General features: G+C 41.6%; 47 protein-coding genes, 1 tRNA gene and 3 pseudogenes (1 of these 51 running past the window's edge). 21 read left to right on the top strand and 30 right to left on the bottom strand.

The window, feature by feature from the left end:
• The 8 genes from DWU89_RS11610 to DWU89_RS11645 form a co-directional block, all read right to left on the bottom strand.
• Positions 1 to 857: putative oxidoreductase C-terminal domain-containing protein (locus DWU89_RS11610; protein WP_158543371.1), on the bottom strand; the 857-nt coding region annotated here is incomplete at its 3' end.
• 74 nt (positions 858 to 931) lie between these two features.
• Entirely contained in the window at positions 932 to 1,621 is a 690-nt protein-coding gene (locus DWU89_RS11615) for a TonB-dependent receptor plug domain-containing protein (RefSeq protein WP_158543373.1), read from the bottom strand.
• Positions 1,622 to 1,629: 8 nt separating this feature from the next.
• On the bottom strand, positions 1,630 to 1,929 hold the full coding sequence (locus tag DWU89_RS11620) for a hypothetical protein (RefSeq protein ID WP_115499816.1): 300 nt from the start codon (positions 1,927 to 1,929) through the stop codon (positions 1,630 to 1,632).
• A gap of 40 nt (positions 1,930 to 1,969) precedes the next feature.
• A complete protein-coding gene (locus tag DWU89_RS11625) occupies positions 1,970 to 3,226 on the bottom strand; it encodes a 6-bladed beta-propeller (RefSeq protein WP_115499817.1) in 1,257 nt (418 codons plus the stop codon).
• Between the two features lie 194 nt (positions 3,227 to 3,420).
• Positions 3,421 to 5,310, bottom strand: coding sequence for a RagB/SusD family nutrient uptake outer membrane protein (locus tag DWU89_RS11630; protein ID WP_187574935.1), 1,890 nt, complete (start codon positions 5,308 to 5,310; stop codon positions 3,421 to 3,423).
• 19 nt (positions 5,311 to 5,329) lie between these two features.
• On the bottom strand, positions 5,330 to 8,533 hold the full coding sequence (locus DWU89_RS11635) for a SusC/RagA family TonB-linked outer membrane protein (protein ID WP_244205898.1): 3,204 nt from the start codon (positions 8,531 to 8,533) through the stop codon (positions 5,330 to 5,332).
• Between the two features lie 220 nt (positions 8,534 to 8,753).
• Complete coding sequence (locus tag DWU89_RS11640) at positions 8,754 to 10,646, bottom strand: RagB/SusD family nutrient uptake outer membrane protein (protein ID WP_115499818.1); 1,893 nt, start codon at positions 10,644 to 10,646, stop codon at positions 8,754 to 8,756.
• 19 nt (positions 10,647 to 10,665) lie between these two features.
• A complete protein-coding gene (locus DWU89_RS11645) occupies positions 10,666 to 13,803 on the bottom strand; it encodes a SusC/RagA family TonB-linked outer membrane protein (RefSeq protein WP_115499819.1) in 3,138 nt (1,045 codons plus the stop codon).
• A 946-nt stretch (positions 13,804 to 14,749) separates the two neighbouring features.
• Between DWU89_RS11645 and dnaK the strand changes: the two genes are divergently transcribed.
• On the top strand, positions 14,750 to 16,666 hold the full coding sequence (gene dnaK / locus DWU89_RS11650; protein ID WP_115499820.1) for a molecular chaperone DnaK: 1,917 nt from the start codon (positions 14,750 to 14,752) through the stop codon (positions 16,664 to 16,666).
• Positions 16,667 to 16,757: 91 nt separating this feature from the next.
• Here the strand turns inward: dnaK and DWU89_RS11655 are convergent, their stop codons facing one another.
• The 11 genes and pseudogenes from DWU89_RS11655 to DWU89_RS21080 all read right to left on the bottom strand — a co-directional run.
• On the bottom strand, positions 16,758 to 19,007 hold the full coding sequence (locus DWU89_RS11655; protein ID WP_115499821.1) for a hypothetical protein: 2,250 nt from the start codon (positions 19,005 to 19,007) through the stop codon (positions 16,758 to 16,760).
• Between the two features lie 692 nt (positions 19,008 to 19,699).
• A complete protein-coding gene (locus tag DWU89_RS11660) occupies positions 19,700 to 20,731 on the bottom strand; it encodes a nucleoid-associated protein (RefSeq protein WP_115499822.1) in 1,032 nt (343 codons plus the stop codon).
• Position 20,732: 1 nt separating this feature from the next.
• The gene (locus tag DWU89_RS11665) at positions 20,733 to 21,236 is read right to left on the bottom strand and encodes a hypothetical protein (protein WP_009037224.1); all 504 of its coding nucleotides are present in this window, start codon (positions 21,234 to 21,236) and stop codon (positions 20,733 to 20,735) included.
• A gap of 3 nt (positions 21,237 to 21,239) precedes the next feature.
• On the bottom strand, positions 21,240 to 22,145 hold the full coding sequence (locus tag DWU89_RS11670) for a hypothetical protein (RefSeq protein WP_009037223.1): 906 nt from the start codon (positions 22,143 to 22,145) through the stop codon (positions 21,240 to 21,242).
• Between the two features lie 148 nt (positions 22,146 to 22,293).
• A complete protein-coding gene (locus DWU89_RS11675; RefSeq protein ID WP_115499823.1) occupies positions 22,294 to 23,274 on the bottom strand; it encodes a DUF5712 family protein in 981 nt (326 codons plus the stop codon).
• A 4-nt stretch (positions 23,275 to 23,278) separates the two neighbouring features.
• Positions 23,279 to 23,863, bottom strand: coding sequence for a BfmA/BtgA family mobilization protein (locus DWU89_RS11680; protein ID WP_115499824.1), 585 nt, complete (start codon positions 23,861 to 23,863; stop codon positions 23,279 to 23,281).
• A gap of 284 nt (positions 23,864 to 24,147) precedes the next feature.
• The gene (locus DWU89_RS11690; protein ID WP_115499825.1) at positions 24,148 to 24,480 is read right to left on the bottom strand and encodes a helix-turn-helix domain-containing protein; all 333 of its coding nucleotides are present in this window, start codon (positions 24,478 to 24,480) and stop codon (positions 24,148 to 24,150) included.
• A 145-nt stretch (positions 24,481 to 24,625) separates the two neighbouring features.
• Entirely contained in the window at positions 24,626 to 25,261 is a 636-nt protein-coding gene (locus DWU89_RS11695) for an RteC domain-containing protein (RefSeq protein WP_115499826.1), read from the bottom strand.
• A gap of 30 nt (positions 25,262 to 25,291) precedes the next feature.
• The gene (locus DWU89_RS11700; protein ID WP_115499827.1) at positions 25,292 to 25,750 is read right to left on the bottom strand and encodes a DUF2867 domain-containing protein; all 459 of its coding nucleotides are present in this window, start codon (positions 25,748 to 25,750) and stop codon (positions 25,292 to 25,294) included.
• A 1-nt stretch (position 25,751) separates the two neighbouring features.
• Positions 25,752 to 26,288, bottom strand: coding sequence for a TetR/AcrR family transcriptional regulator (locus DWU89_RS11705; RefSeq protein ID WP_115499828.1), 537 nt, complete (start codon positions 26,286 to 26,288; stop codon positions 25,752 to 25,754).
• A gap of 114 nt (positions 26,289 to 26,402) precedes the next feature.
• Positions 26,403 to 26,507: pseudogene (locus DWU89_RS21080) on the bottom strand (DinB family protein); the annotation flags it as partial.
• Here DWU89_RS21080 and DWU89_RS21280 point away from each other — a divergent pair.
• The 5 genes and pseudogenes from DWU89_RS21280 to DWU89_RS11730 all read left to right on the top strand — a co-directional run.
• Positions 26,501 to 26,596: pseudogene (locus DWU89_RS21280) on the top strand (helix-turn-helix domain-containing protein); the annotation flags it as partial. The pseudogenes DWU89_RS21080 and DWU89_RS21280 overlap by 7 nt on opposite strands.
• Positions 26,583 to 26,876, top strand: a complete 294-nt coding sequence (locus DWU89_RS11715) for a DUF3876 domain-containing protein (RefSeq protein ID WP_115499829.1) — start codon at positions 26,583 to 26,585, stop codon at positions 26,874 to 26,876. The pseudogene DWU89_RS21280 and the gene DWU89_RS11715, both read left to right, overlap by 14 nt.
• A gap of 81 nt (positions 26,877 to 26,957) precedes the next feature.
• The gene (locus DWU89_RS11720) at positions 26,958 to 27,251 is read left to right on the top strand and encodes a helix-turn-helix domain-containing protein (RefSeq protein ID WP_115499830.1); all 294 of its coding nucleotides are present in this window, start codon (positions 26,958 to 26,960) and stop codon (positions 27,249 to 27,251) included.
• Positions 27,252 to 27,498: 247 nt separating this feature from the next.
• The gene (locus tag DWU89_RS11725) at positions 27,499 to 27,795 is read left to right on the top strand and encodes a MerR family transcriptional regulator (protein ID WP_115499831.1); all 297 of its coding nucleotides are present in this window, start codon (positions 27,499 to 27,501) and stop codon (positions 27,793 to 27,795) included.
• A 6-nt stretch (positions 27,796 to 27,801) separates the two neighbouring features.
• A complete protein-coding gene (locus DWU89_RS11730; protein ID WP_115499832.1) occupies positions 27,802 to 28,104 on the top strand; it encodes a helix-turn-helix domain-containing protein in 303 nt (100 codons plus the stop codon).
• A gap of 63 nt (positions 28,105 to 28,167) precedes the next feature.
• Here the strand turns inward: DWU89_RS11730 and DWU89_RS11735 are convergent, their stop codons facing one another.
• Positions 28,168 to 29,394: a site-specific integrase gene (locus DWU89_RS11735; protein ID WP_115499833.1), complete on the bottom strand. Its 1,227-nt coding sequence runs from the start codon at positions 29,392 to 29,394 to the stop codon at positions 28,168 to 28,170.
• Between the two features lie 236 nt (positions 29,395 to 29,630).
• A tRNA-Phe gene (locus tag DWU89_RS11740) sits at positions 29,631 to 29,703 on the bottom strand.
• 431 nt (positions 29,704 to 30,134) lie between these two features.
• Between DWU89_RS11740 and DWU89_RS21085 the strand changes: the two are divergent.
• Positions 30,135 to 30,347 (top strand): annotated as a pseudogene (locus tag DWU89_RS21085) (transposase family protein); the annotation flags it as partial.
• Between the two features lie 119 nt (positions 30,348 to 30,466).
• Positions 30,467 to 31,270, top strand: a complete 804-nt coding sequence (locus tag DWU89_RS11745; RefSeq protein ID WP_244205900.1) for an ISAs1 family transposase — start codon at positions 30,467 to 30,469, stop codon at positions 31,268 to 31,270.
• Between the two features lie 130 nt (positions 31,271 to 31,400).
• Here the strand turns inward: DWU89_RS11745 and thiL are convergent, their stop codons facing one another.
• Together thiL and lpxK are read right to left on the bottom strand one after the other, a co-directional pair.
• On the bottom strand, positions 31,401 to 32,432 hold the full coding sequence (thiL, locus tag DWU89_RS11750; RefSeq protein WP_115499834.1) for a thiamine-phosphate kinase: 1,032 nt from the start codon (positions 32,430 to 32,432) through the stop codon (positions 31,401 to 31,403).
• An 8-nt stretch (positions 32,433 to 32,440) separates the two neighbouring features.
• Positions 32,441 to 33,538 carry a tetraacyldisaccharide 4'-kinase gene (gene lpxK, locus DWU89_RS11755; protein ID WP_115499835.1) on the bottom strand — a complete coding sequence of 366 codons (1,098 nt, stop codon included), beginning with the start codon at positions 33,536 to 33,538 and terminating at the stop codon, positions 32,441 to 32,443.
• A gap of 885 nt (positions 33,539 to 34,423) precedes the next feature.
• Between lpxK and DWU89_RS11760 the strand changes: the two genes are divergently transcribed.
• Positions 34,424 to 36,736, top strand: coding sequence for a sensor histidine kinase (locus DWU89_RS11760; RefSeq protein WP_115499836.1), 2,313 nt, complete (start codon positions 34,424 to 34,426; stop codon positions 36,734 to 36,736).
• Between the two features lie 3 nt (positions 36,737 to 36,739).
• Here the strand turns inward: DWU89_RS11760 and DWU89_RS11765 are convergent, their stop codons facing one another.
• From DWU89_RS11765 to DWU89_RS11775, 3 genes are read right to left on the bottom strand one after another with little or no spacing between them, the layout of a single operon-like run.
• On the bottom strand, positions 36,740 to 37,522 hold the full coding sequence (locus DWU89_RS11765; protein WP_115499863.1) for an amidohydrolase: 783 nt from the start codon (positions 37,520 to 37,522) through the stop codon (positions 36,740 to 36,742).
• Positions 37,523 to 37,526: 4 nt separating this feature from the next.
• Positions 37,527 to 38,072, bottom strand: coding sequence for a 1-acyl-sn-glycerol-3-phosphate acyltransferase (locus DWU89_RS11770; RefSeq protein ID WP_115499837.1), 546 nt, complete (start codon positions 38,070 to 38,072; stop codon positions 37,527 to 37,529).
• A gap of 29 nt (positions 38,073 to 38,101) precedes the next feature.
• Complete coding sequence (locus DWU89_RS11775; protein ID WP_115499838.1) at positions 38,102 to 38,386, bottom strand: hypothetical protein; 285 nt, start codon at positions 38,384 to 38,386, stop codon at positions 38,102 to 38,104.
• 127 nt (positions 38,387 to 38,513) lie between these two features.
• Between DWU89_RS11775 and DWU89_RS11780 the strand changes: the two genes are divergently transcribed.
• Positions 38,514 to 40,172 carry a glycosyltransferase gene (locus DWU89_RS11780; RefSeq protein WP_115499839.1) on the top strand — a complete coding sequence of 553 codons (1,659 nt, stop codon included), beginning with the start codon at positions 38,514 to 38,516 and terminating at the stop codon, positions 40,170 to 40,172.
• Positions 40,173 to 40,280: 108 nt separating this feature from the next.
• Positions 40,281 to 42,851 (top strand): alpha-glucan family phosphorylase, encoded by a 2,571-nt coding sequence (gene glgP / locus DWU89_RS11785; RefSeq protein ID WP_115499840.1) that lies wholly within the window; start codon positions 40,281 to 40,283, stop codon positions 42,849 to 42,851.
• A 401-nt stretch (positions 42,852 to 43,252) separates the two neighbouring features.
• Here glgP and DWU89_RS11790 read toward each other — a convergent pair whose 3' ends face one another.
• The gene (locus DWU89_RS11790; RefSeq protein ID WP_115499841.1) at positions 43,253 to 44,683 is read right to left on the bottom strand and encodes an OmpP1/FadL family transporter; all 1,431 of its coding nucleotides are present in this window, start codon (positions 44,681 to 44,683) and stop codon (positions 43,253 to 43,255) included.
• Positions 44,684 to 44,955: 272 nt separating this feature from the next.
• On the opposite strand from DWU89_RS11790, the gene queC reads away from it, so the two are divergent.
• From queC to DWU89_RS11805, 3 genes are all read left to right on the top strand, one after another.
• Entirely contained in the window at positions 44,956 to 45,621 is a 666-nt protein-coding gene (queC, locus tag DWU89_RS11795; RefSeq protein WP_115499842.1) for a 7-cyano-7-deazaguanine synthase QueC, read from the top strand.
• A gap of 1 nt (position 45,622) precedes the next feature.
• The gene (gene queF / locus DWU89_RS11800; protein ID WP_115499843.1) at positions 45,623 to 46,087 is read left to right on the top strand and encodes a preQ(1) synthase; all 465 of its coding nucleotides are present in this window, start codon (positions 45,623 to 45,625) and stop codon (positions 46,085 to 46,087) included.
• 111 nt (positions 46,088 to 46,198) lie between these two features.
• Complete coding sequence (locus DWU89_RS11805) at positions 46,199 to 46,978, top strand: 3-keto-disaccharide hydrolase (protein WP_115499844.1); 780 nt, start codon at positions 46,199 to 46,201, stop codon at positions 46,976 to 46,978.
• Positions 46,979 to 47,056: 78 nt separating this feature from the next.
• Here the strand turns inward: DWU89_RS11805 and DWU89_RS11810 are convergent, their stop codons facing one another.
• Positions 47,057 to 48,868: a DNA polymerase III subunit gamma/tau gene (locus DWU89_RS11810; protein WP_115499845.1), complete on the bottom strand. Its 1,812-nt coding sequence runs from the start codon at positions 48,866 to 48,868 to the stop codon at positions 47,057 to 47,059.
• A 70-nt stretch (positions 48,869 to 48,938) separates the two neighbouring features.
• On the opposite strand from DWU89_RS11810, the gene DWU89_RS11815 reads away from it, so the two are divergent.
• The 5 genes from DWU89_RS11815 (at position 48,939) to DWU89_RS11835 (ending at position 54,712) form a co-directional block, all read left to right on the top strand.
• The gene (locus tag DWU89_RS11815) at positions 48,939 to 49,244 is read left to right on the top strand and encodes an FtsB family cell division protein (RefSeq protein WP_115499846.1); all 306 of its coding nucleotides are present in this window, start codon (positions 48,939 to 48,941) and stop codon (positions 49,242 to 49,244) included.
• Positions 49,245 to 49,571, top strand: coding sequence for a hypothetical protein (locus DWU89_RS11820; RefSeq protein WP_115499847.1), 327 nt, complete (start codon positions 49,245 to 49,247; stop codon positions 49,569 to 49,571).
• Between the two features lie 258 nt (positions 49,572 to 49,829).
• Entirely contained in the window at positions 49,830 to 52,127 is a 2,298-nt protein-coding gene (locus DWU89_RS11825) for a TonB-dependent receptor (protein WP_392391929.1), read from the top strand.
• 39 nt (positions 52,128 to 52,166) lie between these two features.
• A complete protein-coding gene (locus DWU89_RS11830; protein WP_115499849.1) occupies positions 52,167 to 53,567 on the top strand; it encodes a DUF4374 domain-containing protein in 1,401 nt (466 codons plus the stop codon).
• Positions 53,564 to 54,712, top strand: coding sequence for a PepSY-associated TM helix domain-containing protein (locus DWU89_RS11835; RefSeq protein WP_115499850.1), 1,149 nt, complete (start codon positions 53,564 to 53,566; stop codon positions 54,710 to 54,712). Before DWU89_RS11830 ends, DWU89_RS11835 begins: the two co-directional genes overlap by 4 nt.
• 79 nt (positions 54,713 to 54,791) lie before the next feature.
• Here the strand turns inward: DWU89_RS11835 and DWU89_RS11840 are convergent, their stop codons facing one another.
• Both DWU89_RS11840 and DWU89_RS21090 read right to left on the bottom strand, forming a co-directional pair.
• Positions 54,792 to 55,394 carry an OmpH family outer membrane protein gene (locus DWU89_RS11840; protein ID WP_115499851.1) on the bottom strand — a complete coding sequence of 201 codons (603 nt, stop codon included), beginning with the start codon at positions 55,392 to 55,394 and terminating at the stop codon, positions 54,792 to 54,794.
• Between the two features lie 27 nt (positions 55,395 to 55,421).
• Entirely contained in the window at positions 55,422 to 55,640 is a 219-nt protein-coding gene (locus DWU89_RS21090; protein WP_115499852.1) for a hypothetical protein, read from the bottom strand.
• A 147-nt stretch (positions 55,641 to 55,787) separates the two neighbouring features.
• Here DWU89_RS21090 and DWU89_RS11850 point away from each other — a divergent pair, with 147 nt between their 5' ends.
• Together DWU89_RS11850 and DWU89_RS11855 are read left to right on the top strand one after the other, a co-directional pair.
• Complete coding sequence (locus tag DWU89_RS11850) at positions 55,788 to 57,245, top strand: aminoacyl-histidine dipeptidase (RefSeq protein WP_115499853.1); 1,458 nt, start codon at positions 55,788 to 55,790, stop codon at positions 57,243 to 57,245.
• Between the two features lie 187 nt (positions 57,246 to 57,432).
• Positions 57,433 to 57,671, top strand: the 5' portion of a protein-coding gene (locus tag DWU89_RS11855; protein ID WP_115499854.1) for a hypothetical protein. It continues 1,237 nt past the right edge of the window; the window shows 239 of its 1,476 coding nt (coding positions 1–239); the start codon lies at positions 57,433 to 57,435; its stop codon lies off the right edge, out of view.

Here is a 57,671-nt window from a genome sequence, read left to right on the forward strand (position 1 = left end):
TGCTTAAACTCTTCCGGACTGATAGAAGTGGTCCAACGATTAGCATCCAACAGTTCGATATCATTCTTATAGTCGATAATCTGTTCCGGGAATGCTTCCCACTGGACAAGGTCTACCAAATGGGTCGTTACATCGACGATACCCTCGCCCTGCTGGGTCACATCGAAATACCAAACCGGACGTGTCAACGGTTTATTGTCTACCAGCTTGAACAGATGGTGTACACTTTCTTTTACAATAGCCGGTTCTTCGGGAGAACCTTTCAACTGTTCACCATAGATTGCCGGAATAGTAGAAAGTTCACGCTGCAACATAGTTGTGATCTCATTTCTTTCAGTCATGATATCATACAACATGATGTTCTTCTGCTTCGCAATATCGAAACATTCTTCGAGCAATTTGAAATTCTGGCTATTAATAGCCATCGGCTTATCTGAAAGCACATTGATACCGGCTTCAAGTGTTTTTTTAATGTATTCGGTTTTCTTTCCATTATTTCCTGCCTGAATCATGACATTGCCTTTCTTTTCAGCCAGCATTTTTTCCAGATAATCCGAACCGGTATAAACGATTTCATTCCACTGCGTCGGATTCTCCGCACGTGTATTAAAGCCCTCGATACGCTTTAGATGTTCATTCACATCGAAGCCAGTGGGTGCGTACACATAAACATCTTTAGAAACTTGCGGATAAGACACTTTCTGCACTAACGCAGCATGGAAATGTCCCGGATCAAGCGTAATCAACTTGACCTCACCCGGCGCACCGGTAAAGCCTTCAGCCGCTTTTTCCTGTTTTGTGTTACAGGAAGCTCCTACCAACAGAGCCGCCATAGAGAATAGAAGATAGTTTTTCATACTATTATTATTAAATTATTTGTAAGCTTTTCACTTCAAACTGTATATATCGGGGCAAAGATAATAAAACATTTCTATTTTTTCGTCTTTATCACAATCACTCCATTCGCCCCTTTCGCTCCATAGCCTAAACCATCCTTAATCACCTCTATCATCTGAACATCATTCACATGACAACCTTGATTTGCGGCACTGAATGTCGTTTCTGCGCCATCCAGGATAACCAGCGGATCAGTTGAAAGATTCAAACTCTTTGAACCTCTGATGACAATCTTATCCTCCCCGTCCGAATAATTAAAACTAATACCCGGAATACAAGCTTTAATCGCCTCTTTTATTGTCAAATAGCCATTACGTTCTATCATTTGTGCCGTTATGACAGAGCCGCTACCGTATCTTTTAAAAACCAGTGTTTCAACGGATACGGAATTGGTAGAACCCTTACCGTTATCGATCACCAGAGCATCACTTTTCACTTTCAGCAAAAGCTGCGTAACATCACCTAACAGAAATCTGGACCCCCTATTTCCTTTCAGATAAATGACCACGCTATCCGTTGGCAACACATTCTTCAAAGAAAATTCGCCTTTCTTATCCGTCTTCTCTATGATCTTCGTATTGACAACACCAATACGAGCCCCTTTGACAGGTTTTCCATCCATATCGACAACACATCCTGTCACATCCTTCTTCTGTGCACACAAATCCAAACAATTTGAACTTGCAATAAAAACGACCAATAATAAAAACACGATCTTTTTCATATCCATATTCATTTTAAAGTTACTATCATTAACACCGGATTATCGTCCGGACTCAATTTCTTAACCAGCGCTTTCAATTCTGCAGACGGATTCGGTAACTGTTCATAAATAGCCAAAAGCTCGTCTGCCGTGAACCAAGTGACCATTTCATTTCCAGATGAAACAAATTTTGGCCAGAAGACAGGGCCACCATCAAGATCATTGCGGAAACCTAAGTATTTATGCTTGACAGGTTGGTCCAATAAAGTTAGCACACCCGATTCCTTATCAAATAAAGCATGTACATTTGTAACTTTCACTTCCTGCATATATCCACGAGAATTATGTCTTTTATAATTGAAAAAACATCTATTCGACAATCACAGCAATCGGGTTACTTTCGTCAGGTAAATCAGACAAGAGCTGCCGTACTTGATTATCTTTTTTAGAAGGATTATCTTCGATCCATTCTTTCACTTCGGTTACGTCCAATAATCCAGCCAATTCACCTTTGGCGGTTGCTGTCTGGAGTGATTTAATGAAAAGCCCGTTTGCCGAATCGCTTATCATTCCTTTCGCCATGACCTTAACCTTTCCATTTCCTTTATCATAAATACCCCAGTACGTTTCGTCTTTGCCCAATCCTTTATAGTTAATCTCATAATAATTGGTTTGGAAAACAAAAAACAGGACTTTTTCACCCTCCAGCACATAGTTGAAAGCAATCTTATCCTCGTTCCCTTCCGGATTATACCGCTCTTCATAAGGCCAATGCCTGAAACCTAAGTCAAAAACATATCGAGGTTCCAACAACTGATCCGATACACAATAAATGGTATCGTTAAAGTTCTCTTTAAAATAGACTTGATCACCGAATGTCCATAAACAAGGTTCCTTTGTATAATCAAAGACGACTTTGTCGTTTTTCAAATACAAAATCAGGCAACGAGTAGAAACAGGAATATTTCCATACCCTCCCAAAAAAATTGGTGTCCTGAAGAGTTCAAAAGGTATCGTATCATCTTGATTCACGATTTCACTTTGTACCTTTTTATTCGGGACATTATATGAAAATATTTTGTCTTCATACTTGTTGAATAGAGTTTTTGAGTAAAAATACAAATTGCCTCCGTTTCCGATTATAGACAATCCTTGCAACCTTGGCATCCCTTCCGGCAGATTGATATGCTCCAACGGATTTCCATCCGCATCAAAACGTAAAATCCGTTGACCTTCTGTCTGGATATAGATGATGCCCGACACATCGTCCGTCCAAAAAACTGGAAGACCATCCTGCAATAGATATTCATCCGCCCCTTGCCCGATCTTCCCGATGCATCTGATAAATTTACCGGTCTTACGATCGAACATTTTTACCGGTTGCTCACGAGAGCCAACAAGCAATCTATCTTTCAATATCCTGATATAAGCCCTATCTCCTATCAGAGACTCATCTGTTGTTTCCAACGACACATAATCAATATGATACCCGATGTCCTCCACCGAAATTTCTTCAAGTTGTTCCAATGCTTGACTCAAGTTAATGGTCATGGTTTTCTCTTCCACTTTTTTACTTGAACAAGCCCACCCGACTACCACCAATATGACAAATACGATTTTCTTCATGATTAACTCTTAATATATGGTTTTATTTGAATTCCCATCTTGAGGGTGTCTATTAAAATCAATACTAACAATAATATCGATACCCACATAAAAAGAGGCATGGCTTACGGGAGATTAGCTCGCTTGCAGTCTTCCCGACGGCACATGCCTCTTACGCGTTGTTGTTATGTGTATCGCGCTTTTTTGTCGACTTGTTATTTAGCCGGCGTTTCTTCGCCCACTTTCAACGGGGTTATGTTGTTTTCAGCGCCCGGATAACCGATGTTCTGGTTCAGTACACCACCATAATTGGTATTGATGGCACTTGCCGGAACCGGCCACAAAATATGATGTACGCTAATCTTATATTCGGCCCATTTATGCTTAACTCCTTTATTATAGAAATTATTCTTAGCCGTTACCCAGTCATACCAAAAGTTATAACCTGTTTCTTTGATATTCGAACCTGTACCTCCAGGACCGGACAGATTATCCAATTTATATACCCGTCCGCCAAAAACTTCACAAGGTTTTCCTGTTCTTGCATAAATATAGGATATACGCACCAACTCCAAATGACGGTTTTCTTCGTAATATAGTTCGCGGGCACGTTCGTCCAGAATGGCTCCAATATTAATATCAGCAGCTGTCAGTGGATCTGCACCCGCACGCTCACGAACCACATTCAGCATATTTGCTGCTTCCTGAAGCTGATCTTTCCAATAATAGCATTCTCCCATCATCAGATACACTTCTGCCGAGCGGTAAATATACCAAGGAGTTTCACCTCCTGCCCATTGTTGTTGCAGTGGATCCGGGACAAATACTTTATAATGCGGCCACATAAACCAGCAACGGATGGAATCTTCCACTGACATAGCCGGATTCTTTACAAAATTCTTACCGTACCACTCATTCTTCCCTTTCAAGCTCGGATTATTATAATGCAAATCCTCCATACGCCTCCAACTATCGTGATTGTTCGGACTTCGCAAATCATTTTTCTCCTTATCCGTCCAAATCGTATACTGGAAATAATTTGTCGGACGAGCACGTCCGATACCACGACCGTATGTTTTATTCAAATCCATTTCCGGATCTGTCTCGTCGGCTGCGATGTTTACGCTCGTTCCGGTTTGACCATCCGGCGTTTTAATCGCACCGCTATTCCAAAAGGGGACACCGTTACGCATCGTCTGTATACGGTCGGAACCATCCACTTCCGGATAGGCTACAACATACATCAGACCTTCCGTATTACTCATATCCAGTTTGGCCTCCACACTATGCAAATCATGCATCAAATTTGTATGGGCTTTTGACTGGTTAGCTGTAAAACGAGTAGTCATCAAAGGATGATTGGCAACTATTTCTTTTCCGACAGCCAATGCCCGGTCAAAATCACCTAATGTCATGCAGATTTTCATCAATAAAACCCCACAAGCCGCTTTTGAAGTTTTTCCTCGATCCACTTTTTCAGGAACCCATTGGTAGGCGTACTCCATTTCTTCCTTCATCTTCTCCAAAATACTCCAACGGTCATAAGAATAGAAATCATATTTCGGAATAGTAAGCTCCCCATCTATAAACGGGACATCTCCGAACTGATGCGTTAACTTGAAATAGCGATACGCACGCTGAAAATAAGCAGCTCCTAAAACGGCATTTTTTTCCGCCTCGTTTTTAAAGGTGGCAGCGTCCAAACGGGAAATAACCACATTGGAATACTTTATTGCTTTAAAGCCCTCGTACCAATACCAACCGGTTTTGGTTTTATCCCCATTATTCAGATCCATATCCGGCAGTAATGTATTATCCATATCCATCTGCGGACCGGCTTTATCAGTCGTTCCCTCCACACAAATATCGGACTGTACCATCTCCGTTACAATAGGAGCTGCATCCCCGAAAAACTCATGACGCATATTACGTTCGCAGGAAGTCAAGGCGCCATAAAGCCCTTCAGCATTTACATATGCATTTTCAGGTGTATAAAATGACAGTGGTTTGGGTTCCAACCAGGAGTCACTACAAGCCACTATTGTCGTCAACAAAGCTGCAGTACCGCCCAAAACCGTATATTTTCTTATATTTATCTTTTTCATATTTGCTCTGATTTTTTAATTATAAAGTAAAGTTCACACTCAAATTATAGGTACGAGGAGTCGGAACTCCTGTTTCCGGATCCCAGAAATCCCAATGGGGAGAGAATACAGCTACATTACGTACACTCATAGACACACGCATATCTTGTACGAAGACTTTCTTTAGGAAATTCTTCGGGACATTATAAGACAGGGTGATATTGTCCAAACGGATAAAAGACTTTTCAAGATAATTAGTTCCTATATTTTTAGAGCCGATACGGGCATAGTCATTTATCGGATTTTCCGGCATCCAGTGAGGCTGGACATACTCAGTACAACGGTCCGGGAAGTTAGAAACATTGGCTGCACGGTTGAAAGAAGCATAATGCCCCCACTGCGAATACATCATGAATGATAAAGACAAATTCTTATAAAATGTGAACTCATTCCGGAACGTCCAACGGAACTGCGGAGTTTTGTTTTTCTGGAATACTTTATCCTTATCCGTCATCACTCCATCTTTATCCAAATCCAGATATTTGAAGTCGCCAGGCTGGCAACCATATTTGGCAGCCTCCTCCGCTTCATCCATCTGCCATACACCATCGCGTACATAGTCCCAAATCTGTTCGGTGTCATGCCCGATAAACCATTTGTTTTTAATGTCATCTGCCTCTTTCTGTCCGATAACATTACCATTATCATCTACAACATCTACCATTTCCCCATACAAATGAGTGACCTTTCTACGGTTCAAAGAAAAGTTGCCGGTTGCCGACCATGAAAAGTTTTCCTTTTTGATAATATTGGCATTGAGAGATATCTCGAATCCCTTATTCTTGATTTCACCTAAATTAGATGCCACACTGTTGAAACCGGTAATTTCCGGTAGGACACGGTCCACTAACAAATCGTTTGTTTTCGACACATAAAATTCCATCGATCCACCGATGATATCGTTAAACAGGGAATAATCCAATCCGACATTATAAGATGTCGTCCTTTCCCATTTTAAAGCTCTATTCGACATACGGTTTACGTACAACTGGGAAGAAGTATAAATAGTACCGTTTTGATCGATGTAAGGATGTAATCCTGAAGTCAGGTCGGAAAGAGCTTCATACTGGCCGATATCACGGTTACCATTCTGTCCCCAGGATACTCTCAATTTACCATAATTCAACCAGGAACTCATATTTTCCATAAACCTTTCAGAGCTAAAGGTCCATCCTAATGCAACAGCCGGAAAAACGGCTCTCGGATGCATTTGTCCAAAAGCAGAATAACCATCGCGACGAACAGATGCTGTTAACATATAACGGTTTTTAAAGGAATAGAATAAACGTCCCATCAATGCATCACCTGTTTTATACGTATCGTCACTCTCTACCAAAGGAACGGTTCCGGCTTGTAAGCGGTGATATCCCAAAATATCGCTTGGTGAATAATTAGATGCTTTTGCCGTCTGTTTCCAGGATTGGCCTTTTTCCGCGTTAATCAAAAACGTAGCTTCGACAGTATGCAATTTATTAAATTCACGCCTCCAGCTGAAGATATTATCAATCTGCCAACTGAATTTCTTACGTGTCGTACGCACAGAGCTACCGCCTTGACTTGCCCAGTTTTCATTTTCAGAAGACTCATGGCTGTATAATTCGTAAAATTCATAATGCGGAGTAAAATTCATCTGATATTCAATACCAAACGGCAGTGATACTTTGGCATACATATTAGCATCCAATGTAGAATACATCTTTTTTCGGTCGCGATACAAATTATCATAAAACGGATTCACAGGAGTAGCGTCTCCTGTCGGCCAACGGCGGTATGGGCTGTCCGGATCGTCCAAGTTATTAGAGCCGTACGGGGAAATCCGAATCATTTGTTCCCAATCACAAAGCCAGTATTTATCTTTATCGTTATTCCCGTTCGAATCATAATTATTTAAATCCTTCTCATCACGTGAAGAAAAGCTGGACCGCAAACCTACTGTCAGGAAATTGGTAATCTTCGATTCCAGATTCAAACGTGTACGGAAATTTGTCATTTTGTCGCCCGTTATAATTCCTTCCCGATCTGAATAACCCAATGACCAGTAATATGACATATTATCCGTACGATTTGAAACACTGGCTGTATAGTCTTGCTGGAAACCTGTCTGAAAGACCAGATCATCCCAAGCGGTCTCATTTCCTATCATATAATTATCTATTTCCGGCGCCTTAAAATCCAAACGAGCCAACCAGGAACGAACCAAATCATCTTCTGAAACGGAGGAAACCGGAGTCTTTTGCGTATAATTATACCAAGTTAACTGATCAACATTCTGCAACTTGCGAGGATCACTAAAAATCTCCGGATACTTAGCCAGATATTCGGCCGAATTACGGGTAACTTCATAATCCTGACGATATTTCACAAAACCTTCACCATCCAATATTTTTTGTTGATTAGCAACCTGTACAAACCCTATGTTTGTATTAAAATTAACAACAGGTTTACCAGCTTTTCCTTTTTTTGTCGTAACAACAACTACCCCATTTGCGGCCTTTGCTCCATAAACAGCTGCAGAACTGGCATCTTTCAAAACATCAATCGCCTCAATATCAACCGGATTAATATCATTAAGAGATCCTTCAAAAATCACTCCATCCAAGACAATCAGAGGAGATGATCCAGCCTTTAACGTATTTTTCCCTCGAATTTGCAAACTTGATTGGTCTTTTGCACCAGTCGACATACCAATATTTAAACCCGGAGAATTAGCACGCATCAAATCCTGAATGGAACCAGGAGCTTCGGCAACCAATTGATCAGTCTTAATAGTCGAAATCGCACCAGTTAAATCTTTTTTCTTTGCCGTACCATAACCAATAACAACGACTTCTTCCAGATTTTGTGTATCTTCCTTCAATTTCACATTAATCTTGTTTTGCTTACCTGCCGGAATTTCCTGTGCCAGATAACCAATGTAAGAAAAGACCAATACGACATTCTTACCGGAAACGGAAATACTGTATTCCCCATTAATATCGGTTATGGAACCATTAGTCGTCCCTTTCTGTAAAACATTAACCCCGATAAGAGGTTCGCCCGACATGTCTACGACTTTTCCGGTAATCGGTAAGTTCTGAGCAGATACTCCTCCAATATTTATTATACAGAGGAAGATTATCAGGAGATATGCATATCTCCTGATAGCCAAGTAATTACTTGGAGATTCAGTTGTCCATTTTTTCATACTAATATTATTTAAATTTAACCTGACACAATATTAGAGAGAAAAGAGACTTGTAACATAGCCTTTTTTTGCAAATAATAAGACTATGTTTGCAACTTCAACTACAGAAAAAAAGAGGCATGGCCTGCGGGAGTAATAAAGCTCGCTTGCTGTCTTCCCGACGGCACATGCCTCTTGCGCGTTGTTGTTGTTATGTGTATCGCGCTTTCTTGCCGATTTGTTATTTAGCCGGCGTTTCTTCGCCTACCTTCAACGGGGTGATATTGTTTTCAGCGCCCGGATAACCGATGTTCTGGTTGATTACACCACCTGTATTTGTCGAGATTGCGGTATTCGGAATCGGCCACAAAATATGGTGGACACTGATACGGTATTTTCCATAAGCAATTTCAACGCCGTCACGGAAAAAGTTATTATGTGTCATCATCCAGTCATACCAGAAGTTATACCCCATTTCTTTCACATTAGAACCTGTTCCGCCGGGGCCTGATATATTATCCAGTTTATAAACACGGCCACCGAAAACTTCACAGGATTTACCCAGTTTAGCATAAGTGTAAGCTATACGAACCAACTCTACATGACGGTTTTCTTCGTAATACAATTCACGGGCACGCTCTGCGAGAATTGCACCGATATTAATCTCAGATGCTGTCAAAGGTTCTGCACCGGCACGCTCACGAACAACATTCAGCATATTGGCAGCTTCCTGTGGTTGGTCTTTCCAATAATAACATTCGCCTAACATCAGATAGACTTCTGCCGAACGATAGATATACCAAGGAGTTTCCCCTCCGCTACGGTCTGTTGCCTTTGTTGGATCCGGAACAAAGATTTTGTAATGCGGCCACATGAACCAACAGCGTACAGAGTCGGAAACACTTATATTAACAGGACGTACCAAATGCTTGCCATACCATTCCGACTTACTTTTCAACCCCGGTTCGTTATAATACAAATCAGTCATACGTCGCCAGCTATCATGGTTATTAGGACCACGAAGGTCATTCTTCTCTTTATCGGTCCAGATTTCATACTGGTAATAATTTGTCGGACGGCAAGTTCCAATACCACGGCCAACATTAAAATCATTATCTATTTCTGTCTCTTTATCTGCAGAAGCCGGTGAAATAGCGGTTCCAGTTTCCCCGGCAGGTGTCATGATCGCAGCACCTTTCGCCCAATAAGGAGTTGCATTACGCATGGTTTGTATCCTGTCTCGACCTTCCACATCCGGATAGGAAACAACATACATCAAGCCTTCCGTATTCGACATATCCATCTTTGCCTCTACACTATGCAAGTCATGCATCAGGTTCGTATTCGGCTTTGTCTTGTTTGTCGTAAAACGGCTTGTCATCAACGGATTATTTGCAACGATTTCTTTCCCGACTTCAATTGCCCGATCAAATTCACCCAAGCACATGTAAATTTTCATCAATAATACTCCACAGGCAGCCTTTGATGTTTTGCCACGATCAACTTTCTCCGGAACCCATTGCCAGGCAAACTCCATATCAGACTTACACTGTTCAAGAATACTCCAGCGGTCGTGTGAATAGAAGTCCAGTTTCGGAGAGGTAATTTCTTTATCGAGAAAAGGCACATCCCCAAACTGATGAGTCAGCTTATAATAGCGATAGGCGCGCTGGAAATAGGCTGCACCCAAAACGGCATTCCGTTCCGCTTCATCTTTAAACGTAGCGGCATCCAGGCGGCTAATTACGATATTGGCATATTTGATACCTTTAAACCCTTCATCCCAATACCATTTCATTTTATTTTTAGCATCACTTCTCGATTGAGTCGGAATCATGTAATTATCAAAATCAACGAGAGAACCGCTTTCATCCGTCTTTCCATGGACCGCGATATCCGAAGTGTACATTTCTGTTAAAATCGGAGATAAATCACCGAAGTACTCATGCCTCATATTACGCTCGCAAGCAACAATAGCTGCGTATAAACCATTTGCATCCACATAGGTATTTTCCGGCGTATAGAACGAAAGAGGCTTCGGATCCAACCAACTTTCTTTACAACCGGTCGTCAGTAAAGGTAATACAGCTAACGCTCCTATTACACATTTCTTTATATGTTTATTCTTTTTCATATTTCTGATTATTCTTTTATTAAAGAGTAAAGTTAACACTAAGATTATAGGATCTCATTGTATAATCGCCGCCTTCTACGTCACCGAATGACCAATTTGAAATCACAAACGGATTGCGGGCACTTAAAGAAAGACGCATATTCTGCACCTTAAACTTGCTCAGGAAGGTCTTCGGCACATTATAAGACAAAGTGATGTTTTCCATACGGACAAACGTCTTCTTTACATAATGGCTACCTAAATTATAGGAACCGATACGTCCGTAGTCGTTTGTAGGATTATCGATTGTCCAACGCGGTAAATCGACAATTGAATATCGGTCATACGTACCACCGGTATTTGCCGCGCGATTGAATGTTCCATATTGTCCGACATGGGAGTATACCATAAAAGAAAAACTGAAGTCTTTATAACTGAATTCATTTCTCCATGACCAGTAGAAACGGGGAGTCGTATATCCCTGGAACACCTTGTCGTCGTCATTCATCACACCATCATTGTTTTGATCGATATACCGGAAGTCACCTGGTTTACAACCATATTTGGCTGCTTCTTCTTCTTCACCCAATTGCCATACGCCTTTTCCTTCATAATCCCAGATCTGGTCGGGATCATGGCCGATAAACCATTTGTTTCCAATATCATCTGCTTCCTTCTGTCCAATGACATTACCATCTTTATCCAAAACATCAACCATGTCACCATACAATTTTTTCAATTTACGACGGTTAAAGGAGAAAGTTCCGGAAGAGGTCCACATAAAGTCATTCGTACTGATGACATCACCATTCAAAGATAATTCAAACCCTTTATTTGCCAATTTACCCAAATTAGCCTTAACGTCTGCAAAACCTAAAATAGAAGGCAAAGAACGGTTGACCAACAAATCCTGAGTTTCAGTCATGTAAGTTTCAACAGAACCTCTCAGGCGATCTCCCAACATCGAAAAATCCAAACCGATATTGTAAGATGCCGTACGTTCCCACTTCAAATCGGCATTAGCCATACGGCTAACATAAATTTGTGATGTGATATATATGTTCCCGTTCTGATCGATATAGGGATGTAAGCCGGAAGTAAGACTTGCCAATGCATCGTACTGGCCGATATCGCGGTTTCCGTTCTGCCCCCATGAGAAACGCAACTTTCCATAATTCAACCAATTACTTGCCGGTTCCAGGAACTTTTCGGATGTAAAAACCCATCCTAAGGCAACAGCAGGGAAAGTGGCACGCGGATTCGCCTGTCCGAAGGCAGAATAACCGTCACGACGAACAGATGCAGTCAACATATATTTATCTTTAAAAGAATAGAAGACACGTCCCATCAGAGCATCACCCGTTTTGTATTTATCTTCACTGGAGACAACTGGAACTGTTCCGGCCCCGATATTATGATAGCCAAGGACATCACTCGGTGAAAACTGTGTATTTTTTGCAGTTGTGCTCCAATACTGTTCTTTTTCAGCATTAGCCAGGAAAGTAGCTTCGAGTCTATGATCCTTTCCAAAGTCCATTTTCCAACGGACAATATTATCCAGCAACCAACCGAATGTTTTCTGATTGGTACGCTCCGAGTTACCTCCTTCTCCTGCCCATTCGGGATGTTGGGATGATTTATGGTTATAATATTCATACCATTTATAAGTCGGAGTAAAGTTCATCTGATACTCGAAACCGAAAGGCAATTTCACTATACCATATATATTAGCATTCAAAGTATGCGTAATTTTTTTACGATCGGTATACAGATTGTCAAAAAACGGGTTCTTCGAATTATTATCACCATTAGGATACATCCGGTACGGGCTCTCCAAATCATCTATATCATTAGTTGTATATGGTGAATTACGTTCGCGCTGAACGGCATCTGCGGCTAATGCACTTTCATCTTTGGTAGCAAAAGAAGAAGTCAAACCAATTGTCAGGAAGCTATTTACTTTAGATTCTAAGTTCAAACGGGTACGGAACGTCTTGTACCAATCACCTGTTTGAATCCCGTCACGATCCGCATAGCCTAAAGACCAGTAATAAGAGAAATCATCCGTACGGTTTGAAACACTTGCCGTATAATCTTGCTGAAGACCTGTCTGAAAAATATAATCATCCCAATTAGTCTCTATCCCATTCAAGTAATTCTCTACTTCAATATTTTTAAAGTTCAAACGGGACAACCAGGTTGTAATCATCTGCTCATTGGAGGGTAAAGATGTAGCAGGAGTCGACTGATCGTAGTTATACCATGATAAAGGATCTATTCCGCTATTACTCAACAACCTCGGATCGGTATACATACCCGGTTTAGCGGCTAACTCTTCCTTTGTCAGCAGGCTTTCAGAATATTCCTGTCGAAACTTGATAAAACCGGCACCATCAACAACAGATGGTATGCGGGAAGGCTGCACCAAACCCAGATTGGTATTAAAATTAACCACTGGTTTTGAGGTCTTACCTTTTTTAGTCGTAATTGCAATTACACCATTTGCTGCTTTTGCTCCATAAACAGCAACGGAGCTGGCATCTTTCAATACATCAACAGATTGGATATCTATTGGATTTATATCGGAAAGATCTCCATTAAAAATAACACCATCCAAAACATATAGCGGACTGGATCCGGCTGTCAATGTATTTTTTCCACGAATCTGAACATCCCCTGTCCCTGCTGCATTCGTAGACATTTTAATTGATAAACCGGCTGCATTTGCACGCAGAAGATCCTGAACAGAACGAGGACTTTCTTTCTCCAAGTTTTCTGTTCTTACAGAAGAAATCGCCCCGGTCAAATCCTTTTTCTTAGCCGTACCGTAACCGATTACTACCACTTCTTCCAATTCCTCAGAATCTTCTTTCATGGTCAAATTAATCACTTTTCGATTGGATACCGGTATTTCCTGAGTCAAATAACCGATATAGGAAAAGACTAAAATGGGGTTTTTTCCTGTTACAGTAACACTGTACTTTCCATCTATATCCGTGATAGAACCATTTGTTGTTCCTTTTTCCATCACGTTCACGCCAATCAACGCTTCGCCAGATTGGTCTTTCACAACTCCCGTTACTGTTAATCCTTGAGCGCTCGCATAACACGCAAAAACACTCATCAACAATAATACAAAAGTACAACGGGACACAAGACTAAACACATGTTTTCTCATATTCTCATTTAAATTGGTATTAAATAATTAGTTAGTAAAACTCTTTCTTGCATTAAACCATCACATTGTGTACGTTCACACAAGCCATCAAACACGCACAATAGATTATCCACTATTCATAATAATAAATATTAAGATTCAACACTTTATACATTTTCTTCATCTATAAAATGACTAAAAAAAACGTACGTTTTTTTTAGTCATTTTTCAAAAGCTATTTTTACTAAATATCTCTGTATATATCTACTTCCAATATACACATTAAACAATTGTGCTATAGATATTTATCACAAATCATCAAAAAAAGCAAAGAAAGTTTTCATTATTCAATATAAGTTAATATCTTTGGCGAAAATAAATGTACGTTTTTTTTAGTCATTTACAATCAGTATAAAATTCTTATATTCAACACATTACACACTTCAAATCAAAAATATACTTTAAAATCACATTTACACGATCTTAAAACACAAATAGCTATACATCAATATTTTATTATCAAAAACTGATTCTCATAATGATTTACCAAATCCACACATTAACCGGTTTTAAGCTCATTTCATCTATGGACTACATGGAAAGAAGTATTTCAGGAAGAGGTATATAAATGCAAATCTGCTACTAAGCATAGATTTAATGTAACTTTGTTTCGTACACATCACTTTTAGAGTACAGAATAGAACCAATATCAATAGAGATTGCTTTACTAATTTTAAAGGCTGTCAGAATGCCTTTGCCTCTCCCCACTAACATACATATAATAATAAAAACCACATTTTAGTTAGAAGCCAATCCGAAAACTGACGTATTGTCACACTTTCTGTCAGCTAAACTTTTCCAAAGGCATCCTTGTTACTTTGGCATACGATTTGTAAGATAATTAGTGCAGCTCGAAAGAGAAAAGCAAATACAAGGAAAATAATAACAATTAAAATAGAAGAAAATTATGGGAAAAATTATCGGAATCGACTTAGGAACAACCAACTCGTGTGTTGCCGTACTCGAAGGTAACGAACCGGTTGTCATTGCAAACAGCGAAGGTAAAAGAACGACTCCTTCAATCGTTGCATTTGTAGAAGGTGGCGAACGCAAGGTAGGTGATCCGGCAAAACGTCAGGCAATCACCAACCCTGAAAAAACAATATTCTCTATCAAACGATTCATGGGTGAAACCTACGATCAGGTACAGAAAGAGATCAACCGCGTACCTTACAAAGTAGTACGTGGCGACAACAATACTCCGCGTGTCGACATCGAAGGACGCCTATACACACCGCAGGAAATCTCAGCTATGATCCTGCAGAAAATGAAGAAAACAGCAGAAGACTATCTGGGACAGGAAGTGACAGAAGCCGTTATCACTGTTCCGGCATACTTTAGCGATGCACAGCGTCAGGCAACAAAGGAAGCAGGTGAAATTGCAGGTTTGAATGTTCGTCGTATCGTAAACGAACCGACAGCTGCATCTTTAGCTTATGGTCTGGATAAGACGAACAAAGACATGAAAATCGCCGTATTCGACCTTGGTGGCGGTACATTCGATATCTCTATCCTGGAACTGGGCGACGGTGTGTTTGAAGTTAAATCGACTAACGGTGATACTCACCTGGGTGGTGATGACTTCGACCATGTAATCATCGACTGGTTGGCTGAAGAATTCCTGCGCGAAGAAGGTGTCGACCTGCGCAAGGACCCGATGGCTTTGCAACGTTTAAAAGAAGCTGCTGAAAAGGCTAAGATCGAATTGTCAAGCACAACAAGCACGGAAATCAACCTTCCGTATATCATGCCGGTTAACGGTATTCCAAAGCACTTGGTTAAGACACTGACTCGTGCCAAATTCGAACAATTGGCAGACAGCCTGATCCAGGCTTGTATCGAACCGTGCCGCCAGTCTTTGAAAGATGCAGGTTTGAGTACTTCCGACATCGACGAAGTAATCTTGGTAGGTGGTTCAACACGTATCCCGGCCGTACAAGCTATTGTTGAGAAGTTCTTCGGCAAAGCTCCGTCCAAAGGTGTTAATCCGGACGAAGTGGTAGCTGTAGGTGCTGCTATACAGGGCGGCGTGTTGACAGGTGAAGTAAAAGACGTTCTGTTGTTGGATGTGACTCCATTGTCATTGGGTATCGAAACAATGGGTGGCGTTATGACCAAGTTGATCGAAGCCAATACGACTATTCCGACTAAGAAGTCTGAAACATTTACGACAGCCGTAGACAATCAACCTTCTGTGGAAATCCATGTATTGCAGGGTGAACGTTCATTGGCTAAAGACAACAAATCGATCGGACGTTTCCACCTCGATGGAATACCTGCCGCACAGCGTGGCGTGCCTCAGATTGAAGTTACTTTCGATATCGACGCAAACGGTATCCTCAACGTCTCTGCGAAAGATAAAGGTACCGGTAAAGTCCAGAGCATCCGTATCGAAGCATCCAGCGGATTGAGCGACGACGAAGTAAAACGTATGAAAGAAGAAGCTCAGGCTAACGCTGAAGCCGATAAGAAAGAAAAAGAACGTATCGACAAGCTGAACCAGGCCGACAGTATGATCTTCCAAACTGAAAAACAGTTGAAAGACCTGGGCGACAAGCTCCCGGCTGACAAAAAAGCTCCGATCGAAACTGCTTTAAATAAATTGAAAGAAGCTCACAAGGCTCAGGATATCGCCGGTATCGATGCTGCTACTGCAGAACTGAACAGCGTATTCCAGGCCGCAAGCCAGGAAATGTACAACGCACAGAATGCACAGGGTGGTGCACAACCGGGTCCTGATTTCGGTCAGCAGGCTGGTGGCAACGCTGGAAATGGCAAACAGGATGGTGGAGTAACTGATGTAGACTTCGAAGAAGTGAAATAAATAGTTTATCGGAAACGATAAGCAATGATTAAAAAATCGCAGTAGAATAACTTTTTACTGCGATTTTTCTTTTTATGAAGTTCTTCACCGATCACTGTGGTTTTTCTATATCCTGTCCCCAGTTTGCCGACTGTACGTGTGAATAAATATCATTATAGTATTTACGATTTTCCCAACTCATCTTCTCTACTTCTTCCATATTCGGTGTACCAAAGGCATCTTTGAAACGGAACATCGGGTCAAGATGTGCGGCATAATTCCAGTTGAGACAGGTAAATGCCCCATTTTCACGCCTACGCCCACTCACATTGAAGACCTCCATTTGTAATCCCCTTTGCTGCCCGGGGAAAAGAGATTGATCCCAGTTCATGGACTGTTTGGAATTATGGGCAGAGATGCGTGCCACTTTCAGGTAATGTTCATTGCCGGTTTCCAGGTAAAGGCGATAAAAAGCAAAGGAACTCCATGCAAACCCGAGGTCTGCTCCAGCATGTCCTATGGCAATAATGTGTTGTCCCACGATGCTACGGTCTCTTGGGAATTTCGTGGGGCGGTTACCCTTATCATTTTCAACGGGTATCTCCATGCAATGGACCCAACTTTCCGTATAAGTTGCAGCTTGTTCGGCTGCCGTCAGCCATTTAGCATCTTTCGTCAGGTCGTAAAGGGCCAGGAATCCATTGAGAGCCATTTGACCCGATTCGCTGTCATACGTCCGGGGATTATCAATCACACAGGAAACATAAGTATAGGTATTATGTATATTCCTATAGCAAAAATCGCCTGCCTTTTCAGCCGCTTCCCTATACTTATTATCACCGGGACTATCCGCTTGTGCTGCGATATGAAGTTCCACCAAATAACGGACCGCACAAATTGTCAGAAACTTATTTGAATTCGTAACCGGATGTTTTCCCTGAGCATTTATGGCCCTATGATTATAAGAAAAATAATAGCTTCCATCTCTGTTCTGGTTATCTATAAGCCAGTCGCCATATCTTTTGCAGGCATCCAGCCATTCGGGCTTTTCGATGCCGCTACGTTTGGCAAACGCCCAAGCGGCAATCAGGCTTTCCATGCCTCCTGTATTTACACGCAGGTTGCTTCCGTCGCGGAAAGTGCCGGTATTTCCCCACCAACCCGGATCATACCAATCACGTGGTAATCCTAAAGATGTCTGGCTTTTGGATGCCCAGAAGTTCAACACGGCTTCCCCTTTTTTTATCATATCGTTATTGCCGGTTTCCACTCCTTCCCGATAGATATAATATCCGGTTGCAACCTGCATGCCTACAAATCCCATTTGATAATCATAGTTCCTGGGTTCAAAAGTGGTAAGGTCTACCTCGAAAGGCCAGCCCGCTGCATCGTACTTACCTCCCATACTCGTGTCTTCCCCATAATAATGCATTAAAGTTTCGATGACACCATTATAGGTTACATCGAGATCGACCGGATAAACAGTCGGATTGTATAATTCGAAAGCATGTCCCCATGAGTCTTTCACTGCTGTAGCATAGTTATTTACACTTGAGAAACAAAGTTCCAGATTATATTCATGCACTAAATCATCTTGTATGGGATGATAGCGTGGGCCGCGTCCCCCTCGTCTCTCTGCCTCCGAACCGGGGTATATAAAATTCGTATAAATCACTTTATTTTCTCTCTTTATACCCAATGAACCGAACTGATAACCGGCATCAGTGTAAATCCCGTTTCCATCGGCGATAACCGTTTCGCATTTGGAATCTTTATGAATGATCGAAAGGGTAAAATTCGTTCTTGGATTGCGAAACATAACAAGAGGCAATGTGATTCTATCTTCCCGATAATAAAAATAGGTATCGTTGATCTGCGGGATATACTCTGGAATATTCCCGGTTACAGTGAAATTACCTTTATACCATACGGCAGGTATGAAATATTCGTTCCGGGTAAGATCCGTTGCTTGCTCATCAGTACGAAAGCCGAAAAAGGAGTTGAAGAAACGATCACCTGCTTTGGAGTTTGATAATCGGATTTTGCGCTGGAGCTCAATGATTCCGTTGCCTTTGGCAATATATATATCAGAAACATTAAAGTTCGTTCCTAAGCTTGTCGTGAGCAATGCTTGACAGGTAAGCATATTGCTATTAAGCACACACGAGCTATAGTTTCCCGAGAGCACCTTTGAGCCGGCTAATTCCAGAAAAATCGTAGCATCCGGGTTGATTGTGGGTATCGGGGTTCCCTGATAAGAAAAATTTAATTTATAGAGCCCTCCTTCCACGGCTTTCACCGTTATCGATGCATCGCCGGAAACCAAAACGACACCGTCATTTGCAGATAGAGAACAAGGCATTACTAAAATGGAGATTGAGAAAATGCAAATGTATTTTATAATTCTATTTGACATATTATTAGATTTAAATGGATCGGATGATCCGGTTTGTTTATTGTTATTCTGAATCTTTTATAAAACTTGTATAGAGGTATCGATTTCATTTGTTACATCTTAATTGATTGACAAATATACATTTTTAGAGCAAAAGGTTTGCTTTTTCTGCACCGAAAAAAAGCATATGAATAAACAAAGAGAAATGTTCTATAAACTGCCGTTTTTTTGGGCTTTTGAGGGGGTTAACTTAAAAGAAAATCCCTGAAACACAATGTATTTCAGGGATTTTCTTTTTCTATGACTCTTGTTAAGTGGTGCCACCAGCAAGAAAACTATTATCTTCTCTCTGTTGATTATCACCGTTTTATAGTTTCTTCCATTTGGAAATCCACATGATTTAGCACACGATTATCTTTTATCGTTTTGCTCGCTATAAGAACGATTCTTAATTCAAATATCTCATTGTTTATATATCGCCTGGGATTCTCCCAAGAGAGTTACCACGCTGATATTTAAAACTTTATATTTCTTGCTTCAAGCATATCCCATGAATTATCCCACTAAATTTCTACGTGCTTTTGCGGTAGTTTGCTCATGGAGAATACTGGGGGCAAAGTTATTTGTTTTTATTGTATTAGCAAATAAAAATATAAAATCTATTCTTCATCTCTAAAGAAAAGCTTATAGAAATTTAATTTGCGATGTTCATCGAAACCTTTCTCTAAATATCTAATATCACCATCTATTGTTATTTTGAAGTTTTTATCTAATTTGATTATGTTTTTAATGCTTCTTGATTGTTTCTTAGTCGCATTTTCTGAAATTGTAAAATCATCCGCAATTACAACTTCTCTTTCTTCTTCAAATGTTTTCTTGTAGCTTTGAAATTCATCTCTAAGACTTTGTTCCTGAATTATTTGGTTAGAGAACTCGTCTATATCAAAGAAATCGTTTTTCTCAAAAAACGATACAGCTTTATTAAGTATATCTGCTTTTTGTACATTATCTATATTTTTGTTTTTAGACACAAAATTTTTGCATAATGAAATAATATTGTTAGTATAATAATATTCATCATTTCTCTGCTTTACATGCAAAAATTCATCTTTCCAATAACGAGCTTCTGAACCTTTACTGGAATTATCAACGATACCAACTAAAAAACCTTTCTCTCTCTCTAAATTAAAGATCAAACACCCCTTGTCCAATTTATTAATATTAATACCAAAATCACTATTAATTTCAAAATCATCCCCTGTAGAAAAAACTCTTAGATAGGTTTCTTTGGTTTCAGATTTAAAAATTCCAACTCCATCTGTTAATTGACCATCTATTACACAGTCTTTAAAATATGCAATATAAAGCTCTCCTCCATTAATTTTAGGATGCATAGACTTGTTATATAGGTGCTTTGCTATATTTTTAGATTGTTGTAGAATAGAATCTTTATTGTCAAATATATTGCTTGCATATACGAAAATCTCATTTAAATTGAGATCAGAATCATGAAATAGGTTATAATACTCATTGCTCTTGAAATTAGCAAAAAAATAATTAACAAGCAACTTACTGATATTCTCATTTACACACAATGGTGATTTTGAAAAGATTACGCCTTCCTCTTCTACTTTATTACCTACTTTATGTAAGCATATCTTGTCTAAAATAACATTATCTATATGTATCATACTATTTTTTTGTAATTACAAAATAAAAATCCAAAATCAATCTCAAAGTCATTAATATACAATGAATCAATAAAAATACATTAAATGAGAATAATATTTTCCCGACTAAGAAAGTAGTTGAGAAAAATATTGGATAAATCATGCCAATCAACAGCAAAAAGCCTTCTACTACAACTATATAAGTGAAATTAATAGTAATAGCTCTATATAATGAAACAGGTTCAGAACCTAACTTTACTTTTTCTATATAACTATTTCGAGCTTTTTCTATATTTGCTCCTTCGGAAGTTAAAAATATAGCAAATACAGAAATTGTAAAACCTAATAGAATGCCAATGACTGAAAGAATATCACTCTGAATAGCATCAACAACGCTATAGAAGCGGCATGAATCCGAATACAAAAAAACAATAATACTTACAATCAGTGGAATAATAACATTCACTAAGAAAATCCTTTTTTCACGTGTCCTTAGAAAATCTATAAAAAGTAATATATACTCCATAATTTACAAAGGCAGAATTAAAGATTTAAGAAAACGATATATTTCCATAGTTTGCACTTGACCTGTTGATTCATTTATAGACACCTTAATAGGTTCTATTTTTTCCATGAAAGTTGTATCAATAAATGTATCTTTGTCATTTTCGTTTTTTCCATAAATTCTTATTTTGGAAACCTCTTGTGCATTATTCTTCTTTTGTCTATTCAAGCGATTAAAAATATCAATACCTACTTCTTTTGCACTTTTATTTCTTTCCGCTTTTAAAGTCAATTTAACTTGGTCTTGTATAGCTGACGTTCTTTCTGAAAACTGAAGAGCGCGACTTCCTAATAATGATTTATTGAAGAAGACATCAATAGATGTTGCTCGTTTTAACTTTTCAAGCTCTGATATAAAATTATCACGAGCTATTTTTGTATATTCTACCGTAAAATTCTTCGTTTTTTTCTTTTTCTTCAAATATTCCCGTGTAAATTGATTTAAATAGCTTATGATATTATTGACTGATACACCATTTCCATTAACTTCTACCAATAAGAAAACCTCATCATTTGTTATTTTTATTGCAAAATGTGTTTTTTCTTTTTCTCCTTCTGTTTGTTTTTTAGGACTCTCTCGTTCTTCGTCTGTTTCCGTATCCCAATAGGGGGGACGATATTTATATGCAGCACTTTTAAATAGCCCTGTTATCAAGATAGAAGAATCTTTAGAATCTTGCTTCATACTAAATGACTCCAAAGAACAAGCTTTGTTACTTTTCAACTTTAAAGATCTTCTTTTGCGCCCATCAATGTAATTAAATACTTCTTTTATTTCATAAAAAGGAATTAATCCTTCTAATCCGTCAGCATTATTAGCCCACATATCTTTTACTAAAGTGTAAAAAGCAATTTTTCGTTCTTTGTCCATTGTGTATCAGTTTTAAGTATGCACAAAAATAACAAAAAAACTATTACGTTATGCGATGATCCTAAGAATTTTGTATAAAGTGAGGTTGAAAATATTAAAATTTGCTGAGGTATGCAAAAATGTAGCTTTCGCAGGATACAAAAGCAGTTTATAATTTGCGATATTTTTTCTTTCTCTTTTGGGATATAGGTATTTGTTCTTCTGGAACATTTGAATTAATTAATAAGTTAGCCCCAAATGGAACTAAGGAGACGAGAGAATCAGAAGAAAAATAGTTTTCTTGATTATTAGATCGGTGGGGGGGAATTCGATTATCTTTTTCTTTATCAATATTATTGCCTGTATTGCAAGATGTATGGTCTATTTCCTTGCTTTCAAGCTTGATAGAAAATAAGTTTTCTTGATTGCTATCTTGATCGATTTCTGTTTTTTTATCATTGGATTGAAGTTCTTGTCCTTGCAAATTGAGCCTTTCAAATATAGTGCCGTTCTTCATAGTGTTGCAATAGTCAAATGATTCTACTAGTTGACGTTTATAATCAAACAGTTTATCAAAGCCCTGTTCCGCCTGTTGGAATAGGTTCACACGGTCAAAACCTCCTGTTACTATTCCTTTCTTGGTATTCTTATGATTGGTGAGCGGTGATAGCTTCTTTTTGTTAGCTTGGTCTTTCCGGCTCACAATCAAATGACAGTGGATATTCAGCTTGTTGTCGGAACGACTACGGTCGAAATGAATTTTGCCGTAAAACTTTATATCTGCTTCGGATAGCCCTTTGTTGAAATTATTGGCATATTCAGGAATGAATACTTCCCTGATATACCGCTTCATCGCTTCGGCTTTCTCTTGCTCGGTGTTCCCCATTGCCCGAAGTTCACTTTCCGATGGGCTGATATGGATAGCGTAAAACTTAGCATCCGTTTTTAGGAGTTGCCCGATATTGCCGTCTATATCCTTAATAACCTTTGATTTATAGATATTATCATCCATCAGGTTGAAAAAGCCATCGGTATAGATTCCTTTCTCCATCCGCTCCAAATCCTCATGCTCCATGTAAGAGACTAATTGTCGGCTACTTCCTGCATTGTTATATGTTCCACCCGATGGCGGGGCAAAATCTATATGCATGGCTCTATGTGTTTATCAGATTGCTGATTTCAGACTTTAGGTTCTCTTTCTTCTTACTATCCATCACACCGCAAGCAGATAGTTCTGAATGGAGTTGTATCAGTTGAAATAACCTTTTATAATCTCGTTGATGTATCTGGTTGAGTGTGTTAATTTTTTTGGATTGGTTGTTTATTACATCAGCATGATTGCCGAACTGCTCACTTAGCTTTTTAAGCACGGCTGTTTGTCTCTCCTGACTGGCTTCCAATTGGGAGAGAATTAGAGTTTCCAAAGTTTTGCCAATAGCATCGAAACGCAAAGCAATAGAATTTGTAACCCGTATCATGGGATTCAGTTGTTCTTCCTCGTAGTGACGGATGAACCGGATAATATCATCCTGTCTCTTATTTATTTTCGCCAGTTCTGATTTTACGGATTCAGGTGTTTCGGATGGGTTGATATGCGCCTTATCTATATACCCGAACGCCAGTTTTACAACTTCACTCTTTTTCAGTGAATAGCGTTTGCATATCTTCTCTACCAAAGCTGCCGTTTCCTTGTCTATGGAAATGGTAGTGAATATCGTTTTTCGACTGCTGTTTGGCATGGTAATTACTTTTTTATGGAAATATGAATAGATAAATACCTGATAATAAGCATTGCAAAGAAAATGCTTATTACAGGTGTCATTACAGCGTGTTCTTGTAACACGCTAAAGCCGAAGGCTTTGCCCCGCAGGGCAAGAGGGAAGAACAGGACTTGTCCAGTTCCCTCTTGCTCGATTTAGTGAAACGGGCTGAACCGATAGGTGAAGCAGTTTCTGCTAAATCGGGGTGGTAGCATAGAGGAATAGTCCGAACATAGGCTTCTTTCCTCTGCTGCTTTTTGCTATCAGGGTTGATTCTCTAACTGATTGACTTTTTCGAACTGCTTGTAGGTTTGAGAATCGGCATACTCACGAACAAAAGCCCGGATGTCGCTGGCTCTATAGTACGTTTTCCGTCCAATGTTAAAGTAGGGAAGTACACCTTTTGCCCGATAGCGTTGTAGGGTTCTGAAAGATGCTTTTAGCAGAAAGGCTAAGTCTTGATTATCTAACAACTTCTCATTTTCATCGAATACGGTGTCGGTATTGATAAGAGATTTCAGGTCTTGCCCGATCTCGGTGAGTTTTTTGGAAAGTTTCTCCATCCATTTCTCGAAGTTTTCATTGTCTATATACATTTTGCTTCATTTTAAGTTGAACATTAATGATTTTCAATCGATTGATGAAGCAAAGTTCTAAAAATGGCTGCAAATAAGTTCGGGGAATAGATCACCCATTCCCCGATAAATTATGATTAATACCCTGAATGTCTGTATTTTGATTTTATGGAAGATATCCCTCTTCTTTACACTTTTCGATAATAGCGACTCTTAGTTTATCTAAAAAGGCTGTTCGTTTATCAGGCTTACGTTTGATAACCTCTTCTTCTTTTTTATAAATATCACTGAATTTTATGTTAAACAGCTTTTCAAAAGCATTTGCTAAATCACTGAAATGTATTTCCTTACCATCAACCGTTGTAATACATTTTAGATAATAAAGTCCACATACAATTTCCATTATGTCAATGTACTTTGCAATATCTTTATTTAGGTGTAAGGTAGATTTCCATCCAGCTTCAATGTTAATAAAGAATTTAGGAAATTCCATTTGATGATGGAGTAGGTCTAGTTCTTTATTAATAAATGAAAGTATCTTATTGCATGTTATACTTTTTGTTTCATAACAGAAATCTCTTCTGATTTCTAAACTATTTTTTAGTGCTTCAAATTCTATGTAGGTAAGATTTAGTTCTCTAATTAAAGTTTTGTAATCTGATTCATTATTCAAAAAGGTAATTACAGATTCAACAAATTCTCTATATGCCATAAGTAGTTGGGCTTCATCAAAATTTTCTTCTGTGCAAGAAGAGTTGAGAAGACTATATATATTTTGATCTGAAAGGCTCCATTTTGGCATAAGCAATCAAACATGTGTTATACGTTTCGTTTATTGCCGTTCATTTTTATTCTTTATTCGTTTCAATAGAGAGTAAATGATAATTTTGTGAAATGGTCTAATAAAGAAAAAATACATTCGTCCAAGCCAATTGTTATATTTCACAATAGTAGTAATCCTAAGTTCCTGTTTGCAATCTTTATATTCACCACACCACATTGAAACATGAAAATCCAAGTGGCTGTCAGGCATTCCAAAAATTTCTTCATGCTCGTTTTTATCGGACACCATATTTGTAAATCTACTCTTTGTATCCAATCCCAATGGTTTTGCAATAGCGTTTCGTAAATTCATTAACCAATCTATCCATTTAGGAAGTTGGTTAAAAGCAAGATTGCGAAATTTCTCAGGTGTTATTTTCTGATTACAAGCTATTTCCCTTGAATAGGAATCCACATAATCGGCAGGAAGATACTTTTCAATCAAGCTGTTTGTTGGTATATTTTTCATCTTACTGCTCTTTAAATTTATTGATAACCATATCCTGTAACTCTTTAAACTGTTTTGCTGATAGATCCGAGCAAACTTGTTGCATGCCAATCAGCATGGAATATTGTATTATCGCCAAATCCATTGCTTGTTTAGCATCCAATCCTGTTGCTTCATTCAGCTTGTTTGCATACTCCAGCCTGATACTGTCCGCTTGCGCTACATAATTTCGTACAATTGGATTTGAATACCCCCACGCCCGTATTACACTTTCGTTTCGGATAGAAGCGTATGCTGCCATATCAGCCAATTTCTGCTGTTGTTCTTTGGGAGTGTTCAATTTGTCCACTTCACGAATAAACTCAAAAGTGTTTACTTCCAACCAATACCTCATCAATGCATCCACATAGCCGTCTATGTTTTTAAAATGATGATAGAATGCACCTTTGGTGATTTGTAATAATCCGCATAGATTATCTATCGTGATTCTTGCAAATCCTTCTTTTTCCAAAACTGTTAGTCCTGTCACGAACCATTGCTTTTTATCTACTTTCTTCATAATTTAAATACATACCATATAGTATGGTATGCAAATGTAATCACTTTATTAGAATAAACAATAGCTTGCCTGTCTCTTTTATTACCATTTCTTGTATTTAAGATACAACTATCTTTATAGCCATTTGATAGGATAGCCGAGCATACGCTTTAGTTCTTCCATTTCTGCACTATGCCACATTTCATGTTTGAAGCACCAAGATAATGCTTCATATTTATTATAAGTCTGCTGATATTGAAAGAATTATTGCAGACAGTGAAACACTGAATCAATCACCCAAACAAACCACGCCTTATGAAAAGAACTAAAGAAGATTATCCGTCCTTCAACCTGTTTTCCATTGTTGGCACATGGGAAAGCGTTAATCTGAATCCTACGGTTATCATTTACCGGAATGACAAAAAACATCTCCTTTCTATTATATATGTATCGGAAACCACCAAACAGGCTTCTCCTGCTACGTATGAGATACAGAAAGATGGTAGCCAGTATTTTATTGCCACTGCATCCAAGCGGCTCTATATAGATTATGACCGGGTAAAAGATGTACTTAGCATTTCATCATTAGGTGATTATCTGCGTAACTAACTTATCAACCAGCTAATCATATAACTGATTAGCTATCTAGCAATCTTGAAATCAATATTTCAATAAAACAATTTTTCAATCATGGAACTAATAAATAAAGATACACCGCAAGTCAAAGAATTTATTTCTTCGCTCGATTCAATGCTGAACGGTATTGAATCGATTGTAAAGCACTATAAGCCCCACCTGAACGGAGAATGTTTTCTTTCTAGCCATGAAGTTTCCAAGAAACTGAATGTCAGTTTACGAACCTTACAAGAATGGCGAGATACGGGATTAATCTCCTTCATCCAGATAAAAGGCAAAATCATCTATCGACAAAGTGATATTGATAAGTTGCTTCAAAAGCACTACTTTGACAGTAGGAAAGAATAACCTGCTACCCTTAAAACATTGTTTTTCGGAATTTAATTTAAATCATTGACTTTTCCAGTGAAGTATTTAGTCTGTGCAAGTCTTTAGATGAAAATACGCTCGAATGTTAATGAGAGGAAGATTTTTATCTAAACCGAAGGCTTGGAATTGAACAGGCTAAATACGGAACTTACCTTTGTCAATGTTTCATATTGAGTTCTGAAAAACTTACTTTAAAAGAAAATGAATTTTGAAAAGTAATTTATATATGGATATAGTAGCAATAGAAAGAGTTTCCTTCGATTCTTTTAGAAAGAAGCTGGAACAGATTATATCATTGGCAGATAATACTTCTTTGTCTCCCTCTGATATGTGTATTGAGAAAGAATGGATAGAAGGCAAGACATTGGCAGCTTCGCTAAATATTTCTCTGCGAATATTACAGTCTTTACGGGAAAGCGGCAAACTTTCTTTTTCGACTGTTGGCAAGAAAGTCTATTATAAAGTAGCCGAAGTACAAAAAATATTGGATTCAGGTAGAATAAAAGTAACCATTAAAGAATAATTGCCTATGGATTTGTACACGAATGAAGATAGCAAAGAATTATTGCAATCTTTAGATAAGGCTTTACCTTATATAGAATATGCATTGAAGAATAATAAACCCATGTTTGAGGGTGAACGGTATCTGACAAGCGAAGAACTTTGTTCTATACTCAAAATTAGCCGTAGGACTTTACAGTATTATCGGGATGATGGCATTTTCCCATTTATTCAACTTCCGGGCAAAGTACTATTCCGTGAATCGGATATTAGGAAGGTTTTAGAAAATAGGTTTCGTTCAGCCTATGATATAGGAGATTGTTCTCTTTAGTCTTTAATGGTGGATACAGAGAAACGACTACCGTCCGAATGGATTAGGTAGCCGTTTTCATCTTTAGGTCGTTTTAGTAGAGAAGCTCTCCCGTACATTCTGCATATCTCGGAGAATACTTTGATCTAATACTTTTGCGTATCGTTGTGTCATTTTCGTATTGGTATGACCGAGCATTTTAGATACATTCTCCAATGATACATTATTAGCCAGAGTAACGACTGTCGAAAATGTATGACGCCCAGTATGCGTGGTCAGGTTCTTCTTAATTCCGCAGAAATCAGCTATTTCCTTCAAATAACTGTTTGCCTTTTGGTTGCATGGAACAGGTAATAATGTACCTTTCTTTTCGCAAAGCGGATAGCCTTTGTATTTATCCAATATAGCTAATGGAATATCCAAGAGTGGAATGTTACACATGATTTTTGTTTTTTGGCGAGCTTTTCTTATCCAGATGTTACCTTCATTATCTGTTACCAAATGTTCGGGTTTCAATTCCGATACATCTATGAACGCTAAGCCAGTCCAGCACTGGAATAAGAAAATATCACGTACCAATTCCAAGCGTGGTACATTGAAAACTTTAGTCCGCAAAATTTCTAATTCTTCTTTAGTTAGAAACTCTTTATGTACTTCCTGTTCATGAAAGTGTATATTCATAAACGGATTCTTATCTATCCAGTCGTTTGCAAGAGCCATGTTAGTAATCTTCTTGACTACTTTCATGTAGCGGATAACTGTATTTTCTTGCAGATTCTTTTTTGATTTCAAGAAATGAATATAGTCCTGAATAATGGCATTATTTATTTCTTTCATCGGAATATCCTTTAGATGGTACTGTTTTAGAAGCATTTCTTTAAAATACTTCAAGCATGTATCAAAGCGGGAGATAGTGACCTTTGCATAATCCTTACCTATCAGTTCTCTGCATTTGTCGTTATGTTCTTGGAATACCTCAAAGAACATCTTATGTTTTTCATCCAGTCCGAGAAAACGTCTTTTAATCTCCATCGGATTAATTAGTTTGTTTTCATCTTCCAAAGTCCGATGAATCTCATACAAGCGTAATTTTACCGATTCCAGATAGCGGTTTACTTCTACAGATTTAGAATCTTTGCCTGTACACCGTTCTTTGGCTTGTGACCAGAGTTCAGGCTTAACGGTTCGTTTTAGCTGCATTTCAGCTAATTGACCTTGAATAGTTATCCGCAACATGATAGGGGTTTCACCTGATTTTACTGTTCTTGTTTTGCGGATGAAGAACAGCACATTGAAAGTCTGTCGTTTCATACTCTAAAAATTAATGTTTAAAGTTACTGAATCGTGCAGAATAGCAAGAATCAAACGATAAGACAATCAACGACTTACGGTACAATTCGTGGACATTTTTTTCGAGACTAAAGTTGTCCACGATTTAGCACTACGGAAGTGCGTTATTTTGCCAAAAATATGCGGATTAGGAGAAAAAGAAAATCCCTGAAATGTTTAATTTTCAGGGATTTACCAAATTTGAAGTCTTTTAAAAGTGGTGCCACCAGGAATCGAACCGGGGACACAAGGATTTTCAGTCCTTTGCTCTACCAACTGAGCTATGGCACCGTTGTTTTGTTTAACGGGTGCAAAGATATGGACTTTTTTTTATTCTGCAATAGGTAGAGGATCTTTTTGTTGTTTTTTTACACGGCTCTTTCATTTAAAACGTGTTTGTATTCTCTTTTTGTCTCTTATTTTATAGCGAGCATTTGCAGAATATCCCATCTGAACCAATATAGATGTTGGTGTTCGAAAATATAGTAAACAATCAGCCGTTTTATCCATGAAAACAGCTAAATTTGCACACAGCGATGCCGAAGCACCGCCTTCGGTGTTTCTTTATCATAAAATTAAATTTTGAAGAGGCGGAGTGGCCGAGAAGGCTCTTCCGCCTCGATTTTCGCTATGCGAAAATAAGTATTAATTCGCTGATTTCCAATTTTTTCGGCTTAATACACACTAAAAAGAAACACCTTTTTTGTCCTTCGGGCAGCATCATGGAAAGACTGATTGATTTTGCCCGGTCAGTGCCCGATTTCCGCAGATCAGACAAGGGAAACATCCGTCACAGACTCGCTGATATCATCATGTTAATGATACTTGGCCGTGCCTCCGGGTGCGTCGGACGCGCCGATATAATAGAGTTCGGCAGGCACAATATCAATAAATTCCGTAAAATGGGGATGTTGAAGAACGGCGTACCCTCGGAAGCCACTCTTTGCCGTGTAGAAAATGGCATCGATGATCTGGCTATGGCAGACAAAATGCAGGAGTTTGCCGAGGTATTTCATAAAAAACTGCACAAGACATACAGCGGTAAAGAGACAATCTGCATCGACGGCAAAGCCGAGCGCGGCACAATCCAGCCGAACGGACGCAATCCGGATATAGTGTCTGCGTATTCGTTCAATACCGCATCATACTGGCAACGGAGGCGTGTCAAGAAAAAAGCAATGAGATAAAGGCTGTTCCGCTGCTTTTGGATAAAATCGAAATATCCGGAAAAGTTGTAACAGCTGACGCCATGTCCATGCAGAAGGACATAATTGACAGAATCAGAGATAGTGGCGGCGATTTCCTCATCGAACTCAAGGCTAACCAGCGTTCGCTGCGCTACGGAGTGGAAGACAGTCTCAAATGGCGCTCACCGGTACATTCATATACGGAAGGTCCGGAACTCGGACACGGCAGGATCGAGACCAGAACCTACCGTGTATATGACGGGCTTGATTTCATCGCGGACAAAGAGAAATGGGGCGGTAATATGACGATTGTAGAATACGAAGCCGATACGGTCAGGAAGTCAACAGGCGCTCACACCTCTGAAAAAAGGCTTTATGTGAGCAGCATGCCGACGCTCACACCTGCGTTGGGCTCCTTTGTGCGCAATCATTGGTCTATAGAAAGCATGCACTGGGGGCTGGACTTCAATCTTCAGCAGGACAGGATAAAACGCAAGTCAAACAAATCCGCACGCAATCTTGATACAATCCTGAGAATTGTCTACTCTGTGTTCTCGATTTGGAAAGGACTGCGTAGAAAGAAATCCGACAAAGGAATGGGATTGGCCGAACTGATGAGACACGTTTCTATGAGTTTTATGAAACTCTTCCGCTTTCTATGTCAAAAATGAAAAAAAATATGAATTTAGTAAACAGATAACTTTCTGACATACAGACGTAACAATCCACCCGATTCTCAGCGGACCGGGTAAGGGCTGTTATGTCTTAATTTTTAGCTTAAATGAAAGAGCCGTGGTTTTTTTATTCGTTCAGTGAATTCCAGCCCTGGGCTTTTAGCTCTACTTCTCCACCATCGCGGCCAACCAAGTAATTGCCAAGCTCCGGTTTTGTGATATGGCCGATTACTTTAACGCCCTTCATTTCAGAGACTTTATCGTGGTCGGTAAGAGGAACGGTGAAGAGTAATTCATAGTCTTCGCCCCCATTTAAAGCGGCTGTTACCAGATTCATATTAAACTGTTCGGCCATTGCTGCTGTTTGATAATCAATAGGAATACGGTCTTCATAGATACGGCAACCGACATTGCTTTCTTTTGATATATGCAAAAGTTCAGATGAAAGACCGTCTGAGACATCCATCATTGCAGTAGGAATGACCGCTGCATTACGAAGTGCTTCGATAATATCCTTTCGTGCCTCCGGCTTTAGCTGGCGTTCCAGCAAATATTCTTTACCCGTAAAATCAGGGGTGAAATCTTTTTCTCCTTTAAATATTCGTTTTTCCCGCTCCAATAACTGCAACCCCATATAGGCAGCTCCCAAATCCCCGGAAACGCAGATAAGGTCCGTCTCTTTGGCACCACTGCGGAGAATGACTTTTCCCTCCTCACCTTCTCCAATGCACGTGATACTGATGCAAAGCCCAGTGAGAGAAGCGGATGTATCTCCTCCGACAATATCGACTCCGTACACGTCACAGGCCAGTTTTAGCCCGGCGTAGAAATCCTCAATCTCTTCAACAGAAAAACGTTTGGAGATTCCGAGTGAAACGGTGATTTGTTTAGGCAAACCGTTCATTGCGTAAATATCGGAAAAATTCACAACAGCCGATTTATATCCGAGATGTTTTAGTGGAACGTAGGTCAGGTCGAAATGAATCCCTTCCAACAACAAATCGGTGGTGACAAGCACTTGCTTATCCCCATACGAGAGTATGGCGGCGTCGTCACCTACGCCTTTTATGGTACTGCTATTTCTGATTTCAATTCTGTCTGTCAGGTGGCGAATCAATCCGAATTCGCCTAATGTTGAGATTTCTGTTCTGTTACTCATATCTATGATTATAAAATACTTTTCTTTTGGACTGCAATTATATGTTTTTTTATTGTCTCATCAAAGCTCTGTCCATTATGAAACTTGATGGTGATTGGTAAATAATATAACGATTTCTTCCAGCTTTCCGGGACAAGCGGATTGTCTTTCAGGCGAGCTGCGTCTTTTTCTGTAGTCAGAATCAGTTTCCCCGGAGAAGTCATCATTTCGTATGTCTCGTCTAATTTCTTGAAATCCGATTTTATGAACGTATGATGATCTGGAAAAATTACCGGCAAAACTTTTTTTGAATATTTTTTTGCTTCGCGAATAAAAGGTGAAGGAGAGGCTATTCCTGATATTAACAGAATATCTTCTTCTTTGCCAATATCTTTCCTACGTAGAGACTGAGCCATTGAAGGAAATACCGGCTTGATTTCATCGTAAACAATGCTGGTGAAAAAGAGTAATTGATGAGCCCTCAATTTCATATTTTCTTCGATAATGCGAAAATCGATAGGCTTCATATCTTCCTCACATTTAGTGACAACTACAATATCGGCCCGATTTATTCCGTTTATCGGTTCACGCAGCCTTCCCGTTGGCATCAGCTTGTCATTGTAAAACAAGCGATGATAATCACTCAATACAATTGAAAGGGACGGACAGACATAGCGGTGCTGATAAGCGTCATCCAGCAAGATTACTTCCGGCCTTTCCTGCTCGGGCAAGGATAAAAGAATTTGAATACCCCGTCTTCGATTGGCGTCGACAGCAATAAGTACATCAGGAAATTTATTTTTCATTTGAAAGGGTTCGTCTCCGATTTCCTGGCTGGAACTTTGCGGGTTGGCAAGAATAAAACCGGAGGTTTTCCTTTTATATCCTCGGCTCAATACGGCAATACGGTATTGCTTTTTTAGCAAATCGATAATATATTCGGTATGAGGAGTTTTTCCTGTACCTCCTACAGATAAGTTTCCTATGCTAATTACGGGAACAGGATATTGCTCGGAATGTAGAATATCCCAATCAAAAAGTCTGTTTCGTAACCGTATTCCAATTCCGTATAAAAAGGAAATTGGATTTAGGTAGTAATTAAGCTTAATTTCGTTGTTTGTCAGCATGTGATTCCTATCTGCATACAAATATAGTTAACTTATTGAAAGTAATCGGCTTTTTATTCGTTTATTTGAAAAATAAGGATGACTATACTGCTCTGATTATTCATTTTCAAGGATATCAAATTTAGAAATCATATCTTTGCAAGGAAGATCCTTGGGTAGGTCCTGTCGATCCGAAAGACCTCTCCTAACTTTCAATTTTCAACTCTTAACTTTCAACTATCGGGGGGGCTTATTGTATAAAACGTATTTTTCAGGTTCGAAAAACATCCGAAACAAAACAAATGTTAATCCGCTTTTTTGACCTCAAAAAGGGATTTTTTCGCCTTTTTTGAGCGTTCCCAGCCATTACGACCGTCCTCTTTGCCATTACGACCGTGCTAATATGTAGTGCACTCGGCACCTCGCGAAGATTAGCACGGTCGTAATGGCGATTTGGACGGTCGTAATTGAAAAGAGGACCGTCTTTAGGGCAAAAAACACCCTGAATTTCCTTGGGATATTTGAAACGCCGTCCGTTTTATTTTCAAATATTCGATTCTCCGGGAGTTAAGCTTTATCACTTTGTCGGCGTTTCTGCCTTCCAACAATCAAAAAGAATGCTTTTCAGAACGGACTGCGCACCTCTTTTTTCCTATTGTCAGAAAGGGGAGCTTAAACCGTGAAAAGAGTCAATCCAAAATCGATCAAGATTTCAGATGAAATAGAAAAACGGCCGAAACAGGGGGTTATTGTAATATTTATATTTTATTCGGGAACTAATAATTACAGTTCACAAAAAACGGCGCATAAACTTTGATTTTCAAACAATAATCACCTACCTTTGCCGAAAAATAAAAAAACAACATTAAATCTTAAATGATCTATTAGGGTAGAATTTTAAAATTTATGCAAAAAAATCAGACACTACATATTTATTTTCTGATTTGTATTCTATCAATCCTGACAGGTACATCCTGCAACGATTCCTATGAAAAGAGGAGGATATTAGTTATTCACTCATATGAAGCGGAATATGCCGGCTATAAACATAACGGAGAAAAGATACAACAACAGTTCCACCGGCAAAAAATCCACGCCGATATCCGGACTTTCTATCTGGACTGCGACAGTTATCGGGAAAAAGACGAACTCAACCGGATGTATAACTTTCTGGACACCACTGCCAACTGGAAACCGGAGATTATCCTGGTGTATGACGACCAGGCCACTTATTCCCTGATGGCTTGCGAGCATCCTCTGGTAAAGCAGACACCGGTCGTATTCGCGGGAGTCAACTATCCGAACTGGAAACTGCTCAAACAATATCCTAACGTTACCGGATTCTGGGACAAGCCGGAATTCATGAAAACCGTCGAACAGATAGAAAAGTTGTTCGGCCCCATGAGAATCCATTTTTGGCTGGACAACACCTATTTGGGTCGGCAAACCATGGAGCTATTTATCAGTGAGATAGACCCCTTACGCATGAAAGAATATGCCCCTTCTCTCAACGTCATAAATGAAAACGGTTTTTTTCACGTGCTAAGAGATACCATCCAACATAATAACCAACTATTCACAAACAACAACATACTGCCGGCAAAGCCAGCACATACAATTTTCAATTTTATCAATTCAAGGGAAACCAGTTCCAATAATTTATTGTGGGTCTTATCCGGCTTGCACCGGCACTCGGTCTTCGTACAGAGCAAACGTGATTTCACATCCAAACGCCTCGGCCTGTTTGCCAGTAGCCCCACCTTTACCGTTATAAACGAAGGATTCGGAGTCGGAGAAGGATTGACAGGCGGATACCTGACCTCTACGGAAGATGAAATAAAGATATCTGTAGACAGGGCTATCGAGCTGTTAAGAGGCAAAGCCATATCCGAAACTCCCATCACCCAATCTCCCAAACAATTCGTACTGGACTGGATAGAAATGCAACGGTGGCATATCAGCAGAAAAAACATTCCAGCTTCCTACCAGATTATCAATATGCCGCTGACAGAGCGATATAAAACACTGTTCATAACGCTCGGCATCCTTTTGTTACTCATTGTCACGACGGTAATCCTGTCCCTTTTACGTCTCTACCGGAAAGAAAACAGGACCAAGAAAGAAACACAGAAAAGCCTGAGGAAAAGCGAACGGTTCCTGTCTCTCGCCTTGAGCGGAGGAAAAGTTTTTGCCTATCAGCTCAAGGACTACACTTTCTATTTTGACAACGAGTTTTATACGAATGCCGGACTTGAACAAAAACCGATTCTGATAAACGAATACCTGGACCATTTGCATCCCGGTGATATCCAAGTCTTTAAAAAGGATATACAGAGAGCTTATTCCGGAGAAATCATGGAAAACATATCCCAGATACGTTGTAATTTCGATGGGAAGGGATACCAATGGTGGGAGTTCCGCTATACATATAATAAAGAAGACGATGCCTTCAACGGCCTCTGCCTGAATATCCAACAAAAAAAGAAGGCAGAACAGGAGCTTATAGAAGCCCGGCAAAAAGCGGAAGAATCCGATAAGATGAAGTCTACATTCCTGGCCAATATGAGTCACGAGATACGAACTCCTCTAAATGCCATCGTTGGCTTTTCCAATATCATCGCCAGCAATGAAGTTGAATTGGAGATAGAAGAAAAGGTTGAATTTGTCAGGCTGATTAACAACAATTGCGATTTACTTTTGAAACTGATCAATGATATCCTTGATTTATCACGCATCGAATCCGGCCGTATGGAATTCACCTTCACCCGGCAAAATCTGACAACCTTGATAAACGACATTTATCAGACGCACCAGTTATTGCTTCCTGCCGAGGTCAAATTGATACAGGAAACACCCGAAACCCCTATATTCATAGAGACAGACCGGCATCGCCTGACACAAGTCATCACAAACCTCATTAACAATGCGGTCAAGTTTACCCAAAAGGGATATATTAAACTGGGCTATAAATACAGTGAAGCAGATTCGTCCGTATATATTACGATAGAAGACACAGGCATCGGTATCCCTAAAGAAAAGCAGAAAGCTATATTCGAGCGTTTCAACAAACTGGACGAGTTCGCCCAGGGGACAGGGTTGGGATTATCGATTTGCCAAGTGATTGTCAAACGCTTAAAAGGCCATATCACGTTGCAATCGGAAGAAAGAAAAGGCAGCCGGTTTACCGTCTGCCTCCCCTTGATAGATCATCAACAATAAGTTTTATTGTATAGAAAAGGTATCTGCATCTTTCCATGCCGGAAACTTGGCACGCAGATCATCCAGTTCGGTACGGGTTAACGTACAGGTCCGGGTTACCTCTTCACGTTTGCCGGCATCGGCCATCTTCTTCCCTTTCGGGGAAAATACCATCGAGTCGCCGCGATAGACAAAACCTTTCCCGTCAATGCCTACCCGGTTTACGCCACAGACATATGCCATATTCTCCATTGCACGTGCCTGAAGAAGCGTTTTCCAAACCTTTTTGCGGGCTTCCGGCCAGTTGGCGACATAAATCAACAGGTCATATTCGTTGTTCACATTCCTGCTCCACACCGGGAAACGCAGGTCATAGCAAACTTGCAAACAGATATTCCAGTCCTTATACCGTACGATCGTCCGTGTATCTCCGGCCGTGAAATGCCGGTCTTCACCGGCCATCCGGAACAAATGACGTTTATCATACAAATACGTTTCTCCTTCAGGAGTGATGAAAAAAGCACGGTTAAAATATTTACCATCCTCTTTTGCAATAAAACTACCGGCCACAGCCAGTTTATACTTCTTCGCCCATCCTTTAATAGTGGGGATAGTCGGGCCGTCCATCGTGTCGGCCAGTTTTTCAACTTCCATAGAGAAACCGGTTGTGAATGTCTCCGGCAAAATAGCGATGTCGGTCTTTCCACTGACACGCCGGAGCAATTCTCCATAATAACCCAGGTTTTCATCTCTGTCCTCCCAGATAATATGGGACTGGACCATACTGATTCGCAAATTGTCTGCCATAATATTAAATTTGAACAAAGTTTTCAGGATGACAAGCTGTCACCCCTCTGTAGTTCTTACGGATTTCATAGAGATCTTTCTCCACGTCACCCGTCGGATAGAATATCCCTTTAAAACCGGCCTCTTTCTTTTTATAATCCAAATAGGCCACCAGGATAGGAACATTGGCTTTCTGCGCGATAAAATAGAACCCCTTTTTCCACTCTTCCGCCCGCTTACGGGTTCCTTCCGGAGTAATGGCCAGCTGAAACTCTTCCCTGCTGTTGAAAAGTTCAACCATCTGGTCCGTCACCGACGTCCGTTTATGACGGTCGACAGGCACACCTCCCAGCCAGTTAAACAACAAATTGAACGGGAAAAAGAACCATTCTTTTTTAATCAGAAAACGAGCATTACGCCCGATCGAGGTGTAAAACAGTTTTCCGACTAAAAAATCCCAGTTACTGGTATGCGGCGCTACACATATCACGCATTTAGGCACATCTTCGACCACAGGTCCGAGTTTCCAACCCGCCAGGCGAAGAAGCGCCTTACTAATCGCTTTCTTCATTATTTGCGTTAATTTGCTCTTATTTGCCCTTATTTGCTCAGCTCACCTATTTCTGTAGCGATAGCGTTTACTTCTGCTTGCAGATCAGCGAGCAATTTATTATAATACTCTTTCACACGCGCTTTGTTATCCTTTCCATCCGGACGGTTGGCACGACGAATATATTCATCCTGCATATCGAGTATTCTCGACATCACTGCGTCTGCCTTATCCGAATCCACGCCTGGGATATACAATTTACAAACCAATGCTTCTGAAAACAAATCGCCAGCCACATAGCTGATGTCTTTCTTTAAAATTCTTCTTTTAGCCATAGTCGTTTATATTAAAATACCCACAAATCTACATATTTCATTTATTAAACAAGCTCTATAGTTGAAAAAAAGACAAAAATTCGTATCTTTGCCCCCGCAAAATATCTGATTATAAACAAAATCGTTTATGGATAATATAACAACAACGCCAGAATATCTTTTTGAAAGCAGTTGGGAAGTGTGTAACAAAGTCGGAGGTATCTATACCGTCCTTTCAACAAAAGCGCATACGTTACAACAATCTTTTAAAGATAAATTAATCTTTATTGGACCAGATGTGTGGGCTAACACAAACGCCCCCGACTTTATCGAAGATGATATTCTGTTCGCTGAGTGGAGAGCTTATGTAAAGACCACGGGCAACCTGAAAGTAAAAGTAGGCCGATGGAATGTTCCGGGAACACCACCCGTAATATTAGTTGATTTCAAACCATTCTTCAAGGAAAGGGATGCCATCTTCTATTCTATGTGGGAAAATTTCCGCGTAGACTCTATCCACGCATACGGCGATTACGACGAGTCTTGTATCTTCGCCTACTCCGTAGGTAAAGTAATTGAAAGTTTCTACCATTTCTATAAGTTGGAAGACAAAAAGGTCGCAGCCCTGTTCAACGAATGGATGCTGGGAATGGGTGCTCTTTACATCCAGAAACAAATTCCGGCAATAGCGACGCTCTTTACGACACATGCCACTTCCATCGGACGTTCCATAGCGGGCAACAACAAAGCATTGTACGCCTATATGGACGGCTATAACGGCGACCAGATGGCGAAAGAGCTGAATATGGAAGCCAAGCATTCGCTGGAAAAACAGGCCGCCCATTATGTGGACTGCTTCACAACAGTGAGCGACATCACGGCCCGCGAGTGTAAACAATTGCTGGACAAAGCGCCGGACATCGTGACCCCGAACGGCTTCGAGCCGGATTTCGTACCGGAAAAAAAGGAATATGAAAAGAAACGTACCGAAGCGCGCCATGCCCTGCTGAATGTAGCGGAAAAGTTATTAGGATGCCCCATTTCACCGGATGCATTCCTTGTCTCTACAAGCGGCCGTTACGAATATCGCAATAAGGGCATTGATGTTTTTATCGAAGCGATGAACCGGGTACGCACATCCGGCAAGTTGCAACGCGAAGTGGTAGCCTTCATCATGGTACCCGCCTGGGTGCGCGATGCCCGTGCAGACCTGAAAGAAGTGATCGACAAAAATATCCGTACCACCTCCCCCATGCAGATGCCGTTCGTCACGCATTGGCTGAACCTGATGGAGCAGGACAAGGTACTGAACTATATCTCGCATTCCGGATTCACCAATTCGGCAACCGACAAACTGAAAATCATTTTCGTACCCTGTTACCTGGACGGACGCGACGGCATCCTCAACAAACCGTACTACGACCTGTTGGTCGGTATGGACGCAACGGTCTATCCTTCGTATTACGAACCGTGGGGATACACTCCGTTGGAAAGTATCGCTTTCGGAATCCCGACCATCACGACCGATCTGGCCGGATTCGGACTCTGGGCTAAGAGACACGTGACAGGCAACGACATCAGCGAAGGTGTTGCAGTCGTGAACCGTGACGACTTTAATTATTTCGAAGTAGCAGATGCTATCACATCCTCCATCCTGACTCTCGTCAGCAAGAATAAAAAAGAAACGGTCGAGATACGGAAACGCAGTTTCGACCTGGCGGCAAAAGCGGAATGGAGCAAATTTATCGTCTATTATGAAGAGGCTTTCAGGATCGCTTTGGAGAATGCGGCCAAAAGAAATAATTAAAATAGGCTCATAATTAAACAGATAATCCCTATCTTTGCAGCGTTTTAAACAAAGATCAGAGATTCTATAATATTAAATTGAAATTGAAACATTTTAAACTTCACAATAATGAAAATCAAAGCGAATAACGCAAACAGCCCGATTTGGAAAGATGTTTATTCTCATTCTATGCTCCCCGAGCCATTACAGCCATTATACGAAATGGCAACAAACCTATGGTGGGTGTGGAACCATGAAGGAGCCAAATTATTCGGTAAGATCGACCCGGAACTGTGGGCCTCTACAGAAGGTAACCCCGTACTTTTACTTCAAAGCTTATCCTATAAACGTATTGAGGAAATTCTGGCAGATAACGTCCTGATGGCCGAAATTAAAGCTACTTACTCAATATTCAAGGATTATGTAAATGTTAAGCCGGACAAGACGAAACCGTCTGTAGCCTATTTCAGTATGGAATATGGCTTGACAAACGTTCTGAAGATTTACTCCGGTGGTCTGGGCGTATTGGCAGGTGACTACCTGAAAGAAGCCAGTGACAGCAATATCGACTTGACTGCTGTCGGTTTCCTGTACCGTTACGGTTATTTTACCCAATCCCTGTCTATGGACGGACAGCAGATTGCCAACTATGAACCGCAGAATTTCAACGCACTGCCTCTTACACAGGTGATGCAGGCTAACGGCGAACCGATGGTACTGGAAGTACCTTACCCCGGCCGTACCGTTTATGCCCACATCTGGAAAGTAAGCGTAGGACGCGTTCCTTTATATTTGATGGATACGGACATTCCTCAAAATAGCGAATGGGACCGCTCTATCACCCACCAGCTGTATGGTGGCGACTGGGAAAACCGTATGAAGCAAGAATACCTGCTGGGCATTGGTGGTATCTTGATGCTGAACAAGTTAGGTATCAAAAAACAGATCTACCACTGCAACGAAGGACATGCAGCCCTGATCAACGCACAGCGTTTGGTAGACTTCATCCAGAACGACGGTCTGACATTCAACCAGGCTCTGGAAGTTGTCCGCGCCTCTGCACTGTACACGGTTCACACTCCGGTTCCCGCTGGTCACGACTACTTCGACGAAGGTTTGTTCGGCCGCTACATGGGTGAATTCCCCGGCAAGTTAGGTATCAGCTGGCAGGAATTTATCGACATGGGACGTGAAAACCCGGGGTCGAACGAAAAGTTCTCCATGAGTGTATTCGCATTGAATACATGCCAGGAGGCAAACGGTGTAAGCTGGTTGCACGGAAAAGTATCCCAGCGTATGTTCGCACCGGTATGGAAAGGTTACTTCCCCGACGAACTGCACGTAGGATATGTGACAAACGGCGTACACATGCCGACATGGGCTTCTACGGAATGGAAACGTTTCTTCGCAGAACATTTCGACAAGAAATTCTTCAAAGACCAGTCTAACAAGAAATACTGGGAAGCCATCCAGAACGTACCGGACGATGAAATCTGGGAAATCCGCAAGAGACTAAAGAACAAACTGTTCGAATACATCAAGAATCAATATAAGAGCAACTGGCTGAAAAACCAGGGCGATCCGGCAAAGGTTGTTTCCATCTTGGATAAGATCAACCCGAACGCTTTGATTATCGGTTTCGGACGCCGTTTTGCAACATACAAACGTGCTCACCTGTTGTTCACAGACCTGGACCGTCTGGCTAAGATCGTAAACAACGAAAAATACCCGATCCAGTTCGTATTCACAGGTAAAGCTCACCCGGCTGACGGTGGTGGACAAGGCTTGATCAAGCACATTGTCGAAATCTCACGCCGTCCGGAATTCTTAGGAAAGATTATTTTCCTGGAAAACTACGATATGCGTCTGGCCCGTCACCTGATTGCAGGTGTGGATGTTTGGTTGAACACTCCGACACGTCCTTTGGAAGCATCCGGTACATCTGGTGAAAAGGCAGAAATGAACGGTGTTCTGAACTTCTCCGTATTAGACGGATGGTGGTATGAAGGTTATAAAGAAGGTGCGGGTTGGGCTTTGACCGACAAGCGTACTTACGAAAACCAGCAGTATCAGGATCAGTTGGATGCTGCAACAATCTACCATACACTGGAGACACAGATCATCCCGACTTACTATGCAAAGAACAGTAAGGGATACTCTCCCGAATGGATCCAGTACATCAAGAACTCCATGTCTGAAATCGCTCCTGACTATACAATGAAACGTATGTTGGACGATTACATCAGCCGTTTCTATGACAAACTGGCAACCCGTTCCGCCCACTTGCGCGAAAATGACTTTGCTGAAGCAAAATCTCTTGCAGCATGGAAAGAAGAAGTGGTTGAACATTGGGATAGCTTCCAGGTAGAATCGTTTACAAGCTCTCAGGATTTGTCTATCGATGGCCCGGTAGTAGGAAAAGAATACACATTCAACCTGGTCATCGACCGCCACGAACTGCAAGGCATGTTAGGTGTAGATATGGTTGTTACCAAAGAAAACTCTGACACCCACCAGTTGGAACTGCTGTACGTCGAACATTTCAAACTGAAAAAAGAAGAAGGTTCCAAACTGTTCTTCGAACTGAAAACAAACCCGAGCGAAGCAGGTCTCCATAAAATCGGTTTCCGCGTTTACCCTGTAAACAAAGAATTGCCTCACCGCATGGACTTCGCTTACGTTCGCTGGATTCAGTTATAATCGAAACGATCCGATCCAAAATAAAAAAGGTTGTTCTCCGAAAGGGGGGACAACCTTTTGTTGTTTATGTCCACAAATCAGTATAAAAAACCGAAATGCCACAAGGGAATCGTATTGCCAAAACCAAATTCTATATCATCTTTGACAACAAAAGCGTTATCCAAACCTTGCAACTGTGCATTTCATTTGGGATTTCAGATATTCTTCCATAATTTTGTTACAGTGGTAACAGTTACCGCTGTAACAAAATATAATGTATATATGAGGACGCCAAAGTCGAACACATCAAACACAAACTTCTGGCTAAATATGAGATCGAACAACGATGCCTCTCATTAGAGGATATGTAAAAAGGGGGAATTGCAAAGCATCCCCTTTTTCACTGATATAATATTTATCGATTAAAAAGCATAAGAAAGTCCGATAGCCGGCATTAAGGCCACCGTATCATAGTTGCCACCGAATGTTCTCGGCTGTTTCAGCAAGTCAAGGTCCGTATAGGATCCGTCACGATCGAAGCCGCTTACATAAGAGAACGCGACATCCACAGACAGGTTTGTCAACGGACGGAAACTCAAACCGGCTGTCAACCCCAATTTATTCATACTCGGAGTTTCCGGATTCAGATAATCCTTTTCAACCGGTGATTCATCCAGGTAAACACCCAAACGGACATCCAGACGGTTGGTAGCAGCAAACTGACCGCCGATACGATAAATACAGGAATTCTTATATTTCTTCGGAGCATTGATATCATATTCGCCTAACTCTTCCGTAGGATTGAAATTGACCGTTAGTGCATCATAAGCACCCCATCCAATTACCTGAACCTCACCGGAAAGCGTCCAGCGATTTGTCGGACAATAGGTAATCCCTACACTCCAGACACTCGGCAAAGGCAGTTCTGCTGAAAAAGTTCCTTTATCCAGTTCCGGTACTTCAATTTTTTCCGGCACGCCTGGAGTTCCCGGAGGCAGCATTCCCAGCAGACCGTTTACCTTCTGTAACAGTCCTTTTAACTCCAACTCATTAGCATAATCTAACGCAACATCGCCCTCTTTAACGCGAGCCATCACCTTTGAACGATAAGAAGCTCCGATAGTAATCTTCTCGTTAATATCGAACATCGCTCCGACATTATATCCCAAGCGTACACCGGCATCACCTTTCAAACCAACGGAAACAGCTGAGATATTGTCATATTTAGCCATAATTTGCTTCAACTCCTGAGGGATCATGGCGTCCAAAGCCGGATTGCCTGCCGTCAGTTTGTTTGCCAAGTCGCTCATGGCTCCCGGAGCAATCAGTGAACGATTCAGCGAGATATTACCAAACTCCATCATCAGACCTGCTCCAATACTCAGGCGATCCATGATTTTCCAAGAAACCGTAGGTTGTATATTAAACGCTTTCAAAGAAATATCCTGGATCAGATGCGAACCCCTCCAGTCATTTCCCCAATGGATGCCACTGCCAAACGGGGTGTTTACCATCACTCCGGCAGCCAGATTATCATAAATCTTAAATCCGGCATATAGATATAAAGGCGTACTGGCCTTATTATCCGTTTCAAAAGAATAATCGTCTGTTAATGATTTATATTTTGCCGTAGCAAAAACGCCTGATACACCGGCAGACAAGTCTATACTATTTTCCATAAACGCCAATCCGGCAGGATTGAAGTGCATGCTTTCCGCACCCAACTTCATAGCAACACCTACATGTCCCATACCGGCCTGCTTCGTACTTTGTGCATTTACTTGATAGCCTTCTGCGGCCACATACGTCATTGGAAGCATGGAAAGACATGCTAACGCGATAACTTTCTTCATAAAAACTTTATTTGTTAATACTTTATTTATTATGCCTTCCCGGGCATAAACGGCGGCAAAGATAAAGACTTTTTTCTAATACTGCACACTTTTAACAAGAATGTGCAGCACAAAACCCGAAAAGTTGTGCAGTCCGCAATCGGTTTTGTCCTCTAATTTTTAATTTTCAATTCTCAATTTTCAATTTTCAATTAATAAAGTATCTTTGCAGTGAAAAGGAACGTTTCCTTTTCCGTGTGCTTGCTAAACCACGTACTAAAAACAAGAAAGATATGAAACATCAAGAAGCCGCTTTGGTCTGCTTCTCAGGTGGACAAGACTCCACGACCTGCCTGTTTTGGGCAAAGAAGCATTTTTCCCGCGTAGAAGCCGTTTGTTTTACTTACGGACAAAAACATTCCCTGGAAATCGAGGTTGCACGAAAGATCGCAGCCGACGCCCATGTTCCCTTCCAAGTGTTGGATGTATCGTTGATCAGCCAGTTAGATGCGAGCTGCTCGCTGACCCATACCGACATTGCGATGGATCAGGAAAAGCCGGCAGACAGCTATCCGAACACGTTCGTTCCGGGACGTAACATGGTATTCCTCACCTTCGCCGCCATCCTGGCACGCAGCAAAGGGATCTTCAACCTGGTGACAGGCGTTTCGGAAGCCGACTACAGCGGATATCCCGATTGCCGCGATACGTTTGTGCGTTCCCTTAACGTCACGCTAAACCTCGCGATGGATGAACAATTCGTAATCCATACCCCGTTGATGAACCGCGATAAAAGCGAAGTATGGGAACTCTCCGACCAGTTAGGCGTATTCGACCTCGTACGGACACAAACCCTCACCTGCTACAATGGCGTTATAGCCGAAGGCTGCGGCCATTGCCCTGCCTGCAAATTGCGCAACGAAGGATTAAAAAAATATATAGAGAGAAAAGGTAAATAGTATGGATACAAGAAAAGAAGAAAACGAACTGCATCTCTTAGGCGGTTCAACGGTCTACAAGCAAGATTATGCACCGGAAGTGTTGGAAGCTTTTACCAATAAACATCAAGGAAATGACTATTGGGTACGTTTCAACTGCCCGGAGTTTACCAGCCTTTGCCCTATCACGGGACAACCGGACTTTGCCACGATCTATATCGACTATATTCCCGACGTGAAAATGGTGGAAAGCAAAAGCCTTAAACTGTATCTGTTCAGTTTCCGCAGTCATGGAGCCTTCCATGAAGATTGTGTCAATATCATCATGAAAGACTTGATACGCCTGATGGACCCGAAATATATCGAGGTCACCGGAATCTTTACCCCTCGCGGCGGTATCAGTATCTATCCGTATTGCAACTATGGCCGTCCGGGTACAAAATATGAACAGTTAGCCGAACAAAGGCTGTTCAACCATAAACAATAAAGGACATTTTTAAATGATTCCATAAAAAAACGGCAATATGGGAACTATAGTATTGCCGTTTTTTATACATTTGCAACTAATAAATTCTAAACCATATAAAATATTTAGACCATGAACAAAAGCATTACAATGAAGACGGCTCTGGCCGCCTTGGCTTGTACAGCCTGCATCAGTGCAAGTGCACAAAAACAGTATCCCGAACAAGAAAAGATGAGACCCGGTATGTCCGAATACTGGACACCGCAACCGAAAATCGTCACTCCGGGTGACATAAAGACGAACAGCGCTCCTTCAGACGCTATCGTTCTATTTGACGGCAAAGATCTTTCAGCGTGGGAAACACCGAAAGGCGGTCCGGCTGAATGGACTGTAAAGAACGGAGCTTTTACAGTCAATAAGGAAAAAGGAGACATCCAGACAAAACAAAAATTTGAGAATTTCCAATTGCATATCGAATGGTGTGTTCCGAAAAACATAAGCGGAAAAAGCCAGGCACGTGGAAACAGCGGTATCTTCCTGCAAGATATGTATGAAATCCAGGTATTGGATTGCTACGACAACGAAACGTATGTAAACGGACAAACCGGTAGTGTTTACAAACAGACTCCTCCTTTGGTAAATGCTATGCGCAAACCGGGTGAATGGAATGTATATGACATTATCTATACCGCACCGATCTTCAAGGAAGACGGAACTTACCGCGTTCCGCCTCATGTAACAGTGATCCAGAACGGTATCGTACTGCAAAACAATACGACTATCCTGGGAACTACGGAATATGTCGGCTTCCCGAAAGTTATCAAACATGGTGCAGGCCCGATCCGCTTGCAGTCACACGGAGATCCGAGCGAACCGATCAGTTTCCGTAATGTTTGGATCCGGGAAATGTAATTCAGGTGAAAGGTAAAAGGTGAAAGTTTGATTGATATTAATATCTCTTTAAACTTTCACCTTTCAATTTTCAACTATTTAATCGAGCGTCAGATTAAACTCATCCTTCAGCTTAGCCAAAACCGGATTTATACTCAATAAATGCTCATACTTTTCAGCGGATGTGTAGGCCAGATGCTTCTGGTTCGTTTCGTCTATACGGACACGCATCTGGATACGGGTATTCTTCAACTGCCCCCGCAGATAGCTCAAAATATCAAGGCAGTTATTCGTCAATTCGTCCTGTTGTCCGGGATTGTGCACACAGACCTCAAAATAATAATTATCTTGCAAAACCGGTTTGCAGTTGATCATCGTATTCTTCAGATAGACTTTCTTATCGATAGAAGCGGCAAACGCATCCCAATAATGCACCAAGGCTTCCTGGCTGAACGGGCTCTGCATCTCTTGCACGACAGTTTCCACATGTGTGGCAGACTGCGCCTTCGGGTGCTCCACTCCTATCTCCTTTATAGATGTTCCGAATTGCGGCGGACGCGCCACTCTTTTCGGAGCTGTAGCGGGAGGCGCTTGCGGAATAGCTGACGAAGGCGGCACATGGGTGGAGACAACCTGCTGACGAGGTATAGCTCCTGTCATTTCCTGCGGAGACTGTACGGGCTTCTGCAAAGGGGGAGCCGATTGCACGGTATAAGTCTGACCGGCTGCCTGTTGGGATTGCGGCTGGACAGGAGCCTGCCCATTAGAGGCTATCGGTTCAATCAGGCCTTTTTTTTTATCCTCGACCGGTTGTCCGGTACTGCTCAATTGGCAAAGTTGGATAAGCGTCAACTCCAGCAACAGCCGTTTATTCCGGCTGGCGCGGTAATTCAGGTCGCAGGTGTTAGCCAGTTCAATCGCTTTGAACAGCAATTGATCCGGACAACGTTTTGCCATTTCCTTATAACGTTCGCGTATGGATGCTCCTACCTCAAACAAAATCAAAGTCGACTCATCCTTGCATACAAGCAAATCGCGGAAATGCGATGCCAACCCCGTTATAATATTCTGCCCGTCGAAGCCTTTGCTTAAAATATCATTCAATATCAGAATGGCGGAACGGACATTTCCTGAAAGCATGGCATCCGTCAAACGGAAATAGTATTCGTAATCCAGCACATTCAGGTTATCGATCACCGCCTGATAGGTAATGTTACCATTCGTAAAGCTGACAACCTGGTCAAAGATAGACAAGGCATCGCGCATACCTCCGTCTGCCTTTTGCGCAATCACATTCAGGGCTTCCGGTTCAGCCGTCACTCCTTCACAAGAAGAGACATACTCCAGATGCTCCACCATATCGGCAATCGAGATACGCGAAAAGTCGTATATCTGGCAACGCGACAGGATGGTTGGCAAGACTTTATGTTTTTCCGTCGTAGCCAGGATAAACAAGGCATGGTGGGGCGGTTCTTCCAGCGTCTTCAGAAACGCATTGAAGGCTGCCGAACTCAGCATATGTACCTCATCGATGATAAACACCTTATATTTTCCGATTGGAGGCGGAATACGCACCTGGTCAATCAGCGAGCGTATATCGTCCACCGAGTTATTGGAAGCGGCATCCAGTTCATGGATGTTATACGAACGCTGCTCATTGAAAGCCTTGCACGATTCGCATTCGTTGCAGGCCTCTCCGTCGGCAGTCGGATTCAGACAGTTGATTGTCTTGGCAAAGATACGGGCACAAGAGGTCTTGCCGACTCCGCGCGGACCGCAAAAGAGATAGGCATGAGCCAGCTTGTTACTTTGTATTGCATTTTTAAGAGTAGTAGTCAAAGACTTCTGTCCCACCACGCTACGGAATGTAGAAGGACGATATTTCCTTGCCGATACAATATAATTATCCATTCTCTGCTTTTTTATTAATAAGACAAAGATACAGATAAAATTTTATTTACCTTTGCAAAAAGCAATTCCGATGTCACGCATAAAAGACTTTTATAATAAGTATCTATCTCGAATCAATGCCTACTGGCTGATAACGATTCTGTTTCTTGCCCTAACTTTTACGATGGGCGACAGCAGCTTGTATAAACGTTATACCTATGATGAAAGGATTCGCAGCCTGGAAAAAGAGATTAAACATTATCAGAAAGAAATTGAAGTCAACAGCAAAAAGCTGAACGATCTGCATACCGACAAGGAAGGACTTGAACGCTTTGCCCGGGAAGAATATTATATGAAGAAGCCAAACGAGGATGTCTATATTATCAAGAATAAGTAAATGAACGAAAAAGCAAGAACAATCGTTTTTAATATCTCCGCCCTCCTGTTACTCGCCGGAGCCGGATTATATCTGGCATTGCCTGTTGTCGCACCTTATCTGTTTGCCGTAGGAGCTGCAGGTATAGCCGTCAGCTATCTGACAATGTCGACTAAAGAGATGGATTTCCGCAGGCGCAGGCTCCACCGTTATAATATCTTTGCCGGACTGTTGTGCATATTTGCCTCCGCACTGATGTTCAGCGGACGGAAAGAATGGGTGATCTGCCTGACCATTTCAGCACTGTTGCAGTTATACACAGCATTTGTCGCCCCTAAACAAGAATAACGTTTTTTCTGTATCCGGAGAAAAGAGACCACACACAAAATACCTACTTATAGTTACAATACTGTCAAAAATATAATTACAGAGACAAGTAAAATTACCTAAAATCCGCGATTGATGCGCTTCCCTTTTATAAAGACCTTTGCATCGTTTTATTAACGATACAAAACTCTTTATAAATTGAAAGCAACGATTCTTAAGATTTCCTTTTTATTCATACTCTTGTTACCTGCCTCATTTGTCTATTCACAGGACAGGGCAATGGTTTCCGGGAAAGTATTATCGACGGAAAAAGAAATTGTAGATTTTGCTACCGTCTATCTGAAAGGCACCACCTATGGAGTCACGACAAACGAACAAGGCATCTACCATCTGAAAGCGCCTGCCGGCAGCTATACCCTAATTATATCCGCCATCGGATATGAGACGGTGGAGAAAAAAGTCACGCTCTTCGAGGGTGAAAGAGTGAAACAAAACATCACAATCGCACCTAAGACAGAAGAGTTGGAAGAGGTTGTCGTTGTCTCAAACGGGATTAGCCGCCTGAAACGTTCAGCCTTCAATGCGGTGGCACTTGACACCAAAGAGCTGCAAAACTCAACCCGGAGCTTGAGCGACGCATTGGCTAAAGCGCCAGGAATGAAAGTACGCGAATCCGGCGGTGTCGGCTCGGACACACAGCTTACGCTGGACGGCTTCAGCGGAAAGCATGTCAAAATATTTATCGACGGCGTGCCGCAGGAAGGTGTGGGAAGTTCTTTCGGGCTGAACAACATTCCTGTAAACTTTGCCGAGCGCATAGAAGTATATAAAGGTGTTGTCCCGGTAGGCTTCGGGACAGACGCTATCGGCGGTGTCATCAACATCATCACCAAGAAAAAACGTGACAGATGGTTCCTGGATGCATCCTATTCTTACGGCTCGTTCAACACACATAAATCCTATGTAAATTTCGGGCAAACATTCAAAAACGGTTTCACTTACGAGATCAATGCTTTCCAGAACTATTCGGACAATGACTACTACGTAAACGCCCCGGTAGAAAACTTCGAAACGGGAAGCATCGACAGAAGCAAGAAAGAGCGTGTAAAACGTTTCAACGATACATATCACAACGAGGCAGTCATCGGCAAGTTAGGCATTGTAGACAAGAAATGGGCGGACCGCCTGATCTTCGGTTTCACCTACTCGAATATGTACCAGGACATACAGACCGGCGTGCGCCAGGAAATCGTGTACGGCCGGAAACACCGCAAAGGCCATTCGCTGATGCCGTCATTGGAATACGGCAAGCGCGACCTGTTCACCAAAGGATTGGACATGGTGTTGACAGCCAACTATAACAAGAACCTGACGACAAATGTGGACACCTCTTCCTACGAATACAACTGGCGCGGAGAAAAACACCTGATGAACTCCGCCGGAGAACAGTCCAGACAGTATTCACGGGCAGACAATAACAACTGGAACGGAACAATGACCCTCAATTACCGGATCGGCAGAATACACACATTCACCTTCAATCATGTGCTGAACACCTTCCACCGTTCCAACACCTCCCTGCTCGCAGCAGAAGAGATGAAAAGCGCCATTGCCAAAGAAACCCGAAAGAATATATCCGGTTTGTCTTACCGGTTGATGCCGTCCGAACACTGGAACTTCTCCGCATTCGGAAAATATTACAACCAGTTTGTAGCCGGTCCGATGGCTACTTCTTCCGCACAAGATGAATATATCCGGAACAGCCGTACCGTCAACTCATTCGGATACGGGGCGGCCGGAACTTATTTCATCCTGACCGGCCTGCAGGCAAAACTGTCTTACGAGAAGGCTTACCGCCTGCCGACTATCGAAGAGATGTTCGGCGACGAAGACCTGGAGATGGGCGAGTTAGGCATCAGACCGGAGAACAGCGACAACGTAAACCTCAACCTGAGCTACAACAAAACATTCGGCAAGCATTCCATATATGTGGAAGGAGGCGTCGTTTACCGCAATACAAAAGATTATATCCAACGCAACATCACAGACCTGAGCGGTGGCAAACAGGCCGCCACTTACATCAACTACGGCAAAGTGGAGACTAAAGGCTTCAACCTCTCCCTCCGTTACAACTTTGCGGGCTGGGTGAGTGTCGGAGGTAACTTTACCCAGATGGACGTGCGCGACAGGATGAAAACCTCCATTTCCAGCAGTGCCGAAAACCTGGCCTATGGGGAACGGATGCCGAACCTGCCATACCGCTTTGCGGATTCGGATGTATCGTTCTACTGGCGCAACCTCTGGAAAAAGGGCAATGTGCTGACCGTTACCTACGACAATCAGTACCTGCATCGTTTCACTTACTATTCTTCCGCCATCGGAGCACAAAATAACGACTATGTGGTGCCCAACCAGTTCTCTCATAACCTGTCTCTTTCTTACAGCCTTCAGAACGGGCGGTACAACCTGTCATTCGAATGCCGCAACTTCACAAATGAAGACCTGTACGACAACTTCAGTTTGCAGAGAGCCGGACGTGCTTTCTACGGCAAAGTAAGAGTTTACTTCGGAAATTAATTCATTATCATAATTACTAAATATAAATACATTTACAAGATGAAAAAGAATCATTTACTCATCGGTATCACCTCTGCCCTGTTGGCGGGTGGCATGTTTATTTCCTGTAGCGACAACGAGATTCCGGCACCAAACCCGGAACCGGGAACAGGCGATGCACAAAGCGCATTCATCATCCCGGCTTCCGTTACGGCTTCCGGAAATACGACCAATGTCCTGCTAACAGCCGAAAGCATAGACGAAGGAACGATCACGACACAAAATAACGGCCTCGTCAATGACGGTGCGACACAATGGGTGTTCTACAAAAATCAGTATCTGTATGGTTTGACTTACAACCAGGGCAACGCCGGAGACACCCGTTCGTATGTCCTGAATGCAGATGGCAAACTGGAGACACGTTCACAGAGTTATAAGGTGAAGCGGTTCACAACCTACGGCATTTACGACAAGTATATCATGACCCTTTCATCGGGCGACGGTCCTACGGAATGGGCGGACGAAAACGGCTACGTGCCTCAGTCGTTCCTGGTTTCATGCCTGGACGTGGCAGCCGAGACGAAGAAAGACAACGATACAAAGGATAAGAACTACCTGTCCGAGAACTTTCTGGGCAACGGCGAGTACGTGACACTGGCGGGCATCCTGGAACACAACAGCAAGATTTACAGCGTGGCAGTCCCGATGGGATTGAGCCAGTACGGAACGAAAGACGGAAACGGAAAATGGATCTTGCCGGGCAACGAAGACCTGGTTAAGACCGAATCCGGAGGCTCAAACAGCAGCGCCTACGAAAAAGACGAATTGTTGTGGACACAATACCCCGATTCCTGCTGGGTGGCAATCTTCAACGACGAGACATTCGCGACGAAGAAAATCATCAAGACCGGTAAAATCAGCTATGCTTGCGGACGTTTCAAATCTCAATACTACCAGATGATCTGGGCGGCTGACAATGGCGACATTTACGTATTCTCTCCCTCATACGCCAAGACCATGACTGATCCGCGCCAGCAAACCAAACTGCCGGCCGGTGTAGTCCGCATCCCGAGCGGAAGCGAAGACTTCGACGATTATTATTGTAATATCGAAGAGCAAAGCAACGGAAAATCATTCCTCCGCAGCTGGCATATCACGGAAGATTACTTCCTCTTGCTGATGTACGACCGCCCCTTCAGCGAAACCGGTTATACGGCAAATCAATTGGCTGTATTCAAAGCCGGCGACAAAAAGCTGACCTACGTCACCGGCCTTCCTTCATCAGACCTGATCTCAGGCTTCGGCAGTACACCGCATATCGAGAACGGCAACGCTTACATTGCAGTGACCTTGACCGACGGAGACCCGGCTATCTATAAAATCAATCCGGCAAATGCCAGTGCAACGAAGGGTGTAACGGTAAAAGCAACTCAAATATCCGGTATCGGTAAGTTGAAATGAAAAAGATCTTTGCAAAAATACATCTCTGGTTATCGATTCCTTTCGGTATCATCATTGCGATTGTCTGCCTGACAGGGTCGATCCTGGTATTTGAAACGGAGATACTGGAGTTCTGCTATCCCTCCCGCTATTTCGTAAAAGAGGTAAAAGGGGAACCGCTGTCGCCGGCTGCATTAATGGATGCAGCCCGGCAACAGCTGCCCGACTCCATAAAGATAACGGGCATACGCATCTCCGCCGATCCTGAGCGGACCAGCCAACTGGTTTTACCCGGAAAAAAAGCAGCTTGCTTTATCAATCCTTATACGGGAGAAATAACCGGAATAGACGATGGCAAAGGGTTCTTCATGAAAATGATGCGCCTCCACCGCTGGTTGTTCGATGAATACAAACGCGACGGCAGCTTTGCCTGGGGAAAAGCAATTGTCGGCTATTCGACGCTGGCACTGGCAATCATCATCATCAGCGGACTTGTCATCTGGTATCCGCGAAACAGGAAAGTACTGAAGAACCGGCTGAAAATAAAGACGAAAACCGGCTGGTTCCGCTTCTTCTACGACCTGCATGTTTCAGGAGGTTTTTATGCAGCCCTACTCCTGCTTGCCCTTTCGTTGACAGGATTGACCTGGTCGTTCGGTTGGTATCGTGATGCATTTTACACCGCGTTCGGCGTCAGCACAAACCAGACGCAGCAGGCTCATGCGCCGGCCCCGTCTACGTCAAAAGAAGCTCCAGCCCGAGGACATTCAAACTCTTCCGAAAGAGAAGGGAGACAACAGAAAAAGGTGGATTATCTCCAATGGGATGAAGTCTTATCCGAACTGCAAAGCCGTTATCCGAAATACAACTCGATTACGCTCCAGAAAGGCTCGGCAACAGTCTCTACTGCCAATTACGGGAATACAAGAGGTAGTGACCGTTATTCATTCGATCCGGCTACCGGAAAGATAACCGACATCCAATTGTATAAGGACCTTCCCAAATCAGGGAAGATCAGAGGATGGATCTACTCCGTTCATGCCGGAACATGGGGTGGCATGACGACCCGGATATTAAGTTGCCTGGTCTCATTCCTCGGAGCAGTCTTTGCCATAACAGGTTACTATTTCTGGATCAAAAAGAGAATCAGGAAGAGAATACCCTAAGTCCTACAAACAAAAAAGCCCGGAGTCGTTTCAACTCCGGGCTTTTTTTGTTTCAGGCTTTGAACGCCTTTTTTATATCTTACTTGGCGGAAGAATAGTTCTTATTCAACACCTCAAGAAATTCAGCTGTGATATCATACGCATGGTTCGCCAACAAAATATTGTCACCCATTGTATTGCTGAAAATAATCTGGTAACCTTTTGTCTGGTTGTAAGCAGTCAACTGTGCAACGATCGTATCGCGAAGTTGTCCGTTCAGTTCCATCTGCTTGGTTGCCAACTCCTGTTCTTTCTTTGCTGCATAATCTTGAAGTTCCTGCTGCTTTTTCTGCAAACGGTTTCCTTCCTGTTGAGCTCTTTCCGTAGTCAGGAAAGCATTTGCTTCATATTTACGCTGAAAATCATTCAACTCAGTCCGTAAAGCATTTGACCGCTGGGTCATATCTAAACGATAATCTTCCTGCATTTTGAGAATACGTTCATTCAAATCCTTTGAATAATTGTAATTCGATAAAAGAGAGTCTACATTTACATATGCTACAGGAAGCAAATTAGTAGAATCTCCCTCCGTTGTAAAAGCCGGAGTTACTGTGGATTCTTTTTTTCCGGAAAACTGCATAACGAACAAAATTATGACAGCCACCGCGAGCACACCATTAATTACGTAGTTAATGTTCTTCATAAAGTGTAAATTAAATCTTTATTTATTTTATTCTTCTATTTCTTTTATCTTATCATATAGATTCTTCTGCATACTATCCCGCCTATGCTGGGTTTTAGCACAACATATACCCTTTTCCCTTAGTGCTGCGTTACCCTCGATATGTGTATTGGGAAATCTTCCTCCTTTTTTGAAAAGGACTTTTACACTGAGCAACACAACACAAATAACAAGAATTATGACCGTAATCAATAACGTTGCAAGCATTTTCTCTATATTTGTGGACGCAAATATAAGAGTTTAAGTGATTGGAAAGTATGTTTTTGGTATTTAATTGTACTTTTTTTCATACCGAACTCTGTTTATAGCGGTATTATTAACTATAGAGTAGCATCTATAATATATTGTAACATTATGAAGATTACTGATTTAAAACCTGAGATCGTCTGGAAGTTCTTCCACCAAGTAACACAAGTGCCCCGTCCTTCAAAGAAGGAAGGAAAAATGATCGAATTTCTCGAATCATTCGCCAAACAGTATAAAATAGCAATCAAGAAAGATGCCGTAGGCAATATCCTGATGTCAAAACCGGCAACCCCCGGAAAAGAAAGCCTGCCGACAGTAGTCCTGCAGTCACATATGGATATGGTATGCGAAAAAAATAACGGGACTGCCCACGATTTCGACAACGATCCGATCGAAACAATCGTCGACGGCGATTGGCTTCGTGCCAACGGGACGACGTTAGGAGCCGACAATGGCATCGGTGTCGCCGCCGAGCTTGCAATCCTTGCTTCCGATGATATCGAACACGGTCCGATCGAATGCCTCTTCACGATTGACGAAGAAACCGGGCTGACCGGAGCAAAAGCCCTCGAAAAAGGCTTTATGACAGGTGACATCCTGTTGAACCTCGACAGCGAGGACGAAGGCGAAATCTTTATGGGTTGCGCCGGAGGTAAAGACACGCAGGCAGTTTTCCACTACGAATCGCAACCGACAAATCCGAACATGCAGTATTTCATCATCGACGTGAAAGGCTTGAACGGCGGACACTCCGGAGGTGAAATCCATAAAGGATTGGGGAATGCCAATAAAGTGCTGGTACGCTATCTGTATCTGTTAGGTGCACAGGTCGATTTCACACTCTGCTCGATCAGCGGAGGCAACCTGCGTAACGCAATCGCCCGTGAAGCGCATGCCGTAATCGGCTTGTCGCCCAATGAAAAGGAAACGGCACGTGTCCTGCTCAACCATTATACGGCAGACATCGAAAACGAGCTGAAGCATGTAGACCCGAACGTTCGTATTTCCATGGAATCGACCGAACAGCCGGAAAAATGTATCGGCAACGCATGGAAAGACAAAGTTATCTGGGCCCTGCACGCCTGTCCGCACGGCGTAATCGGCATGAGCCATGATATCGAAGGATTGGTTGAAACCTCTACCAACCTGGCCTCTGTTAAGATGGGACCGGACGATACGATTATCGTAGGTACAAGCCAGCGCAGTTCGATCGAATCCTGCAAGAATATGATTGCCAACCAGGTAGCATCCGTATTCAAACTGGCGGATGCAGTAGTTACTCACGGTGACGGTTATCCCGGATGGGCGCCTAACCCGGACTCAAAGATACTGAAAGTGGCTCAGGAGACTTACAAACGTCTGTTTAATAAAGATGCCAAAATAATGGCGATCCACGCAGGATTGGAATGCGGCCTGTTCCTTGAAAAATATCCGAATCTGGATATGATTTCATTCGGTCCGACACTTCTCGACGTGCATTCGCCCAACGAACGCATACAGATCGATACCGTAGGTTTGTGGTGGTCGCACCTGCTTGAATTATTAAAGAGCATCCCTGCAAAATAAAACGGTATATTTTCCGTTATAAAAAGAGGATTAACATTTCACCGATGTTTTTCCTCTTTTTTTATGTTAAGACGTGAAAACTTATTTATGATAAATTTGTTTTCATAAAACATAATATGACAATCAGGCAATATCTCAACACGTAGAAGCAGAATGGGTATATTGCCACATTATTAAATTGAATAAGATGAAAAGATTAGCCGCTCCGTTACTCATACTATTTTTAATGGTATTCAACCTGTTGTCGTGCGACGGGCTGGACGAAAACTATTCAACCAATCCGAACCACCAACTGAGCTTCTCGGCAGACACGCTCTCTTTTGATACGGTGTTTACGACAATAGGTTCCGCGACCAAAGAGTTCATGATCTATAACCGTAACGACCAACCGTTGATGATCGGCGAAATCATGCTGGCAAGCGGTGA

It is taken from the genome of Parabacteroides acidifaciens (genome assembly GCF_003363715.1).
Classification (GTDB): Bacteria; Bacteroidota; Bacteroidia; order Bacteroidales; family Tannerellaceae; genus Parabacteroides; species Parabacteroides acidifaciens.

Coding starts and splice junctions, on each gene's coding strand:
- DWU89_RS11615 (WP_158543373.1), bottom strand. CDS start 1,621: ATGAAAAAGATCGTGTTTTTATTATTGGTCGTTTTTATTGCAAGTTCA.
- DWU89_RS11695 (WP_115499826.1), bottom strand. CDS start 25,261: ATGCCAAAATGGAGCCTTTCAGATCAAAATATATATAGTCTTCTCAAC.
- DWU89_RS11660 (WP_115499822.1), bottom strand. CDS start 20,731: ATGATACATATAGATAATGTTATTTTAGACAAGATATGCTTACATAAA.
- DWU89_RS11850 (WP_115499853.1), top strand. CDS start 55,788: ATGAAGATTACTGATTTAAAACCTGAGATCGTCTGGAAGTTCTTCCAC.
- DWU89_RS11635 (WP_244205898.1), bottom strand. CDS start 8,533: ATGAAAAAATGGACAACTGAATCTCCAAGTAATTACTTGGCTATCAGG.
- DWU89_RS11780 (WP_115499839.1), top strand. CDS start 38,514: ATGGATAATATAACAACAACGCCAGAATATCTTTTTGAAAGCAGTTGG.
- DWU89_RS11835 (WP_115499850.1), top strand. CDS start 53,564: ATGAAAAAGATCTTTGCAAAAATACATCTCTGGTTATCGATTCCTTTC.
- DWU89_RS11790 (WP_115499841.1), bottom strand. CDS start 44,683: ATGAAGAAAGTTATCGCGTTAGCATGTCTTTCCATGCTTCCAATGACG.
- DWU89_RS11625 (WP_115499817.1), bottom strand. CDS start 3,226: ATGAAGAAAATCGTATTTGTCATATTGGTGGTAGTCGGGTGGGCTTGT.
- DWU89_RS11675 (WP_115499823.1), bottom strand. CDS start 23,274: ATGCATATAGATTTTGCCCCGCCATCGGGTGGAACATATAACAATGCA.
- queF (WP_115499843.1), top strand. CDS start 45,623: ATGGATACAAGAAAAGAAGAAAACGAACTGCATCTCTTAGGCGGTTCA.
- DWU89_RS11720 (WP_115499830.1), top strand. CDS start 26,958: ATGGAACTAATAAATAAAGATACACCGCAAGTCAAAGAATTTATTTCT.
- dnaK (WP_115499820.1), top strand. CDS start 14,750: ATGGGAAAAATTATCGGAATCGACTTAGGAACAACCAACTCGTGTGTT.
- DWU89_RS11665 (WP_009037224.1), bottom strand. CDS start 21,236: ATGGAGTATATATTACTTTTTATAGATTTTCTAAGGACACGTGAAAAA.
- queC (WP_115499842.1), top strand. CDS start 44,956: ATGAAACATCAAGAAGCCGCTTTGGTCTGCTTCTCAGGTGGACAAGAC.
- DWU89_RS11670 (WP_009037223.1), bottom strand. CDS start 22,145: ATGGACAAAGAACGAAAAATTGCTTTTTACACTTTAGTAAAAGATATG.
- DWU89_RS11715 (WP_115499829.1), top strand. CDS start 26,583: ATGAAAAGAACTAAAGAAGATTATCCGTCCTTCAACCTGTTTTCCATT.
- DWU89_RS11770 (WP_115499837.1), bottom strand. CDS start 38,072: ATGAAGAAAGCGATTAGTAAGGCGCTTCTTCGCCTGGCGGGTTGGAAA.
- DWU89_RS11765 (WP_115499863.1), bottom strand. CDS start 37,522: ATGGCAGACAATTTGCGAATCAGTATGGTCCAGTCCCATATTATCTGG.
- DWU89_RS21090 (WP_115499852.1), bottom strand. CDS start 55,640: ATGCTTGCAACGTTATTGATTACGGTCATAATTCTTGTTATTTGTGTT.
- DWU89_RS11820 (WP_115499847.1), top strand. CDS start 49,245: ATGAACGAAAAAGCAAGAACAATCGTTTTTAATATCTCCGCCCTCCTG.
- DWU89_RS11830 (WP_115499849.1), top strand. CDS start 52,167: ATGAAAAAGAATCATTTACTCATCGGTATCACCTCTGCCCTGTTGGCG.
- DWU89_RS11640 (WP_115499818.1), bottom strand. CDS start 10,646: ATGAAAAAGAATAAACATATAAAGAAATGTGTAATAGGAGCGTTAGCT.
- DWU89_RS11690 (WP_115499825.1), bottom strand. CDS start 24,480: ATGTATATAGACAATGAAAACTTCGAGAAATGGATGGAGAAACTTTCC.
- DWU89_RS11700 (WP_115499827.1), bottom strand. CDS start 25,750: ATGAAAAATATACCAACAAACAGCTTGATTGAAAAGTATCTTCCTGCC.
- DWU89_RS11825 (WP_392391929.1), top strand. CDS start 49,830: ATGGTTTCCGGGAAAGTATTATCGACGGAAAAAGAAATTGTAGATTTT.
- lpxK (WP_115499835.1), bottom strand. CDS start 33,538: ATGCTGACAAACAACGAAATTAAGCTTAATTACTACCTAAATCCAATT.
- DWU89_RS11645 (WP_115499819.1), bottom strand. CDS start 13,803: ATGAGAAAACATGTGTTTAGTCTTGTGTCCCGTTGTACTTTTGTATTA.
- DWU89_RS11730 (WP_115499832.1), top strand. CDS start 27,802: ATGGATTTGTACACGAATGAAGATAGCAAAGAATTATTGCAATCTTTA.
- DWU89_RS11735 (WP_115499833.1), bottom strand. CDS start 29,394: ATGAAACGACAGACTTTCAATGTGCTGTTCTTCATCCGCAAAACAAGA.
- DWU89_RS11655 (WP_115499821.1), bottom strand. CDS start 19,007: ATGCCTTGTTCTCTATCTGCAAATGACGGTGTCGTTTTGGTTTCCGGC.
- thiL (WP_115499834.1), bottom strand. CDS start 32,432: ATGAGTAACAGAACAGAAATCTCAACATTAGGCGAATTCGGATTGATT.
- DWU89_RS11805 (WP_115499844.1), top strand. CDS start 46,199: ATGAACAAAAGCATTACAATGAAGACGGCTCTGGCCGCCTTGGCTTGT.
- DWU89_RS11620 (WP_115499816.1), bottom strand. CDS start 1,929: ATGCAGGAAGTGAAAGTTACAAATGTACATGCTTTATTTGATAAGGAA.
- DWU89_RS11815 (WP_115499846.1), top strand. CDS start 48,939: ATGTCACGCATAAAAGACTTTTATAATAAGTATCTATCTCGAATCAAT.
- DWU89_RS11810 (WP_115499845.1), bottom strand. CDS start 48,868: ATGGATAATTATATTGTATCGGCAAGGAAATATCGTCCTTCTACATTC.
- DWU89_RS11775 (WP_115499838.1), bottom strand. CDS start 38,386: ATGGCTAAAAGAAGAATTTTAAAGAAAGACATCAGCTATGTGGCTGGC.
- DWU89_RS11680 (WP_115499824.1), bottom strand. CDS start 23,863: ATGCCAAACAGCAGTCGAAAAACGATATTCACTACCATTTCCATAGAC.
- DWU89_RS11840 (WP_115499851.1), bottom strand. CDS start 55,394: ATGAAGAACATTAACTACGTAATTAATGGTGTGCTCGCGGTGGCTGTC.
- DWU89_RS11725 (WP_115499831.1), top strand. CDS start 27,499: ATGGATATAGTAGCAATAGAAAGAGTTTCCTTCGATTCTTTTAGAAAG.
- DWU89_RS11760 (WP_115499836.1), top strand. CDS start 34,424: ATGCAAAAAAATCAGACACTACATATTTATTTTCTGATTTGTATTCTA.
- DWU89_RS11705 (WP_115499828.1), bottom strand. CDS start 26,288: ATGAAGAAAGTAGATAAAAAGCAATGGTTCGTGACAGGACTAACAGTT.
- glgP (WP_115499840.1), top strand. CDS start 40,281: ATGAAAATCAAAGCGAATAACGCAAACAGCCCGATTTGGAAAGATGTT.
- DWU89_RS11630 (WP_187574935.1), bottom strand. CDS start 5,310: ATGAAAAAGATAAATATAAGAAAATATACGGTTTTGGGCGGTACTGCA.